Genomic DNA, 57,671 nt, shown 5'->3' on the forward strand with positions numbered 1-57,671 from the left:
GCCCCGGCATTTTCTGATTTCTGTCATCTGATTTCTGGCATCTGACTTCTGTCACCGTTTCCGCACATCCACAGCGCCTCCCCGCGTACCGGTGTGTGATCCGGGTTCCTGAGCTGCGCCAGCGAAATAGAAGGCTCCTTAAATGGCGACTAGGCTAAATCGAACGACCGTGCACCGAAATGGGGACATGTCATGGTAGAGGCACGGATCACGGTCAATGGGAAAGAAGCACCGATCTCACCTGCTTCGCCCCACACGACGGTCCTCGACTTCCTGCGCGACCGAGGCCTGACCGGCACCAAGGAAGGCTGTGCCGAGGGCGAGTGCGGCGCGTGTTCGGTCCTGGTCGCCCGTCCCGGAGTGAACAAGCCCACCGACTGGGTGGCGGTCAACGCCTGTCTGGTGCCGGTCGCGGCGCTCGACGGTCAGGAGATCGTCACCGCCGAGGGCCTCGCCACGCCCGGCGAGGACGGCACACCGCCCACGCTGCACCCGGTGCAGGAGGAGATGGCAGTCCGCGGTGGCTCCCAGTGCGGCTACTGCACGCCGGGATTCATCTGCAGCATGGCGTCGGAGTACTACCGGCCCGACCGCTGCGCGCACGGCGAGCCGGACGCGGACGGCGCTGACGGCGTCGACGCCGAGCACGGCCCGAACGGCTTCGACCTGCACTCGCTGAGCGGAAACCTCTGTCGCTGTACCGGCTACCGGCCGATCCGCGACGCCGCCTTCGCCGTCGGCGAGCCCGCCGAGGACGACCCCTTCGCGCAGCGGCGCGACCAGGAGCCGCCCGCTCCGGTCGCCACCGACTACACCCGGGACGGCAGCACGTTCCTGCGGCCCGCCACCCTCGGCGAGGCGCTGCAGGTGCTGCGCGAGCGGCCCGACGCGGTGCTGGTCTCCGGCAGCACCGACTTCGGCGTCGAGGTGAACATCCGTTCCCGCCGCGCGAGTTGCGTGGTCGCCATCGACCGGCTGCCCGAACTGCGCGAGCTGCGCGTCGAGTCCGACCACATCGAGATCGGCGCGGCCGTCACGCTCACCGAGATCGAGCGCCGCCTGGACGGCGAAGTCCCGCTGCTCGCCGAGCTGTTCCCGCAGTTCGCCTCCCGGCTCATCCGTAACAGCGCCACCCTCGGCGGCAACCTCGGTACCGGCTCCCCGATCGGTGACAGCCCGCCGGTGCTGCTCGCGCTCGAGGCGTCGCTGGTGCTCGCCGGCGCCGACGGCGAGCGCGTGGTCCCGCTGGCGGAGTACTTCACCGGCTACCGGCAGAGCGTGCGCCGCCCCGACGAGCTGATCCGCGCCGTGCGCGTCCCGCTGCCGCTGTCGCCCGTAACGGCCTTCCACAAGATCGCCAAGCGCCGCTTCGACGACATCTCCAGCGTCGCGGTCGCCTTCGCGCTCGACATCGAGGACGGCATCGTCCGCAAGGCGCGCATCGGCCTGGGCGGCGTGGCCGCCACCCCGATCCGCGCGCTCGCCACCGAGGCCGCCCTGGAGGGCAGGCCGTGGTCGGCGGAGACCGTCGAGGCCGCGGCCCGCGAGCTGCGCTCCGAGGGCACGCCGATGGACGACCACCGCGCCAGCGCCCTCTACCGCTCCGCGATGCTCGGCCAGAGCCTGAAGAAGCTGTACGCCCAGACCACCGAGGCGGTGTCGTCATGAGTCATCTGTCCGAGCGTCCCGAGAAGCCCGTCGTCGGCGTATCGATGCCGCACGAGAGCGCCAACCTGCACGTCACCGGCACCGCGCTCTACACCGACGACCTGGTCTACCGGACCAAGGACGTCCTGCACGCCTACCCGGTCCAGGTCATGAAGGCGCACGGCCGGATCACCGCGCTGCGCACCGAGCCCGCGCTCGCCGTGCCCGGTGTGGTCCGCGTGCTGACCGGCGCCGACGTGCCCGGCGTCAACGACGCCGGCATGAAGCACGACGAGCCGCTCTTCCCCGACGAGGTCATGTTCCACGGCCACGCCGTGGCCTGGGTGCTCGGCGAGACCCTGGAGGCGGCCCGGCTCGGTGCGGCGGCCGTCGAGGTGGAGCTCGACGAGCTGCCCTCGCTGATCACGCTGCAGGACGCGATCGAGGCCGAGAGCTTCCACGGCGCCCGGCCCCTGATGGAGACCGGTGACATCGACGCCGGCTTCGCCGACTCCGCGCACGTGATCACCGGCGAGTTCCAGTTCTCCGGCCAGGAGCACTTCTACCTCGAGACCCACGCGGCGCTGGCCCAGGTCGACGAGAACGGCCAGGTGTTCATCCAGAGCAGCACCCAGCACCCGTCGGAGACGCAGGAGATCGTCTCGCACGTGCTCGGCGTGCCCGCCCACGAGGTGACGGTGCAGTGCCTGCGGATGGGCGGCGGCTTCGGCGGCAAGGAGATGCAGCCGCACGGCTTCGCGGCCATCGCCGCGCTCGGCGCCAAGCTGACCGGCCGGCCCGTCCGCTTCCGGTTCAACCGGACCCAGGACCTCACCATGTCCGGCAAGCGGCACGGCTTCCACGCCACGTGGAAGATCGGCTTCGACGCCGAGGGCCGCATCCAGGCCCTCGACGCCACGCTGACCGCGGACGGCGGCTGGAGCCTGGACCTGTCCGAGCCGGTGCTCGCCCGCGCGCTGTGCCACATCGACAACACGTACTGGATCCCCAACGCGCGCGTCGCCGGTCGCATCGCGAAGACCAACACGGTCTCGAACACCGCCTTCCGCGGCTTCGGCGGACCCCAGGGCATGCTGGTCATCGAGGACATCCTCGGCCGCTGCGCGCCGCAGCTCGGCCTGGACCCCATGGAGCTGCGGGAGCGCAACTTCTACCAGCCGGGCCAGGGCCAGACGACGCCGTACGGCCAGCCGGTCACGCAGGCCGAGCGGATCTCCACCGTCTGGCAGCAGGTCCAGAACGAGGCCGGCATCGCCGACCGCAAGCGCGAGATCGCGGCCTTCAACGCCGCGCACCCGAACACCAAGCGGGCGCTCGCGATCACCGGCATCAAGTTCGGCATCTCGTTCAACCTCACCGCCTTCAACCAGGGCGGCGCGCTGGTGCTGATCTACAAGGACGGCTCCGTCCTGATCAACCACGGCGGCACCGAGATGGGCCAGGGCCTGCACACCAAGATGATGCAGGTGGCCGCGACCACGCTGGGCATCCCGCTGCACAAGGTGCGCCTCGCCCCGACGCGTACCGACAAGGTGCCCAACACCTCCGCCACCGCGGCCAGCTCCGGCGCGGACCTCAACGGCGGGGCGATCAAGAACGCCTGTGAGCAGCTGCGCGACCGCCTGCTGCAGGTGGCCGCGAGCCAGCTGGGCGGGAACGCCTCGGACGTCCGCATCGTCGAGGGCGTCGCCCGCGTCCTGGGCAGCGACAAGGAGCTGGCCTGGGACGACCTGGTGCACACCGCGTACTTCCAGCGGGTGCAGCTGTCGGCCGCCGGCTACTACCGGACCGAGGGGCTGCACTGGGACGCGAAGTCCTTCCGCGGCTCCCCGTTCAAGTACTTCGCCCACGGCGCTGCCGCGACCGAGGTGGAGGTGGACGGCTTCACCGGCGCGTACCGCATCCGGCGCGTCGACATCGTGCACGACGTCGGCGACAGCCTGTCCCCGATGATCGACATCGGTCAGGTCGAGGGCGGTTTCGTGCAGGGCGCGGGCTGGCTGACGCTGGAGGACCTGCGCTGGGACACCAGCGACGGCCCCAACCGCGGCCGGCTGCTGACCCAGGCCGCGAGCACGTACAAGCTGCCGAGCTTCTCCGAGATGCCGGAGGAGTTCAACGTCACGCTGCTGGAGAACGCCACCGAAGAGGGCGCCGTGTACGGCTCCAAGGCCGTGGGCGAGCCGCCGCTCATGCTGGCGTTCTCGGTGCGGGAGGCGCTGCGGCAGGCCGCCGCGGCGTTCGGACCCGCCGGCGTCAGCGTCGACCTCGCCTGCCCGGCGACGCCGGAGGCGGTGTACTGGGCCGTCGAGGCGGCCCGTGAGAGCGACGTGCGGGGCAGCGAGCCCCGTGCGGAAGCAAACGCCCTGAGCCATGCCTGACATGACCTGGGTCGCCGCGGTCGCGCGGTTGCGAGCTCGCCGGGAACCCGGCGTGCTCGTGACCGTCGCGACCGTGCGCGGTCACGCACCACGCAAGGCCGGCGCCAAGCTCGTCGTGGGCCGGACCGGGGCCTGGGGCTCCATCGGCGGCGGCAACATCGAGGCCGTCGCGATCGACCGGGCCCGCGAGCTGATCGAGAAGTCCGACGCGGAGCCGGAGCTCATGGAGTTCGCCCTGAACGACAAGGTCACCGGCCGGCACGGGGTGCAGTGCTGCGGCGGCGCCGTCTCCGTCTTCCTCGAACCGCTGCCGGTGGTCCCGGCGGTGGCGATCTTCGGCATCGGGCACGTCGGCCTCGAACTGGCCCGCCTCCTGGCCCGCCACGACATCGACCTGCATCTGACGGACAGCCGCGCCGAGATGCTCGCCGAGGAACGGCTCGACGTGCTCACGGCGGACGCGGTCGCGCAGGTCCACGTGCACCACACCCCCCTCCTCCCGGAGGAGGTGCTCGAAGAGCTGGCACCCGGCACCCACGTCCTGATCATGACCCACGACCACGCCGAGGACGCCGCGCTCTGCGACGCCGCCCTGCGGACCCCGGGTCTCGGCTCGATCGGCCTGATCGGCTCGGCCGCCAAGTGGACGCGCTTCCGCCAGCGCCTGGCCAACGAGGGCGGCCACGACGCCGCCACCATCGACCGGATCAAGACCCCGATCGGCCTCTCCGGGATCACCGGCAAGGAACCCGCCACGATCGCGGTGAGCGTCGCGGCCGACCTGCTCCTGACCTTCGAGCGCGAGAACCGCTGACCTCCCCCCGTCGCGGAGGCCGGGGAGCCTGCGGACCGGCGGGAGAGGAGTGCCCGCTTCCGATTCGATCAAGGGGCGACCTGTGGCGTAAACCGGTGACCGGCCCGTGTGCGACGTACGCGGCCGTCGGTCACTGAGCTCAGGAGTTCCCCGGATGCGTTTCGGTCTGCTCGGCCCTCTCACGGTGCACGGTGCCGCCGGTCCTCTGGTCATCGGCAGTACGAAGGTCCGGACCGTCCTGGGCATTCTGCTCCTGAGGCGCGGCCGGGTGGTCTCCGCCGACGAGCTCAGGACCGCGCTGTGGGGAACCGCCCCGCCCGCGACGGCGGCGAGTTCGCTCCACAACCACGTCGCGCGGCTGCGCAGGGCACTGGGACCGGACGATGCCGGCCGCCTCCGGTCGGTCCCGACCGGATACGTCCTGGACGTGGCGCACGGCGCGCTCGACAGCGACGCGCACGAGGACCTGCTGAGCACCGCCCGGGCCGCCCGGCTCCGCGAGGACTGGGAGGACGTACGCCGTGCGTGCGTGTCCGCGCTGGCACTGTGGCGGGGAAGCCCGCTCGCGGACCTGCCCGGACTCGGCCACAGTCCGCTGTACGGGCCGGGTCTCCAGGCCCTGGACGAGGCCAGGCTCGTCGCCCTCGAATGGCGCTGCGAGGCCGATCTGCGGCTCGGCCGGTACGAGGCCCTGGCCGCCGAGCTGCCCACGATCACGGAGCAGTACCCGCTGCGGGAGGGCTTCCACCGCCATCTGATGATCGCGCTGCACCGCACCGACCGCCAGGCGGAGGCCCTGGCGGTCTTCCACCGGCTCCGCGGAACCCTGGCCGACGAACTCGGCGTGGATCCCGGCCACGCCGTGCAGGAGGCGCTGGCGGAGATCCTGCGGGGCGCCGACGGCCACGCCCGGCCCGCGAGGAGGGCCGCGCCCACCCCGCGCGATGCCGCACCGGGTCCGGCGGAGACCGCCGGCGCCCGCCGCGGTCCGGTGCCCGCCGGAGGCCGTATACCCGCCCAACTTCCCCCCGCCTCCCGCTACTTCTCGGGCCGGCGGGCGGAGCTCGCCCGGCTCGACGCGCTGCTCGACGACGCCCGCCGGCCCGGTGGCAGCGGTCCGATCGTGCTCTCCGGCCCCGGGGGCGTGGGCAAGACGACCCTCGCGGTGCACTGGGCGCACCGGGTCCGCGCGGACTTCCCCGACGGGCAGCTCCATCTCGACCTGCGCGGCTTCGGGCCCGAGGGCTTCGCGGTCCCAGCGCACAGCGCCCTGCGGAGCCTCCTTGAAGGGCTCGGCGTCCCCAGGGCCCGGATGCCGGCATCCCCGGAGGCCCGCACCGCCCTCTTCCGCACGCTGACCGACGGACGCCGCCTGCTGATCCTGCTCGACAACGCCCGCGACGCCGCACACGTACGGCCGCTGCTGCCGGGATCGGCGACCAGCCTGACCCTCGTGACGAGCAGGGACCAGCTCCTCGGCCTCGTCGCCGTCGAAGGCGCCCACCCCGTCACCCTGGACGTGCTGCCGCCCGACGAGGCGCGCGAGCTGCTCACCGCCCGCGTCGGCCACGACCGCGCCGCGGCCGACCCGCGCGCGGTCGACGAGGCCGTCGCGCTGACCGCGCGGCTCCCCCTGGCCCTGGCCGTGGTGGGCGCCCGTGCGGCGGTCATCCCCACTCTGTCCCTGAGCCGGCTCGTCGAACATCTGCGGCACGCCTGCGGTCTCGACGCCTTCGCCGGGAACGACGCCGTCAGCGACGTCCGCGCGGTGCTCTCCTGGTCCTACGAGACGCTGGGCCCCGCCACCGCCCGCCTCTTCCGCCTGCTCGCCGTCCACCCCGGGCCCAGCGTCACCGTGGCCCTGGCCGCCAGCCTCGCCGCCGTCCCACGGCCCCGAGCGCACGCGCTGCTGACCGAACTGGCCCAGGCCAACCTCGTCACCGAGGACGCGGACGGCCGGTACGCCTTCCACGACCTCCTGCGCGCCTTCGCGACGGAGCTCGGCGAACGGACCGACTCCGCGGCGAGCCGGCTCTCCGCGCTCAGACGCGTGACCGAGCACTGTCTCCGCACCGCCCAGCGGGGCGCCCTCCTCATGGATCCCCAGCTCGTCCCCCTCGATCTGCCCCCGAGGGCCGGACGGGGCGTGCGCCCCGAGCACCTCGCGGACGCCACGCAGGCCAGGGAATGGTTCGCGGCCGAACACGCGGCCCTGGTGCAGACCGTCTCCCGCGCCGGTGAGGCCGGTCTCGCCCTCGCGTGCTGGCAGCTGGCCCACGCACTGAAGACGCATCTGCTCTGGGGTGGGCACTGGGCGGACGGGGCGCTCGTCCAGACCGTCGCCCTGAAGGCGGCGGAGCGCCTGGGCGACCCGACGGCCCGGGCGCAGGCGCACCGCGAACTGGGCGCGGCCCTGCGCCGGAGCGCCCCGGAGGCCGAGGCCCATCTGCGCCGGGCACTCGACCTGTTCACCGCCGAGGGGGACCTGCTCGGCCAGGCGGACGTCCATCTCGACCTCGCGGGGCGGTACGAACGGCAGCAGTGCCCCGAGGAAGCGCTGCGCCACAACGAGCGGGCCCTCGCGCTCTTCCAGATCCTGGGCCACCGGAGCGGTGAGGCCAGAGCCCTGAACAACGTCGGCCGTGTCCACGCCCTGCTCGGCAACCACGCCGAAGCCCTGGCCATGTGCGACGCCGCCCGCGCGGTCTTCGAGGAGCTCGGCGACCGGCGCAGCCTGGCCCTGACCTGGGACGGCATCGGCGCGGTGCACCAGAGCTCGGGCGCCCCGGAGCGGGCGGCGCACTGTTTCCGGCTCGCGGCGGAGGCACTGCGCGAGGCCGGCTCCGCCTACGACGAGGCCGTCTCGCTCGACCACCTCGGCGACGCGGAGCAGGCGGCCGGTCGCTTTGGGGCGGCCCGGGAGGCATGGCGACGGGCCTCGGAGCTGCTCGAATCGCTCCGGCACGACGACGCCGAGGCCGTGCGCCGCAAGCTGGAGCACCGCTGACGACACCGTAAGTGCCGTTCGTTGGCGGGCTGTTGGTGATCCGTTGGACCGCACTGCGACGATCATGCGGACGGCCGCCGACAGCACCGCCGACGCCGTCGCCCTCAACGGAGCCGAGTGACGACGGAGCAGACCCAGCCCGTCCTCGCGGACCCGCGCGACGCGTCGGGTCCGCGAGGTGTGCCCGTCCGCCTCACCACGGATCACGGGTCGGCGGCGCATGCGGGACGGGCCGCGCGCCGGCGCTGTGATCGCGGCTCCCTTCGCCTCGTCACAGAAGGAACGACCAGTGCTATCCATACGAAGAGCCCGGGTACCGCTCGCGGCTCTGGCGAGCGGAGTCCTCGTCGCCGGACTGGTGCAGACCCAGTCCTGGGCCACGACACCGGACCCCGCCCCGCAAGCGGCGACGGCCTCCGTGTCCCCGGCCGCGGCCGGACCGGCCACGGTGGCTCCGGCCGCCCGCGACCAGGTCCTGGGCAAGGGTTGGCGGGAGTCCCGCGACCTCGCCTGGACCACGACCGGCGACGCCCGGGGATTCCATCTCCTGACCGCCCGCCGGCAGGACGGCTACACCTGGCGGACCACCGCCACCCTCTCGGAGCCCGGCTTCGACACGGACGCCTGGATCGGCAACGCGTGCGTCACCGGCTCCGGACGTCGCGCCGTCGTCGTCTACGCGCCCCGCACGTTCACGAACGACCAGCAGCTGATGTCCCGCGGCGGGTTCACCGCCATCGTCGACCTGCCCTCGGGCAAGGTCACCAAGCTCGACATCCAGGCCTCCCTCTCGTACTACAACCCCGGCTGCGGTACGGACGAGCGGGCGGTCCTGACCCAGTCGGGGACCGACGACCGGCCCGGCACACGCCTGGTCGTCGTCGACGCCGCGACCGGCGCCCTGGCGCCCGCCATCCTCTCCAAGCAGCAGCTCACCTCGGCGGTTCCGGCCCGGGCCGGACAGGTCGTGGCGGCGGACGGACCGCACGTCGTCGCCCTCGACCGGCAGGGCCGCAGCCGCGTCATCGCCGACACCGACGCCGTGCCCTACCGCCTCGCCGCCGACCGCGCCGGCGGCGTCGTCTTCCTCGACCGGGGCGTCGGCAAGGCCCGGGGAACGACACGCGTCAAGCGGGCGGACGACCCGCCGACGGCCCAGGCCTCCCGCACCGTACGGAAGCCCGCGGTGCTCGCCGAGGGCGGTCTGACGACCACCGGTCTCACCGCCGGCGCCGGAACCGTGTACGTCACCGGCGACACGAAGCAGACGGCCGCCGCGCTGCCCGACGTCGTCCGCCGCCTCCCGGGCGTCTCCAAGCAGACCGTCGTCACCACGCACGGCGACGCCTGGGTCACCTCGACCCGCTGGGCCGACGGCCTGGACTCGCGCGTCCGGCCGAAGGACGCCGGGCAGCCGCGCAGCGTGGACATCGCCATGACCGTGCCCGCCACGGGACGTACGGTGACGTTCACCGTCGACCCCACCGCCCGGCAGAGCGCGTACGCCGCCGACGGACGGCAGCCGTCACCGCGCCTCACCGCACCGCGCGGGAGGGCCCGCAAGCAGCTCACCGGCACGGCGGCGCACCTGGCGGCGAGCGACCCGGCCAACCCGGTCGAGGACGAGCGCACCTGCTCCGTCCCGCGCAACGACCCGCGCAACCAGGCCATGCAGCCCAAGCCGCGCCAGGTGGAGTGGGCCGTCGACCAGGCGATCACGGGCAACCTCAACCTGAAGATCTCCCGGCCCGCCAACTGGAAGAACCTGGGCATGCCGGCGTACCAGCCGCAGAGCCTCTTCCTGAACCCGGCACTCGACGGCGGCGGCAGGGTCCCGGCCCAGGTCCTCCTGGGCCTCGCCTCCCAGGAGTCCAACATGTGGCAGGCCGCCCGTACGGCCGTGCCCGGCGTCACCGCCAACCCCCTGATCGGCAACTACTACGGCATCAACCTGTACGACGCCGACACGGGCAACGACTGGGACGTCGACTGGTCCAAGGCCGACTGCGGATACGGCATCACCCAGGTCACCGACCACATGCGCATGGCCGGACGCGAGGACGGGCACGGCGGAGCCGCCTGGCCCTACGACACGCAGCGGGCCGTCGCCCTCGACTACGCCACCAACGTGGCCGCAGGCCTGCAGATCCTCGCCGGCAAGTGGAACGAGACGCGCGCCGCGGGCATGAAGCTGAACGACGGAGCACCGTCCCGGATCGAGAACTGGTACTACGCCCTGTGGGCGTACAACTCCGGCTTCCACCCCCAGAGCGAGGCGGACGCCAACAGCGGTGCCTGGGGCCTCGGCTGGTTCAACAACCCGGCCAACCCGGAATGGGACGCCGGACGGCTGCCCTTCATGGAGAACGCCTCGGGAGGCGATGACGCCACCGCCGCGGCCCATCCCCAGCTGTGGCCCTATCCCGAGAAGGTGCTGGGCTTCGCCGCCCACCCGCCGGCCTATCTGGAGTCGCCCGGCAAGATGGTGGCCGGGTTCCGCGCCGCCTGGTGGAACGGCACCACGGCCGGCGTGAACGTCGCGGGCAGCGCCCTCAACAACCGTGCGCGCGTCAAGCCGCCGGAGGACATGTTCTGCGACTTCTCCAACAACTGCTTCCCGAACCTCATCTCCGACTCGGCGAGCAACACCACCAACACCACGGGCCCCTGCGGCCGCGTCGACTTCAAGTGCTGGTGGAACAAGTCCGCGGTGTGGAAGACGGACTGCTCCTACAGCTGCGGCAACGAGTTCCTGCGCTTCAACAACACGTACCCGGAGGAGGCGGACGGCACGGCCTACCCGCCGCGCTGCGGGGACTCCGGCCTGCCGGCCAACGCGCTGATCGTCGACGACGTCCCCACCAACGTCCCGTCGATCCGGCCCGACTGCCCCAAGTACTGGGACAGCCAGGGCACCTTCACCTTCACGTTCTCCAACAACGGCACGGAGACGGCCTACCCGGGCAAGGTGGACACCCACCAGCTCGGCGCGGGTCTCGGCGGCCACTTCTACTTCTCCCACACCCGGCGGGACGACCCCATGGGGCAGCGCCTCAAGGTCACGGGCACCTGGAAGCTGGGTCCGGCCATCGAGAAGGAGGCGCGGGTCTGGGTGCACCTGCCCGACCACGGGGCGCAGACCAAGGAAGCCCGCTACGAGATCAAGACGGCGAGCGGCTGGGTTCTCCGCGTGATGTCCCAGCCCGGTGACGGCAACCGCTGGGTGAGCCTGGGCGCCTACAAGTTCAACGGCATCGCGCCCGAGGTGCGCCTCTCCACCATCACCGCCAACGGGACGGGAGACGAGGACATCGCATGGGACGCCGTGGCGTTCGAGCCCGGTGACTTCACGCACATGCCCGAGATCTCCATGCCCGATCCCGACCCGAACGTGCCGGAACCCGACTTCGAGAACCAGGTGCCGAGGATCGACCCGAACGGGATGACCTCGTTCCTCACGCCCCAGAGGAAGCAGTGCGGCCCCAAGAGCGCCCGCGGTGTGCAGGAGTGCGTCACGGTCCGCCCGATGACCGAGCAGGACCAGGCGCGTCTCGGCGCCCAGGGGAACCGTGCGGTCGCGACGGCTCCGTACCTGCAGGCGTGGTGCGACCCGACGAAGGTGTCCGGCTACGCGAGAACGCGTCTCGGGAGCTGCAACGTCGCGACGGTACTGGCGGAGTTCTCGGTGAACGGCTCGCCGATCGGCGTCGCCGAGTTCGCCATGGTTCACGAGTACCAGACGAAGAGCAAGTCCAAGTACTTCACCGAGATGCTGTCCCTGCAGGCGATCAACATTCCGCCGAGTCTCGGTGCCGTGACGCTCAAGGACTGGACGTCCGACTGCGCTCCCTACTGTGACACCTCGCCCGCGTCCTGGGACATGGTGACCGCATGGGCGCCCGGCGACACCCACATGGCACAGGGCGTTCGCTCCCACACCTGGACCAACACCAAGCTGGGCGACTGGAACAACATCGACATCTACTCGTCGCTCGACTTCACGGCGGCGACCGTGCCGAACGGCCAGGTCGTGAAGAAGGCCATGTGGCACCACCTCGGTGAGATCCGCTGTGACTCGCTCTTCCCCAAGAACAGCGAGGGCTGCGTCTTCCCGAAGTACACGCCCACCCTGTCCATCCCCACCAAGAAGTACCCGGCCGCCGCGGCCTACTACTGGCTGATCCGCGAGAAGCTGGCCGGCCACCCGGGCAGCACCAAGTACAACAAGCCGCTCCACAAGGAGGGCGTCGACACCGTCGCGGACCGGAACCGGGCCGTCGTCTGCGAGCTGGGCGGCGCGGGCATCGCCCTGAAGGGCAACACCCACCCGCTGGCCACGCCCGACACCAAGGGCGTCCAGTGCGACGAGTACCCCTTCGCGACGACCAAGGAGAGCGGCGGGCAGTCGCTGGACAACGGAACGACGTACGGCTCCGAATGCGCCAACCTGTACGCCAAGAAGGAGGCGAACGGCAGCTGGCACCTCTACAACGACGAACGCTTCTCCATTCCGTCGTGGAACGAGGTGTGTGCCCGGGCCTCCATGGCCGGAGCGCAGAACGAGGGTGCCGGAGCCACCGTGTCCGGCTTCGTGACGTCGCTGCGGATGCACGACAACGATCCGTACTTCGTCGAGTTCCCCGAACTCGAGGGCTGTGACCCCAACCTGTACTGCACCATTTCGTAGCACCGCGCGTGTGGAAGCCCCTGGCGGGCGCCCGGGTGTGTCGAACCCGGCGCCCTGCCAGGGGCTTTCGCGTGGTGTACGTGCCTGTCCCACCCCTCGAGCGAGGCTCGCGTGAGCGACTCTCTTGCCTCAACTGGTTTGTGATGCAAAGCTGACTCCATGACAGACGCCTCGGTACCCGTGCCGGATACCCCTCGTGAAGTCCTCGCCGGCCTCGGCGACTTGACCTGCCGGGTCCGCGCCGCCCAGCGCGGCACCTGGTTCCCTCTCCTGCTGCTGGGCGTGCTCACGCTGGGCGGAATCCTGGTCGGCCGCCTCACCTTCAAGGTCGAGACCGTGCCCTGCCCGGCGACCGACCCCGCGGCAGGCGCCGGCTGCACCCTGATGACGCAGGGCTCGCCGGTCTACTGGCCCGTCGGGCTGTCCCTCGCCTACGCCGCGACCGCGTACTTCTACCTCCGCCGCTCCCGCCGTCGCGGCGTCGGCACTCCGGTCCGGCCATACATCCTCACCGGGATCGCCCTGGTCGGCCTGTCGACCGCCACCGCGTTCTGGAGCCTGCGCCACGGGATGCCGCGGCCCGGGGAGACGCTCGACTTCTGGGGTCTGCACCTCGACCCCGCCTCCGGGGCGACGAGGTTCCTCGAAGATCTCGCCGGGAACGCCATGGCCGTCGGACTGCCGTTGCTGGTCCTTGCCTGGGTGGAACGAAGCCGCGCCCTGCTGCTGCTCGCCTTGGTGTACCTGGCCGTCGAGCTCGTACCGCGCACCAGCGGCTGGTGGGGGATCTCCTTCGCCTCGCCCTGGTCCGGCGTACCCCACTTCGGCGTAGCGGGCGTGCTGCTCCTGCTCGGCGCGCTCGGGTTCGCACGGGCCGAGCGGTCCCGTGGGTACGACGTCCCATGACCGATCAGCCCGACCCGCACCCCGTCACCGGCCTGGACGACGTCGTCCACCAGCGCGTCCGCCTCGGCATCCTCACCGTCGCCCACCAGGCCCGCCGCGTCGAGTTCGGCTTCCTGCGCACGGCCCTCGGGCTCACCGCGGGAAACCTCAGCCAGCACCTGTCCGTCCTGGAGAAGGCCGGCCTGATCGACATCGAGAAGGGCTACGAGGGCAAGCGCGCCCGCACCTGGCTCTCCCTCACCCCCGCCGGCGGCCGCGCCCTCCGGGACGAGGTCACCCAGCTCAAGCGCCTCATCCGCCAGATCGAACAGGGCCCGTCCGGGCAGACCCAGGAGGAAGTATGAAGTCGTTACCCGACCGGCGCCGCGTGCTCGCGGCCGCGCTGGCCGCGGGAGTCGGGGCCGCCGTGCCGCTCGGCGTCGCATCCGGCGCGTGGGCGGCTCCGGCCGTCCCCGACCCGGTACGACTCACGCTGTCCACGCCCACCGGGCCGTACCCCGTGGGTACGGTGCCGCTCCACCTCGTCGACACCTCGCGTCCGGATCCCGTGGCAGGCGCCGGGCGTCACCGCGAGCTGATGGCGGCCGTGTGGTACCCCGCGCGCAAGGCCGAGGGCCTGCCGCGCGCGCCCTGGATGGCCGAGGGCGCGTTGCGGGCGCTCCTGGCGGACATCGGCTTCCCCCTCGACCCGGCTCTCGGCCCGCTCACCGCCGGGCACCTGGGCGCGCCCGTGCACCCCACGGGCCACCGCCTGCCCGTCATCGTGTACGCGCACGGCGCGGGCAGCCACCGCGGCGACCACACCGTCATGGTCCAGGAACTCGCCAGCCACGGCTACGCGGTGGTCACCGTCGACCACACCTACGACACGTTCACCGAGTTCCCCGACGGCCGGGTGGTCACCCCGGGCGACGTCCCCATGTACCCCAGGGACTTCGCCGCGGACCTCCGGTTCCTGCTCGACTGCGTGGAGGGCCTCGCCGCGGGACACAATCCCGACGTCGACGGCCGGCCGCTGCCCCAGGGCCTGCCCGGCGCCCTCGACCCGCGGCGCATCGGCGCGTTCGGCTGGTCGAAAGGCGGCACCGCCACCGCGCTCACCATGCTCGCCGACCGGCGCGTCCGCGCCGGGCTGAGCCTGGACGGCCCGATGCAGCCGCGCATCACCGCCGATCTGGACCGGCCGTTCATGATGATGACGGCCTCGTTCACCCGGGCCGCCATGCCGGCCGTCGCCGAGTTCTGGACGCACCTTCGCGGCTGGCGGCTCGACATCCGGGCCGACGGGGCCATCCACCCCTCGTACGGCGACAACGCGGCGCTGATCCCTCAGGCGGGCAGGCTCCTCGGCCTGACCGACCAGCAGATCCAGGACATGATCGGCACGCTCGACCCGGCCCGCGCGGTACGGATCCAACAGGCGTACCCGCTCGCGTTCTTCGACCTGCACCTGCGGCACCGCAGGAGCCACCTGCTCGACGGGCCGAGCACGGCCTTCCCCGAGGTGAAGTTCGTCCCGTGAAGCGTCGGACCGCGCGGTGCGCGGTCCGATAGCGCCGGCTCCACTCGCCGGCCGGTCAGCCGAGTTCGCGCTTGAGGATCTTGCCGGTGGCGGTCATCGGGAGAGCGGTGACGATCTCCACGATGCGCGGGTACTTGTGGCCGGCCATCTGCTCCCTGCCCCACGCGACCAGTGCGGCGGAGGTGGCCTCCGCACCCGGCTTCAGGATGACGAACGCCTTGACCTCCTCGCCGTGGCTCTCGTGGGGCACACCGACGACCGCGGCCAGGCTGACCGCGGGGTGCGTCATCAGCACCTCCTCGACCTCGCGCGGGTACACGTTGAAGCCGCCACGGATGATCATGTCCTTGGAGCGGTCGACGACGTAGTAGAAACCGTCCTCGTCCCTGCGGGCCAGGTCACCGGTGCGGAACCAGCCGTCCCTGAGCACCTCGGCGGTGGCCTCGGGGCGGTTGCAGTACCCCTTCATCACGTTGTGGCCCTTGACGGCGATCTCGCCGACCTCGCCGGTGCCGGTCACCTCGGACCAGTCGTCGCGGATCAGCTTCAGCTGGACGCCCCAGATCGGGACGCCGATGGAGCCGGGCCGCGGCTCCCGGTAGGGGTCGCTGAAGGTGACCACCGGGCTGGTCTCGGAGAGGCCGTAACCCTCCAGGATCTGGACGCGCAGCCGGTCCTTGACCTGGTGGATGATCTCGACCGGCAGGGCCGCCCCGCCGGAGACGCCGATCCGCAGGTTGGCGGCGATCCGGTCCACGTCGACGTCGTCGGTGAGCGCGGACAGCAGCGCCCACCACATGGTCGGGACGCCGGCGAAGAAGGTGATCTTCTCCGTGTCCATCAGGCGTACGACCTGCGCCGCGTCGAACCGCGGCACCAGGTGGAGCGTGGCGGCCACCGCGAACCCGGCGTGCATCTGGACGGTCGCGCCGAAGGTGTGGAACAGCGGAAGGCAGAGCACATGGCTGTCCGTGGCCGGCCTGCTCTCGAACATCCGGTTGCAGGCCATCACGTTCATCATCGTGTTCGCGTGCGAGAGTTCGGCGCCCTTGGCCTGGCCCGTGGTGCCCGAGGTGTAGAGGATGATCGCCGTGTCGTCGGCCCCGGTGACGACCGGGTCGAACACCGGGCTCCGGCCGGCGAGCGCGGCACCCATCGTCTCGGCGCCCCCGACCGGGCTCGGCGCGGCCGGATCCGCGGTCATCAGGAAGAAGTGCCGGACCGACCCGACCTCCTGGAACGCGGCGAATCCCGCCTCGCCCATCGGGAGCTCCGCGGTGCCCTCGAAGCAGAAGTACGCCGTCACGCCGGCGTCCCGGAGGTGGTAGGCGATCTCGCGGCTCTTGAGCAGCACGTTGAGCGGCACCACGACGGCGCCCGCCTTGAGGATGCCGTAGTAGACGATCGGGAAGTACGGCAGGTTCGGACAGCTGAGCGCCACCTTGTCGCCGCGGCCGACGCCACGTTCGACGAGCAGGTTCGCGACCTGGTTGGCGGCGGCGTCGACCTGCGCGTAGGTCAGCCGGGTCGAGCCGAGAACGACCGCGTCGCGGTCGGGGTACGTGCGGGCGGAGTCCTCGAGCAGGACCGACAGGTTCAGCATGGGCGGCTTCCCGGGGTGTGGAGTGCGGAGTCGTTGGCTATGTGCACGGCGTCATCATCGTCGTCGCACGCGATCACGGCCAGCGGGTGTGCGACGTGCCCTCGCCACCGAGGGGGACACGGGGTGCGCGGCACGGCGGGCGGGCCTCCGCATCGGCACCCGGCCCCCTTCCACGATTGGCCGGTTCTCGCCGGTCCCGGACGGGTCGCCTCCGGTGGATTCTGTAGCCCCGTGCACTTCCGGCGAATCGTAGGAGGTACCGCATGCCCGTCATCTCCACCACCCGCGCGGACGAGATCGTCACCGCCTGGCTCCAGGGCGCCGAGTCGGCCCTCGGGGCCGACAACCCGGCCGGCCCGCTCTACGTGGGTGGTGCGGCCGGAGAGGCCGCGCTGACCGACGGCACCGAGGCGCTCTTCACCGGCTGCAGCAGCTGTACGGGCTCGCTGCACAGCTACTGCTGCTGACGAACCGTACGGCACCGGACGCACCACCCGGGGAGCCCTCAGGGGCTCCCCGGCCCGGGCCGGCCCGGGCCCGGTACGCGAAGACCGCCCCAGCCGTCAGGAGAGGACTCAGCATGGTGGAACCGGTGGCAGCGGCCGGCGCGGCCGACGGACCGCCGCCCGAGGGATGGTTCGCCGGCCCGGTGGACGCCTTCGCGGCCCCGCTGCTCGCGGAGCTCGACGCCCGGCCTGGGCCGGCCGGGCTGGCCGCCGAGGAACGGGAGGTGCTGCGCGAGGCCACGCGCGAGGCCCTCCGCCGTACCCTCCAGCTCCGGCTCAACCGGGTGCTCCTGCTCGAACTGCGGGCCGCCGCCCTGGCCGGCGACCTGCCCGGCGCGGACCCGTCCGCGCGCTGGGACGCCTTCCTCCGGCACGCCTCCGAACCCGGATTCTCCGAGACCCTGCACCGGCGCTACCCGGCGCTGCGCCGACGGGCCTTCGCCTCCGGACGCCTGCTGATCGAGGGCGCCATGGAGCTGGGTGCGCGGTTCGCCGCGGACCGGCGGGCCGTCGCGGGCCTGCTCGGCGGCGATCCCGGACCGCTGCGCGCCCTGGAGCTCGCGCGTGGGGACACCCATCACGGGGGCCGGGCGGTGGCCCTGCTGCTCTTCGAGACCACCTGCGTCATGTACAAGCCAAGACCGGTCGAGGTGGACGCCGCGCTGCGCTCCTTCGTCGCCGCCGTCCCCGGCGCCGAGGACCTGGGCGTGCCGCGCGTGGTGATCCGGGACGGCTACGGCTGGGCCGAGCACCTCGGTCACCGCTACTGCCGGGACGAGGCCGAACTCGCCCGCTTCTACCGCGCCCTGGGCGGCTGGCTGGCGGTGATGCGACTCCTCGGCGGAACCGACCTGCACGCCGAGAACCTGGTGGCCCACGGCCCGGTGCCCGCCGTGGTCGACGCCGAGGCCCTGTTCACGCCCGACGTCGAGGTACCGCCCAGCGGGCGCGGCGACGCCGTGGACCGGGCCGCCCGGACCATCCGCAACACCGTGCTGCGCACCGGCATCCTCCCGCTCCGCACCGACGGCTACGCCCTCGCCGGCGTGGACCTCTCGGCCGCGGGCGGACTGCCCGGCCAGCAGCCGCAGATCCGCGTCCCGGTCATCGTGGACGGCGGACGGGACACCGCCCGGATGGAGGTCGGCACGGTGGACCTGCCGCCGGCCCGCAACCACCCCAGTCCCGAGCCGGTGCTGCTCCGCCACTGGGACCAGGTGCTCGCCGGCTTCGACGGGCTCACCGGGGCCCTGGCGAAGCTCGACGCGGCCGGCCGACTCGACACGCTGCTGCGGGCGTTCGACGGCTGCCGGGTCCGCAGGATCCGGCGGCCCACGCAGACGTACACGGACATCGGCCGCATGCTCTGGCACCCGGCCTCGCTGCACGACCCCGACGCCGCCCTGGCCCGGGCCCGGGACATCCTCCACCGCAACGCGCTCGCCGCCCCCGGCGCCCCCCTCGAACCGGCGGTGATCGACGAGGAGATCGCGGACCTCCTGGTCGGGGACATCCCCGCGTTCGGCGAACAGGTGGACGGGCAGCGGCTCGGCGCATTCCTGACGGGGTGGCGGCAGGCGGACCTCACCCGTGAGCGCGACACCATCCGCAGCGCCCTGGTCGGCGCCTATCTGAACGAACGCCGGCTGCCCGACCGGGTGCGGACGCCCGCCCTCGCGCCGCACGCCGAGGACCTGGACCGGCGGCGCCGCACGCTGGCGGCCGAGGCGGTGCGGACGGTCTGCGCGGCGGCCGTGCGCGGCACGGACGCCACCGCGACCTGGATCAGTCCGGTGCTCACGGACTACGGCTGGGCGATCCGCCCGCTGGGCGCGGACCTCTACACCGGACAGGGCGGCGTCGCCGTCGCCCTCGCGGAGTACCTGCGCGAGCAGCGGGCCGGGCGAGCCGATCCGGTGGACGGTGTCGAGTCCTTGCTGGCCGGCACCATCGAGGTGCTGGCCGCCACCGAGGACACCGTGCCGACCCGCCAGCTCGGCGGGTTCACCGGCATCGCCTCACAGGTGTGGACCTGGAGCGCGCTGCACCGCCTCCTCGGCACGCCCGGCCTCCTCGACCGCGCCCGCGCCAGGGCCGCGCTGCTGACCCCGGAACTCATCGCCGAGGACCGAGCCCTCGACGTGCTCGGCGGCGTGGCCGGCGCGGTCGTCCCGCTGCTCGACCTCGCCGGACTCACCGGCGAGGACCGGTGGCTGGGCGCCGCCGCGGAGGCCGGCCGGCACCTCGAACGGACCGCGGTCGTCGACGACCGCGGAGCACGGTGGTCCACGGTGATGTTCCCCGAGGGCATCGGCGGCTTCGCCCACGGCGCGAGCGGCGCCGGCTGGGCGCTCACCAGGCTCGCCCTCTCCGCCGCCGGCAGCCCGGCCGACCGCCGCCGCTGGTTCGAACTCGGCGCCCTGGCCCACGACTTCGAGGAGTCGCTGTACGAGCCGGCGGCACGCGCCTGGGCCGACGCGCGGATCGGGGGAGACGTCGACCATCCCACCGCGTGGTGTCACGGCAGCACGGGCATCGGCCTGGCCGCCGTCGACCTCCACGGCCGCACGGGCGATCCCCGCCACCTGGACACCGCGCTCCGCTCGGGACCGGCCGGCCTGCGCGAGGGGTTCGGCTGGAGCCACACCCTCTGCCACGGCGACCTCGGCCTCTGGGAACTCCTCCACCGCCTGCGCGGGCTGGACGGGTACGAGGGCCCCTCCGCCGCGCGGGCCGACGCGGAGCTGATCACCGGCATCGAGCAGCGCGGCCCGGTCGGCGGCCTCGCCAAGGAGGCGTTCGCACCGGGGCTGCTCCCCGGCCTTTCCGGGGTGGTGCACCAACTGCTCCGGATGCACCCCGACGCCCGGCTGAGCTCACCCCTCCTGCTGGCCCACCCCGAGGAACCGGAAACCCCCTGACGCGGCCCCGGGCCGGTCCGTCGGAGGCGGTGGGCGTCGACCGCCACCGAGCACGGCGACCGGCCCGCGGGCGTTTCCCCAAGATCGACGATCGGATAGATTGCCGGTACGTGACGATCAAGCCGCGGCCGGCCGGCCGCATATTCGAAGCCCTGCACTCCATGGCCGTACGGGACACGGCCGCGCTGCGCGAGATCTACGAGCAGCCCGGTGACATGGCGATGCGCAAGGCGGTGGACCGCCTCCACGACGTCGCCCGTGCCTTCATCGCCCGCTCCTCGCTGCTGTTCGTCGCCAGCGCCGGCGCCGACGGAAGCTGCGACGTGACCCCGCGGGGCGGCCCGGCCGGCTTCGTCTCCGTCCTCGACGAGTTCACCCTGGCCATCCCCGACGCCACCGGCAACCGGCGCCTCGACACCCTGCACAACATCGTCGAGACGGGCCGGGCCGGCCTGATCTTCCTGGTCCCCGGTCAGCCGTCCACGCTGCGCGTGAACGGCCGCGCCTGTGTCTCGACCGATCCCCGCCTGCTGGAGCAGCTCACCGCGGTCGGCAAGCCGCCGCGCAGCGCGATCGTGGTCGAGGCGGAGGACGTCTACCAGCACTGCCCGAAGGCGTTCCTGCGCGGCGGCGCCTGGAAGCCCGAGGAATGGCTGCCCGCGGACGCCGTGCCCAGCTCCGCCGCGATCACCCTCGCCCACCTGGACATCCCCGGCCTCACGATGGAGCAGGTCCGCGAGTACGAGCGCGAATCGCTGCTGCACCGGTACGAATGACGCGGGTGTGACGCACGTCACATCCGACTCCTGTCAGCAATCGGCTCGCCGTCCCGTTCAAGGGGCACGCGAACGAGACAGGAGCAACGCCATGAAGCACCGCATCGTCGTACTGGGCGCCGGATACGCCGGGGCCTTCGCGGCCGGCAGCCTGGCCCGCCGGCTCTCTCCCGACGACACGGAGATCACCGTCGTCAACGCCGCGCCCGACTTCGTGGAGCGGATGCGGCTCCACCAGCTCGCGATCGGCCAGGACCGCGCGTCCCGCAAGCTCGCCGACGTGGTCGCGGGCACCGGGGTACGGCTGCGCCTGGCGCGCGTCACCGGCGTCGACCCGGAGCGCGGAACCGTCGCCGTGACCGGCGAGGACGGCGCCGGCGACCTCGCGTACGACACGCTGCTCTACGCGCTCGGCAGCTCCGTGGACCACCACGGCGTCCCCGGCGCGGCCGAGCACGCCTTCGACGTGACCGGACTGAACTCGGCGCTGCGGCTGCGCGAGCGCCTGGCCGGCCTCGGCGCGGGCGGCACCGTGCTGGTCGTCGGCGAGGGGCTGACCGGCATCGAGACCGCCACCGAGTTCGCCGAGTCCCGCCCCGACCTCTCGGTCGCGCTCGCCGCCCGCGGCGAGCCGGGCGCCTGGCTATCCCCGAAGGCCCGCGCCCACCTGCGCCGGACCTTCGACCGGCTCGGCGTCACCGTCCACGAGCACACCGGCATCGAGGCCGTCGAGCCGGCCCGGGCGATCGCCGCCGGCGGCAGGGTGATCCCCGCCGACGTGACCGTGTGGTCGGCCGGGTTCGCCGTGCACCCCATCGCGGCCGCGAGCGGCCTGGAGGTCGCCGGGACCGGCCAGATCGTCGTCGACCGCACCATGCGCTCGGTCTCGCACCCGGACGTCTACGCCGCCGGCGACAGCGCCTACGCGATCGGCGACAACGGCCGGCCGCTGCCGATGTCCTGCGCCTCGGCCGGCTTCACCACCATGCAGGCGACCGCCGCGATCATCGCCCGCCTGACGGGCGGTGAGGTGCCGACCACCGACCTGAAGTACTACGGCAACCACATCAGCCTCGGGCGCCGGGACGCGATCTTCCAGATGGTGGACGAGGACGTCCGGTCGAAGTCCTGGTACGTGGGCGGCCGGACCGCCGCACTGCTCAAGGCGGGCGTGCTCAAGGGTTCCGGATGGAGCGTCGAACACCCCACCTTCGGCATGCCCAAGCGCAGGCACCGCCTGGCCGCCGCGCCCGACCGGAGCGGTGTGAGGACCGCCGCCGCATAGGCTGGGCCCCATGGACACCGCAGCCATCGACCGGTTCGAGGCCAGCCGGAGCCGGCTGGCCTCGCTCGCGTACCGTCTGCTCGGCTCGGCGGCCGACGCCGAGGACGCCGTGCAGGACGCGTTCCTGCGCTGGCAGGCCGCCGACCGCGACCGGGTCGAGGCGCCGGAGGCGTGGCTGACCAAGGTCGTCACCAATCTCTGCCTCGACCGGCTCCGTTCGGCCCAGGCGCGCCACGAGCGCGCCGCCGGGGACTGGCTGCCCGAGCCGCTCCTGGAGGGCGACCCGATGCTCGGCCCCGCCGACACCTTCGAGCAGCGCGAGTCGGTGTCCCTGGCCGTACTGACCCTCATGGAGCGTCTCTCGCCCGTCGAACGGGCCGCCTACGTCCTGCGCGAGGCGTTCGCCTGTCCCCACGCCGAGATCGCCGAGATCCTCGACATCTCCGCGTCCGCGAGCCAGCAGCACGTCCACCGGGCCCGGCGCCGCGTCGCCGCCGAACGCCGCCGCGGCGAGGAGGTGGACCCCGCGACCGCCCGCCGGATCGTCGAGGAGTTCCTCGCCGCCGCCGTGTCGGGCCGCACCGAACGGCTGGTGGCGCTGCTCACCGAGGACGTGACGGCGATCTCGGACGGCGCCGGACTGGCCAGGCGGCTGCTGCGGTACACGACGCGCGAGCGGGTCGCCTCCTTCGTGCGGGCCGGCTTCAAGCCCACGCCGGCGAAGCGGCGGCTGGCCGGCGGCACGCCGGCGCTGCACGTCGTGTTCGCCAACGGCTCCCCGGCGGCCGTCGCCGTGGTGGACGAACGGGTGGTGGGCGCCGTGGTGTTCGAGGTCAGCGACGGCAGGATCGCGACGGTGCGCGGCATCGGCGCCGCGGACCGGATCGCGCGCCTGAACGCTGCCTGGCACCTGCGCGAGCGACAGGCGCCCGCCATCGACGCGTGGTGACCGGGGGTCGCCCGGGCGAGGCGCGGTCTAGCAGCCCGAATCGGCGACGACGTAGTAGCCCGGCGCGGTCTGCTTGAGGGTGTGCGTGGTGAAGGTGTTCCACAGGCCCATGGGCTGCCCCGAGCCGGTGGCGTAGGTGGAGCCGCCGCTCTGGTAGGCGCGTCCGGCCACCGTGTGGTCGTAGTTGCTCGCGGTGTGACAGGTGGGCGTGAAGCCGGTCGTCGTCGCGGTCACCGCCGCGGAGACCGAACCCGCCGTCCCCGTCGCGTCCACGGCCGCCACCGTGTAGCCGTACGCCGTGCCGGTGGCCAGCCCGGTGTCGGTCACGGCGGTCGACGTGGTGGTGGCCACCTTCGAACCGTCGCGGTAGACGGCGTACGAGCTCGCGCCGGCGACCGCGTTCCACGTCAGGGAGACCGTGGTGTCGGTGGTCCCGCTGACCGCCAGCCCCGTCGGCGCGGGCAGGGAACCGGTGCCGGGGTCCTGACCCTGGCCGTCGAGCCCCCAGAAGCGCGCGGTGTGGTAGCTGGAGCAGATGGTGTCGAGGTAGTACGTGCCGGTGCTGCCGCACTGTTCCGGGCCGCTGCCCGGGTCGACCGCGAGCCCGTGCGCCATGCCGGAGACGGAGTACACCTCGACGGCGGGCCGGCCGGCGGCGTCGTCGTAGACGCTCAGCGTGGTGTTTCCGCCGAGGTTCGCGGTGCGGGTCGGCGTCTGGCCGATGCCCCACACGTCGGTCCACTGGTCACGCAGTTCGGTGGCGTTGGCGGGCTGGACGGTGGTGTCGGCGGTGCCCTGCCAGATCGCGACGCGGGGCCAGGAGGTGGTGCCGGCGGGGGCGGCGGAGCGCACCAGGGCGCCCCACTGGGCGGGGCTCCTGTCCGGCGGGCTGTACATGCAGGTGTACGCGGTGGACAGGCTGTTCGCGCAGGAGGCCGGGAGCCCGGAGTCGATGGCACCGCCCGCGAAGACGTCGGGGTAGGCGGCGAGCAGGTTCGCGGTCATGCCCGCGCCGGCGGACAGCCCGGTGACGAACACCCGCCGGCTGTCGCTGCCGTACTGAGCGACGGCCTTGTCGACCATCTGCCTGATCGACAGTGCCTCGCCCTGGCCGCGTGCGCTGTCGCCCGGCTCGTACCAGTTGAAGCAGGAGTTGGCGTTGTTGGCGCTGCTCGTCTGCGGGAAGACCAGCGCGAAGCCGTAGCGGTCGGCGAAGGCCGGCCAGCCGGAGTGCGCGTAGTAGTCGCTCGCGCTCTGGGCGCAGCCGTGCAGCGCGACCACGAGCGGGGCGCCGGCCGGCAGCGCGTCCGGCGCGTAGGCGTACATGGAGAGGTTCCCGGGATTGCTGCCGAACGCGGTGACCTGGGTCAGACCCGCCGCGGACGCCTGCGGGCCCCCGGCGACCAGGCCGCCGGTCAGGACCAGGGCTCCCGCGGCCGCGGTGGCCCAGCGGCGGACGCCTCCGACGAGGCGACGGCTCCTCGTGAAGCGGAACGGAGGGTGCGACTGTCCCATGGCGACTGCCTCCAGATGTCATCAACTCGGCGTGCACCGGCGCCGGATGCCGGCGACCGGTGTGGCGTGCATCATCGGGGCGCGTTCGCCGGCATCGACATGGGCGGGACAGCCAGGGCTGCCGGGCGCCCTGTGTGACGGGCGTCCATGGCCCGGAGCCCGATCGGCCCGGTATGGCCGGGACCCGCCGGGCGGCACGCCGCGCGGCCACTCCTCGGTGATGGTGTGACGGAACATGAGCGAGCGGCGGACGGTGGGGTGCCGACCCATGTATCGGGACGCGGCGACGTCATAGCGTCCCGCGCATCCCCCTTCGCCATCCACGACCCCGGAGGCACCCGCATGCGTCTCTTCTTCCGCTCCCCACCACGCCCGGGCCGACGAGCCGGCACGGCGGCACTCGCTCTCGCCGCGCTCACGCTCACCCCCGTGCCCGCCACGGCGGACCCGGCGGACCCGGCCGGCGCGGCGCCGCCCGCCGGCCACTGCGCCCGCCAGGAGCGGCTGCGGGTCCCCGGCGCCGAGCACCAACAGGCCGACTGCCTCGACGAGCTGACCACGGCCGGCACCGTCGCCTCGGGCCACACCGACCCGGCCGACTGGGCCGGGCTGACGCCGAAGGACCTGGCCGTGCCGAGCGGGGTGCCCGGCATCCAGCTCGACGGCTACTTCCCCGACACCTCCACCACCAACACCGACCACGGCTGGCAGCACGACGCCCAGTTCGTCATCCGGCTGCCCGACCGCTGGAACGGCGGCCTGGTCGTCGCCGGCACCCCCGGCAACCGCGAGCAGTACGCCAACGACCGCTCCATCGCCGACTGGGTGCTCTCCCGCGGCTACGCCTACGCCGCCACCGACAAGGGCAACACCGGCCTCACCTTCTACCGGGACGGCACCGCGCCGGGCGACGCCGTCGCCGAATGGAACGAGCGGGTCACCCAGCTGACCCGCGCCGCCCGGGCCACGGTCGCCCAGCGCTACCACCGCCCGCCGACGCGCACCCTCGTCACCGGCCTGTCCAACGCCGGCTACCTGGTGCGCTGGCAGCTGGAGAACCACCCCGAGCTCTACGACGGGGGAGTGGACTGGGAGGGCACCCTGTGGCGCGCCGACGGCCCCACCCTGCTGGACTTCCTGCCGAAGGCCCTGCGCGCCTATCCCGTGTACGCGGCGGGCGGCGAGGGCGCCGAGGAGGCGCGGCAGCAGATGTACGCCGCCGGGTTCCCGGCCGGCTCGGAGTTCCTCTGGCCGTACCACCACAAGGTCTACTGGGACCTGACCCAGCGCATCTACCGCGAGGAGCTCGACCCGGACTTCGACGGGCCGGCCGAGGCGGGCACGCCGTACTGCGCGACGGGCACGCCGGCCTGTGACACGGACTACGACTACGCGGCCCGGCCCGACGAGGTCCGGCAGGCCGTGGCGAAGATCGGGCTGACCGGGCGGATCGGCAAGCCTCTCCTCACCCTGCACGGCACCCTGGACGCGCTGCTGCCGATCAGCCAGGACTCCGACGTCTACGCCCGCATGGTGCGCGAGGCCGGCCGCGGCTCCCTGCACCGCTACTACCGGATCGAGGGCGGCACCCACACCGACTCCCTGACCGACGCCTTCCCGGGCCGGCTGCGTCCGCTCACGCCGTGCCACCGGGCGGCGTTCACGGCCCTTGAGCGCTGGCTCGCGACCGGGCAGCAGCCGCCGGCCTCCGGCACCGTCGCCCGGCCCGCCGAGACGGATCCAGTCGCCCTCGCGAACGCCTGCTCGCTGCGCTAGACCGCCGGACCTCGCCCCGCCCGTGCTCAGCGCACGCCCTCCCACAGCAGCCGCTCCCGCGCCCGCGGGTCGGTGACCGGGCCGGCCTCGGGCGGGGCGGCGAAGGTCATCGTCGTACGGGTCGTCCGGTCGTACGCCCGCCAGCCGGGGCTGCCGGTCTTCGCGAAGGAGACCCACGCCCCGTGCACGGCGTCCGCCAGGGCCTGGGGCGGGTGGGCGCCGAGCATCGGCCCGTACGACGGGTCCTGGAGGCGGTCGAAGACGAAGGGCAGTTCCAGCGCGTGACAGGCGCCGAGGGTTCCGTCGAACCGCGGGGAGCGCCAGGCGAACTCGTACAGGTAGGAGCCCGGGACGGACTCGGCGAGGCGGATGGCGGGGACGCGGTAGAACCAGTCGGTCGCCACCGCGTCGAGGAGTTCGCCCGGCGTGGCGTCCGGGCGGCCGGCCCGGTAGACGGGAAGGGCTTCGGCCGGGTCGAGGCCGTAGGCCGCCGTCACGGCGTGGAGCTTCGACTCGGGCAGGACGTGCAGGCGCTCGGTCGGGACCAGGAAGAGGCGGTACTCCTCGCGGTTGCTGCCGATCAGCAGGTCGACGCCGCAGTCCGGTCCGGGAAGGGCGAGCCCCGGGCCGACCGGCTCGAAGGGCATCATGTTGAGCGCCGCCTCGCCCCACCGGGCCGGATCCGGCCGGGCGTTCACCTCCGCCCGCAGCTCCGCCTGGGCCGGCAGGAGCTCCGGCAGGGGTACGGCGGCGAAGGCGTCCGGGGTCGGCTCGATGCCCAGCTTCTCCGCGAGCCGGGCCGCTATCAGCTCGGCGGACTTCGGGCGCAGGAAGTGGTGGCAGGCCCCGCTCTGCAGGATCGCCCGCCGGAACAGGCCCCGGGCCGCTTCGGTGGTCAGCAGCGCGCCGATGCTCATGGCGCCCGCCGACTCGCCGAAGACCGTCACCAGGTCCGGGTCGCCGCCGAAGGCGGCGATGTTGTCCCGGACCCAGCGGAGCGCGGCGATCTGGTCGAGCAGGCCGCGGTTGTCGGGACGGCCGGGAAGGCGCAGGAACCCGTCCGCTCCCAGGCGGTAGTTGAGCGTGACGCAGACGACGCCGTCCCGGGCGAAGGCGCCTCCGTCGTACGCCGACGCCGAGCCCGAGCCGTTGGTGAACGCCCCGCCGTGCAGCCACACCATCACCGGCAGGCCGGCGCCCGGCTCCGGAGCCGGGGTCCAGACGTTGAGGTTGAGACAGTCCTCTCCCGGAACGTCGTTCTCCGGGATGAGGACGTCGAAGGGCGGCGCGTACGGAGCGTGCGGCGGCGTCGGGCCGTGGGCCGTGGCGTCGCGCACCCCCGTCCAGGACTCCGGCGGGGCGGGCTCCCGGAACCGCCGCGGGCCGAAGGGCGCCGCGGCGTACGGGACGCCGAGGAAGGACGTGACCCCGTCGGGGGACGTACGGCCGCGGACCGGGCCCTGCCGGGTGGCGCACACCGTCATGCGGACAGGACCTCCAGGAGCGCCTTGCCGAACTCCTCGGGGCGTTCGAGGTGCACGGCGTGCCCGGCGCCGGCCGTCGCGACCTCCCGCACCGTGCCGCCCGCCGCGGCGTAACGGTCCAGGACGTGACGGGTCTGCGCCACCATCGGCTGCGCCGGAGTGCCGTCCCACCCCGGCACCGCGCCGACCGCGCCCAGGTGCGCCAGGTCGAACATCGAGGTGTCCGAGACGACGACGTCGTCCTCTCCGCGTATCCACAGCACCGGCGGCTTGGGGTCGACGAGGTGCAGATCGTCGATGCGGAAGTGGGTCGGGGCCAGGCAGTTGAGCACACCGCGGGTGCCGGGCGCGATCCCGGGCCAGGCAGCGGACGGCGTGCTGTCGCCCGGATAGTGGTCGTCGCCGGTGCGCGTGGTGAGCATGGACTCGACGTACGCGTCCTCGTGCTCGGGGCGCCACGGCGGCTTGACGTAGACGGCCGCCAGGACGGAGCGCGGCGACAGCGGGGACTCCTCGCCGCGGTCGCCCTCGGCGAGCAGCCGCACGAAGTCCGGGTTGGCCGTGCCGCCGCCCGATCCGGCCCCGTCCGCGGAGTTGAGGACTCCGTCCACTCCGTGCGTACCGCCGAAGCCGTACGGCGAGACCGGGTTGACCAGGGTCAGGGAGCGCACCGCGGCCGGACGGTCGCGCAGGTACTGCATGACCACGCCGCCGCCCATGGACCAGCCGACCAGGTGCGCCCGGTCGATGCCGAGGGCCGCGAGCAGCGCGGTGAGGTCGTCGGCGTAGTCGCGCAGGCCCCGCGTGGCGTCGACGGGCAGCGGGTCGGTGCCGCCGAAGCCGCGCAGGTCGACGGCGACGGGACGGTAGCGGTCCGGCAGCGCGGTCATCGTGGTGTGCCAGAACACGGAGGAGGAGACGTTGCCGTGGACGAGGACGACGGGTTCGCCCTCGTCCCTGACCTCGGTGATCTGCTGGGTCAGCCGGGCGGTGGCGACGCGGCGGGTGCGGAGCGTGGTCATGTCCTCAGGTCCTTCAGGAGAGCCAGGTGGCGACCTGGGCGGCGGCCGAGCTGTTCCAGCCCAGTTCGAGGTGGTTGGCGGAGGCGACGGTGGCCGTGCCGCCGACGGTGGGGATGCCGGTGGTGTCGAGCGCGCTGGAGATGAAGACGACGCCGTCGCTCGGGCCGCGGTTCTCGTTGAAGATGCCGACGATGTCGGCGGAACCGCCGGCCAGCAGGTAGGCGGTGACGGAGGCGGGCACCCCGGCGCCGTGCAGGGTGCCGATGAGCGATCCGGCGTCGATGGCGGCCTGGATGCCGCCGCCGGCGGTGTAGAAGCCCTGGCCGCCGTAGTACGTCGTGTACCAGTCCTGGGCGGCGCCGTCGACGCCGTACACGCCGTCCCAGCGGGCCAGCATCTGGCGCTGCCCGGGGTAGTTGTCCTGACCGCCGGAGGGCGTCATCGAGAACTCGGGGTGCGCGGTGTAGAGGCCGTAGCAGGTCATGTGGGAGTGCGGGGAGGGGGCGTTGACCTTGCCTCCGCACTCGGGCCAGATGGAGAAGTCGTGGGCCCAGCCGTGGGCGTACGGGTAGTCGTAGCCGCCGTTCGGACCGCCGAGGGTGATCAGCCTCCGTACGTCTCCGGCGTACGCCCGTCCCCAGCTCGGTCTCACCGACGACACGTACGCGCGGGTGGACATCTCGCCCTTGCTCCAGCCGACCAGGTCGACCTTGGCCACGCCCAGCTTCGCCTTGATGACGGCGACGGCGTCACCGACGATCTGCGCCTGCATGAGGTTGTCGCCCTGTTTGTGGGCGAAGCCGACGGCGAAGACGCGGTGACCGCGCGCGGACAGGTACTGCATCAGGCCGGTGGACGGGCAGGTGGCGGCGCCGCAGCCGTAGCCGCCCGACTCGCCGGGGTTGGCCCAGGCGCGGTCCGCGGTGTCGTTGGCGCCGTGCACGAGGAGGACGGGCGTGGTGCGGCTGCCGGTGTTCCAGCCGGGGGCCGAGTAGAGCAGGAAGCGGCCCGAGGAGGGCCGGGACACCCCGCCGAAGTAGGTGACCCGCTTGCCGTCCTGATCGCCGCGCCCGTCCGGCGGAAAGCCCTCGGTGCGGAATCCGCTGGTCGTGTCGAGATACCGCTCGACGGACTCCCAGCCGTTGGTGACGGTGCCGGCCCCATAGCTCGCCTCGAGGGTGAGGTACGCGGGCGGCGCTGCGGCGGCGGCCACCGCGGGCGGCCCGAGCAGGGACGCCGCGAGGGCCCCCGCCACCGCCATGACCCGGGCGGCACGCAGCCGCCACCGGTGCCCCGGACTCCGTCTGTCGGTCATGTCCCGGCCTCTCCCGCTCGTGCGCACGTGGCGCGTCCGCGTGGTCGCGCGATTGCCCGTTCCGGCACCGCGTGCGCCCACGCTAGGTGGACGTGCAGACACCGGGGCATGTGGGCGGACCACACAAAGAGGTATGCGCACATGGCGGCAGGGACCGGTGCACGCCAGGTACGCCGGCCCGTACGTCAGTCGAGGCGGGCGAGCCGGACCAGCCGGCTCGCGTAGTCGCCGGCGGGCAGGCGCAGGTCGATGCCGTGCCGGCGGAGGGCGGCGCCGCTGTGCGTCTGTCCGGTGTCCAGGTCGCGGTAGCGGGCCCCGTCGTCCAGCGCGGGCAGGCGCAGCGGGGCGGCCCGGTGACCGAAGCGGGTGACGGGGCGCCAGGCGAGCACGGCGTGTGCGGCGCCGTCGGGCGCGGCGTGGTGGACGGCGGTGACGCCGCCGGGCCCGGTCAGGCGGTACGCGCGGCCGTGCTGCACGAGGTCCCGGATCTCCTTGTAGCGGGCCACCAGAGCGGCCGCCTCGCCCAGTTCCTCCTCCGTCCAGCGGGTGAGGTCGCCGCCGAGGCCGAGCGCACCGGCCATGGCGACGTGGAACCGGAAGCGCAGCGGAGTGGCCCGGCCGGTGGCGACGTTGGGGCTGTCGGTGACCCAGGCGGCCATGGCCTGCGCGGGGAGGAGCTGGCTGAAACCGTGCTGGATGCCGATCCGGTCGACGGGGTCGGTGTTGTCGGAGGTCCAGGCCTGGTCGGTGCGGGCGAGGACGGCGAGGTCGACCCGGCCGCCGCCGCCGGCGCACGCCTCGATGCCCAGACCGGGGTGGTCGGCGCGCAGCCGGTCCATGACGCGGTGCACGGCCCGGGTGTGGTCGATCCACAGCCGGTCCGGATCGGGGTGGCCGGCCCAGCCGGCCTCGGTGAACGGGCGGTTGGCGTCCCACTTGAGCCAGTCCACGCCGTGCTCCGTGACCAGCCGGTCCAGCGTCCGGTGCGCCCACGCCTCGACCTCCGGACGGGCGAGGTTCAGGACCAGCTGGTTGCGCAGCTCAGTGGCCTCGCGGGTCGGCGCGTGGAGCACCCAGTCGGGGTGGGCGCGGAAGAGGTCGCTGTCGCGGTTGACCATCTCCGGTTCGACCCACAGGCCGAAGGCCATGCCGAGGCGGTGGACCTCGTCGGCGAGGGGCCGCAGACCGTCGGGGAAGGCGTCGGCACGGGGTGTCCAGTCGCCCAGGCCGGCGTGGTCGCCGGTGCGCGCGCCGAACCAGCCGTCGTCCAGGACGAAGAGCTCGGCGCCCAGCCGGGCGGCGAGTCCGGCGAGGCGGACCTGGCCGGCCTCGTCGACGTCGAAGCCGGTGGCCTCCCAGGAGTTGTAGACCACGGGCCGCGGCCGGCCGGGTTCCGGCAGGACGTGGGAGCGGACGTACTCGTGCCAGGCGCGGCTGGCCCCGCCGAAGCCGTGCGGGCTGTGGAGGCCGGCGAAGACCGGGGTGTGCAGGGTCTCGCCCGGGTTCAGCGTCCAGCTGAGGCTCTCGTGGCCGAAGCCGCCGGTCCAGGTGGTGCGGCCGACCGGGGAGCGGAGCACCGTGACGCGCCAACTGCCGCTCCAGGCCAGGGCGGTGCTCCACACCTGGCCGTGCTCCTCGGTGGCGGTGCCGTCGTCGAGGGCGAGCCAGGGGCTCGCGTGGTGGCTGGTCAGACCGCGGCGGCTGGTGAGGACGGTCTCGGCGACGGGGAGACGGTCGCGGCGCAGCTGGAACTCGCTGTTCCAGCCGCCGACGAGGTGGCTGAGCCGGTAGTCCGGGAGCGCGGGGAGCGTCCAGGACGCCGAGTCGAGGCGGTCCACGGTGACCGGCCCGGCGTCGCCGCCCGGCTCGGCGGTGTGGGTGAGCTCCGTCCACCGCTCGATGACGTCGCTGCCCGGGCGCAGCCGGTAGCAGAGCTCCGCGGCCAGCGGGTAGTGGCGATCGGCGAGGCGCAGCCGCAGCTCGCCGCCCTCGACGCGGTGGCCGGTGAAGTGCCACTGGGCGCCACGGGTGCCGTCGGCGAAACGCACCTGGAGGCCCGCCGGCCCGAAGCGCGCACCGGTCTGCGGGGCGAGTTCGTCGGCGGCCGCCTCGTCCTCGAAGCTGCTGTCCGCGGGGGAGACGGGGGCGGGCAGGGCCGCCGGCACGGCGTCGTCGAGCGCGGGACCCCAGTACAGGTGGCGGGGGCTCCCGTCGGCGCCGACGCGGAGCGCGTAGACGCTGTTCGGGGTGCGCAGGACGCCGAGCCCGGAAGCGGGGTCGAAGGAGACGGAAGAGGTCACGGCGGAGATCCCTGGAGACGCGGAGGCGGAAGGGCGGTCGTCGGGAAGCGGCCCGAGAGTAGGGGCGGTCGGGACCGGAAATCAATACTGGACGAAGTTATTTAATTGCCGGTACGTTTCCGCCGTGTTTCCCAACCACTCGCAGCCACTCGTCACCGCACCGGCCGAAACGTCCATGCTGGCCCTGCTGTTGGCCGAGGGCCCGCTCAGCCGGGTCGAACTCGCCCGCCGCACGGGCCTGTCGGCGACCGCGGTCACCAAGGCCGCGCGCCCGTTGATCGAGGACGGGTATCTGCACGAACTCCCCCCGGAGCGCACGGCGCCGGGGGCCGGACGGCCGGTCAACCCGTTGGCCGTCACGGTGGACCGGGAGTTCTTCGTCGGGGTGAAGATCAGTGCCGACGCCGTGTTCGGCGCGGTCTGCGACCTGCGGGCCGGTATGCGGGCCACCGCCGACCGTCCGCTGGGCGAGGACCGCGGCCCGGCGGCGGTGTGCGCCCTGATCGGCGAACTCGTCGAGACGCTCCTCGACACGGAGCCCGCCTTCCGGGAACGCACCCGCCACCTCGGGATCGCCGTCTCCGGCGACGTGGACCGCGCGGCCGGCCGGGTGCGCTACTCCGTACTCCCCGGCTGGCGCGACGTCCCGCTCGCCGAGACGGTGGCGAAGGCGACCGGCCTGACCGTCACCGTGGAGAACGACGTCAAGGCGCTCACCGCCGCCGAGCACTGGTTCGGCGAGGGGATCGGCACCGAGTACTTCGCACTGGTCACCATCGGCGCCGGCATCGGCTCCGGGCTGGTCGTCAACGGGCAGCTGATCGCCGGCGCGTACGGGGTCGCCGGCGAGATGGGCCACATCAGCATCGACCCGGCGGGGCCGCGGTGTCACTGCGGCCAGACCGGCTGCGTCGAGGCGGTCGCCTCCAGCGACGCCATCCTCTCCGCGGTGCGGGAGAGCGCCGGCCGCCCGGACCTCGACTTCGACGGCGCCGTACGGCTCGCCCGTGGCGGAGACCCCGCCGCACGCGAGGCGTTCGCCCGGGCCGGGCGCTCGATCGGCACCGGCATCGCCGTCCTGGTCAACCTGCTCGGCCCCGAGCGTGTCGTCGTCACCGGCGAAGGGCTCGACACGTACGACCTCTTCGGAGCGCACATCAGGGAGGCCTACGCGGCGCACTGCTTCAAGGCCGCCGCGAAGTGCCCGCTGACCCTGCGTCCGCTGCCCTGGGAGGAGTGGGCCCGAGGAGCCGCCGTCCTGGGCGTCCAGGCGCTCTTCCCGTAGCCGGCACCGAAACCCGTACGACCCCCAGGACCCCAGGAACCGTACGACCCGCACAACAGCACAGCCAGCACCGTAGATCGCACCGCACCGCACCGCACCCGCACGGCACCGCTCCGGCGGGACACACCCATACCCTCACACCCACTCTCGAGGATGCGACATGCGCGCATACGGACCGCAGCTCAGCCGACGCGGATTTCTCGGCGGCTCCCTCCTGTTCGTCGCCGGCGCGGCCGTGGGCTGCACCACCAGCCCGACCGGCGGCGGTTCGGCCGACGCGAGGACCACGCTGAACGTGTGGTTCCACGCCTACGGCGAGGCCGGCACCCAGCAGGCCGTCACCCGCTACGCCACCGCCTTCACCAAGGCCAACCCGGACATCGCGGTCAAGGTCACCTGGGTCCCCGGCGACTACACGAGCAAGCTGAATGCCACCCTGCTCACCGACGGGGCACCCGACGTCTTCGAGATCGGCGACTTCAGCGAGGCGCTCGCCCGGCGCGGCCAGATCGCCCCGCTCGACGAGGTGTACGGCAGTGCCAAGGCCGACTTCAACCAGGGCGACCTGGACCTGGTGACCGTCGACGGCAAGCTCTACGGCGTCAAGACGCTCGACGACGTCATGATGCTGTACTACCGCAAGAGCGTGCTCGCCAAGGCCGGGATCACGCCGCCCGCCACCTTCGACGACCTCGTCTCCACCGCCAGGGCCCTGACCACCAAGGACACCAAGGGCCTCTTCCTCGGCAACGACGGCGTGGGCGACAGTCCGATCGTGGCGGTGTGGTCCAACGGCGGCGAACTGGTCACCGACGGCAAGGCCGTCTTCGACTCACCGCAGGCCGTGGCGGCGGTGACCGGCCTCAAGCGGCTGCACGACGACAAGTCCCTGCTCCTCGGCTTCACCACCGACTGGTGGGACTCGGCCGCGTTCGTGCAGAACGTCGTCCCGATGCAGTGGGGCGGCCTGTGGTCGATGCCCGCCGTCAAGACCGCTCTCGGCGACGACTTCGGCGTGCTGCCCTGGCCGGCGTTCAGGCCCGGCGGCACCCCCGCGCTCCGGGTCGGCGGCTGGACCAGCTGCGTCAACGCCAAGGGCCGGAACGTGGCCGCGGCGAAGAGGTTCGTCCAGTGGCTCTGGGTGGAGCAGACCGAGCTGCAGAAGGACTGGTCGGAGAGTTACGGCTTCCACATACCCCCGCGCAGGTCCGTCGCCGCGACCGCGGACAAGCTCTCCGGGGGCGCGGCCAAGGAGACCGTGCAGATCGCCGCCAGGTACGGCCGGGTCAACCCCGGCACCTGGGACACCGCCGTGAGCACCCCGTTCATCGCCGCCGCGACGAAGATCGTCGGGGGCCAGGGCGACGCCGCCCGGCTCCTCAAGGACGCGGCCGAGCAGGCCCAGACCGCCCTGGACAAGCAGCGGCCCTGATGAACGCCACCTCGGACACCCTCTCGCGCCCCGAGCACCCCGACCGCCCCGAGCGTGCCGGGCGCCCCGCGGCCACGACGCGCGGCCCCGCCCGGTACCGCCGGCGCGGTGCCGACCGCCGCGCCTGGGGAGCGTTCCTCCTGCTCACCGGGCCGATGCTGGTCGGCCTCGGCGTCTTCAAGTACGTCGCCATCGGCTGGAGTCTCCTGCTCAGCCTGAGCGACGCCCACGGCACCATCGGCCTCGGCCACTGGGCCGGCCTCGACAACTACCGGGAGCTGCTCTCCGACGCGGCCTTCCGCCGCTCGCTCGTCGAGATCCTGCTCTTCACGCTCGCCATCGTCCCGGTCACCTTCGCCGCCTCGCTGGGTCTGGCCCTGCTGGTGCACCGCGTCCGGCGCGGCCGCGCCCTGGTGCGCACCGCCTTCCTGGTCCCCGCCGCCGTCTCGTACGTCGCGGCCTCGCTGCTGTGGAAGATGTGCCTGTTCAACGGCCTTCCGGCGGGCGTGGCCAACATGATCGGCGGCTGGTTCGGGATGGACCCCGTCCCCTGGCTGCAGACCACCTCGCCCCCGCTGTACTGGGTGGTCCTCGTGACGCTCCGGCTGTGGCTCCAGGTCGGCTTCTACATGGTTCTCTTCCTGGCCGGGCTGCAGGCCGTCCCGAAGGAGATCGACGAGGCCGCCGCGCTCGACGGCGCCACCGGATGGCGGCTGCGGTGGCGGATCACCCTGCCGATGCTGCGCAACACCTCCGTCGCCGTGCTGATGCTGCTGTTCATCGCCGCCTTCCAGGCGTTCGACGAGTTCTACAACCTGTTCAACAGCGGCCTGAGCGGGTCCGGTTCGGCCCCCGTGCAGACCCCGCTGGTCCACCTCTACAACACCGCGATGGGCACCCAGAACTACGGCCTCGGATCAGCCGGAGCCTTCGTCCTCACCGCGCTGATCGTGGGCGTGACCCTGCTCCAGGGCAGGATCACCGGCTTCGGCAAGGGCGAGGAGTGAACGGCGTGAGGACGACGCGGGTGAAGAGGACGCGGGTGACGACGGCCCAGGCGAAGACTGTCCGGGCGAAGACGGCCCGTACCCTGGCCGGCACCCTGCGCCCGGGCGCGCGCGGCCTGCTGACCGGCCTGCTGACGGCGCTGTTCCTGGCACCGTTCTACCTGATGGTGCGCAACGCCCTGATGGACGCGCAGAGCCTCACGGCACCGCACTGGACGTGGTGGCCGGCGACGACGCACTGGGAGAACTTCACCGCCCTCTTCACCGACCCGGCCCTGCACATGGGCGCGGCACTGGGGAACTCCCTGCTCGTCGCCGCCGTCACCGCACCGGTCTCGACGCTGCTCGCCTCGGCCGCCGGATACGCCCTGGCCCGGATCCAAGTGCCGGGACGCGGCATCGTGCTCGGCCTGGTGGTCGCCACCCTGATGATCCCCGGCTCGGTGACGTTCGTGCCGACGTTCGTCGTCGTCGGCTCCATGGGCGGCGTCAACACGCTCTGGGGCGTGATCGCCCCCGGCCTCTTCAACCCGTTCGCGGTCCTGCTGTTCCGGAACTTCTACCTTCAGTTCCCCCGCGAGATCGAGGAGGCCGGACGCCTGGACGGCCTCGGCCGGCTCGGCCTGTACCGCCGGATCGCCCTGCCCTCCTCCGGCGCCATGCTCGCCTCGCTCGGCGCGCTCGCGTTCATCGACAGCTGGAACTCCTTCCTGTGGCCCCTGGTCATCGGCCAGGACCCGTCCGCCTGGACCGCCCAGATCGCGCTGTCCACCTTCCTCACCTCCCAGACCATCAACCTGCCCGGTCTGTTCGCCGGGGCCGTGGTGACCATCGCCCCTCTGGTGGTCATGTTCCTCATCGCGCAGCGGTACATCGTCGAAGGCATCGCCACCAGCGGCCTCAAGGGCTGAGCAGCCCCGCGAGGCCACCCCTCACCCCTAGGAGGGTCAGCATGAGATCAGCCAGCTCGCCCCGTCCAGCCGGCTCGCCCAGGCCCGCCGGCTCGCCCCGTCCAGCCGGTCGAGTGCCCGGCATCACGAAAGGCGTCGTCCGGGCGCTGTCCACGGCGCTGGCCACGGCCGGCCTGCTCCTCGGTACGGTCCCCGGCTCGGTCGCCGTCGCCGTCACCACCGGCCCGGCGACGGCCGAAGCCGGCTCGTCCGGCACCCTGACCGGCCCGCAGCTCGCGGCGTCCTGGACCGGCCCGCTGTCCACCCGGGGCCGCTACATCGTCGACGCGAACGGCGACCGCTTCAAGCTCAAGGCGAGCAACTGGGCCGGCGCACAGGGCACCTGGCAGGGCAGCGGCGACGTCAACGACGTCGCCAACCACCAGGCGAGGCAGAAGTCCGACAACATCCCGCTCGGCCTGGACCGGACGCCGATCGGGCAGATCATGGCCGACTTCCACGCCGTCGGCATCAACAGCGTCCGGCTGCCCTTCGCCAATGCGATGGTCCACGACACCACCCCGGTGCCCGACTCCGCCGTCACCGCCAACCCGCAGCTCAAGGGCAAGACCCCGCTCCAGGTCTTCGACGCCGTCATCGAGGCGCTCACGGCCGACGGGTTCGCCGTCGTCCTCAACAACCACACCACCAGCTACCGCTTCTGCTGCGGCCTGGACGGCAACGAGCGGTGGAACAGCGGCCAGTCCACCGCGCAGTGGATCGACGACTGGGTGTCCCTGGTGAAGCGCTACCAGGGGAACAAGCGGGTGGTCGGTGCCGACCTGCGCAACGAGGTCCGCCGCGACACCTGGGACAACCCCAACTGGGGCTGGGGCGACGCACACGACGAGTACGCCGCCTTCGAGGAGGCCGGCAACCGCATCCTCCAGGCCGACCCCGACATGCTCGTCATCATGGAGGGCATCAACTGGTACGGCATCCCCGCGGCCCTGTTCGACCACGGCCGGCCGATGCTCACCCCGGTGCGCAACCTCTCGAACACCCTGATCAACTCCGGCAAGCTGGTCTACGCGGCGCACTTCTACGCCTACACCGGGCCCGCCAACACCGGTGCCGCCGACGGCAGCACGGGATCCACCAGCGACCCGCGCTACCAGGACTTCACCCCCGAGCAGCTCGCCCAGGTCGTCGACGACGAGGCGCTGTTCGTCACCCGATCCGGTCAGCACTTCACCGCACCGGTGTGGATCAGCGAGTTCGGCGCCGGCGGCCGCGGCTCCGACAACGCCAAGGAGCAGGCCTGGTGGCGCAACTTCACCGACATCCTGGTGCGGAACGACACCGACTTCGCCCAGTGGCCGCTGGTCGGCTGGAGCGACGCCAACGGCACGCCGAACGACAACTGGGCGCTGATCTCGTACGACGCCACCGGCCGCAGGACGAGCGTCGACGACCCCGGTGACTGGCGGCTCACCGACTGGAACAAGCTGGTGAACGCCCCCTCGCGCACCGGGGCCATCGCCCCGGTCGACCACTGGAACATGCTCGACCTCGACTTCGGCGACCAGAACGTCTCCGCCACCATGCGGGCCAAGGCCGACTGGAGCACCGGCAACCGCAAGGGGAACTGCCCCGACGCCCAGCGCGTGGTGGCCCTGGCCCGCAGCTCCAACCGCGGCCTGTGCACCGACGCCCACCAGCCCGCCAAGTCCGCCGGCGGCTGGGTCACCGTCACCGACGAGCGCTACGTCACCCACGGCGACTGGGCGAGCGGCTACAACAAGCTCCAGTGCCCCGACAACGCCTTCGCCGTCGGCTACAGCGTCCACGGCAACGCCATGGCCGCCCTGCTCTGCGCACCGGCCGACCACCCGCTGCCGCTCACCGGGCGCAACGTCTGGTTCGACCACGGCGACAACCGGCCCGCGACCGGCGGTTCCGTACAGAGCGACTGGGCGCCCGGCTACTACAAGGGTCAGTGCGCCGACGACGAGTACCTCGCCGGCGTCGCCTACACCTGGCAGTGGAGCCACGGCGGCGCCCCCGACGCGCTCCTCTGCCGCCCCCTCGCCTGACCGACCCCGGCACCGGACCGACCCGGACCGACCCGGACCGACCCGGACCGACCCGGACCGACCCCGGCACCGGACCCCGCACCGACACCCAGGAGTACTCCGGCATGACCCGACTGGAGATCACCGCCGACGGATTCCGGCTCGGCGACCGACCGCTGCGCATCATCTCCGGCGGACTGCACTACTTCCGGGTCCACCCGGAGCAGTGGGCCGACCGGCTCCACAAGGCGCGCCTGCTGGGACTCAACACGGTCGAGACCTACGTCCCCTGGAACCTCCACGCCCCCCGTCCCGGTGCCTTCCACCGGGACGGAGGTCTCGACCTGCCCCGCTTCCTCGACCTGGCCGCCGCCGAGGGGCTGCACGTCCTGCTCCGCCCCGGCCCCTACATCTGCGCCGAATGGGAGGGCGGCGGCCTGCCCTCGTGGCTGCTCGCGGAGGACGGCATCGCGCTGCGCAGCCGCGACCCGCGGTTCCTCGCGGCCGTCGACGGCTACCTCGCCGCCCTCATGCGCGCCGTCAGGCCGTACCTGTCCAGCAACGGCGGGCCCGTGCTCGCCGTACAGCTGGAGAACGAGTACGGCGCCCACGGCGACGACCCCGGCTACCTCGCCGGACTCGCCGGCCTGCTGCGCGCCCACGGCGTGGACGTCCCCCTCTTCACCTGCGACCAGCCCGCCGATCTGGAGCGCGGCGGACTCGACGGCGTACTGCGCACCGTCAACCTCGGCAGCCGGGTGGCGGCCGGGCTCGCGGAGCTGCGCCGGCACCAGCCGGCCGGACCGCTGATGTGCTCCGAGTTCTGGATCGGCTGGTTCGACCGCTGGGGCGCCACCCACACCACCCGCGCCGCCGAGGACGCCGCCGCCGACCTGGACCGGCTGCTCGCCGCCGGGGCCTCCGTCAACATCTACATGTTCCACGGCGGCACCAACTTCGGCTTCACCAACGGCGCCAACGACAAGGGCACCTACCGGCCCACCGTCACCTCCTACGACTACGACTCGCTCCTCGACGAGGCCGGTGACCCCACCGCCAAGTACGAGGCCTTCCGCGAGGTCATCTCCCGATACGCGCCCGTCCCGGCCGAACCGCTGCCCGCCCCCGCCGCGAAGCTCTCCCCGTCGGCCGTCGAACTCGACAGCTCCGCCGGTCTGCTGGAGCACGCGCGGACGCTCGGCGGCGCGGTCGAGGCGACGGGCCCGCTCGGCATGGAGCAGCTCGGCCAGGACTTCGGCTTCGTGCTGTACGAGTCGGTGCTGCCGGCCGAGGGCCCGGCCGTGCTGCGGATCGGCGAGGTGCGGGACCGCGCCCAGGTGTTCGTGGACGGCCAGCCCGTCGGCGTACTGGAGCGTGAACGCCACGAGCACGCCCTCGCCTTCACCGTGCCCCGGGCCGGGGCACGCCTGGAGGTCCTGGTCGAGAACCAGGGCCGGGTCAACTACGGCCCCGGCATCCACGACCGCAAGGGTCTCCTCGGCCCGGTCACCGTCAACGGTGCCGCACTCGCCCCCTGGACCAGCCGCCCGCTGCCCCTGAACACCCTCGGCGCGATCGCCTTCACCCCCGCCGTACCCCTGGCCGGCCCCGCCTTCCACCGAGGCTCGTTCGAACTCGACCGGCCCGCCGACGGCTACCTCGCCCTGCCCGGCTGGACCAAGGGCCACGCCTGGGTCAACGGGTTCCCGCTCGGCCGCTACTGGTCCCGGGGCCCGCAGAGCACGCTCTACGTCCCGGCGCCGGCGCTGCGCCCCGGCCGGAACGAGCTCACCGTCCTCGAACTCCACGCCACCACCACACGCACCGTGGAACTGCGGGACAGGCCGGACCTGGGCCCGACCCAGGAGTGACACCGCCGACCGGCGGCGAGGGAGGGGCCGTGCGCACTCGCACATGCGCGAACCCCTACTCTGGTGGCCGCCGGTTGGCGGATTTCGAACAGTGCGACGAACGGGATGTGACACGTGACGGGGGCGAACGGCGCGGATCTGGTCGGCGAGGTTCTGGGCGGGCGATACCGCGTGACCGCGACGATCGGGCGCGGTGGCATGGGCGTCGTCGCCCGGGCGGTCGACCAGTTGCTGAACCGCGAGGTCGCCGTCAAGGTCCTGCGGGCCTACACCGACGCCTCCCCGGCCGAACTGGCCGATCTGCGGCTACGGATGCAGCGGGAGGCACAGGCCGCCGCCCGCATCCGGCACAGCGGTGTGGTCACCGTGCACGACGTGGTGGAGGAGCGGGGGCTGCCCGTCATCGTCATGGAGCTGGTCGACGGGCCCTCGCTCGACGACGTGCTGGCGGAGCGCGGCTCGCTGGAGCCGCGCGAGGCGGCCGCGATCGGCGCCAGGCTGATGGACGCGCTCGACGCGGCGCACCGGGCCGGAGTCCTCCACCGCGACGTCAAGCCCGGCAACGTACTCCTCGAGCGCGGAGGCCGGGTCGTGCTCACCGACTTCGGCATCGCCAGCATGGACACCTCCGGCGACGAGGCCCTGGCCAAGCTGACCCAGAGCGGCCAGATCGTCGGCTCCCTCGACTACCTGCCGCCGGAGCGCGCGCAGGGCCAGGTCCCCGGCGCCGCGTCGGACATCTGGGCGCTCGGCATGACCCTGTACGCGGCCGTGGAGGGCGCCGCGCCCTTCCGCCGTACGTCGGTGTGGTCCACGCTCGCGGCGATCGTCGGCGAACCGCTGCCGGAGCCCCGGCGCGCCGGACCCCTCACCCCGGTCCTGCGGGCGCTGATGGCCAAGGACCCGCTGCAGCGGCCCGACGCCGCCCGGGCGCGCGAGATGCTGGAGGCGGTCGCCGGAGGCATGACGGCGGACCTCGCGGCGGCACCGGCGCCCTGGCCCGGCACTGTGGCGGCGCCGGCGCCCCAGCCCGTCACTCCGCCGGGCTTCGGTCCCGCCGTCGCCGCGCCGTTCTCCCAGCCCGCCCCGCAGCCCGTCGCCCCCTACCCGCCGGCCGGCCCGTACGCCGCCCCGCAGCCGGGCACCGCGCCAGGCGTACCCGCCGGTCACCCCGGCCGTTCCGAGACCCGTGCCACGACGGTCCGCGCGCGCCGCCGCACCCGCACCGTCGTGGCGGTGGCGGCCGCCACCGTCCTCCTGGGCGGCGGAGTCGCCTACGCGCTGATGGACATGAGGGGCACCGGGGGCGGCGACGGGCCGGCCACGGCGCTCCCCGCGGCGAGCGCCTCCGCCGGCGGCGACACGTCCGACGCGGGCGGCCCGACCGACGACCCGACCTCCCCGGGGAGCCTGACGTCCGTCAACCCCGGCGAGACGCCGTCCGCCACCCCCTCGAACAAGGCCGAGGACCGGGAGACGGGTTCCACGTCGGCGCCGGGCGACGGAGCCGACAAGCCGGCCGGGAGCCCGTCGTCCGCCCCGAAGGCGACGCCCAGCGCCACGGTGAAGGAGCCCGTCCCGGTGTCGACGGCGTGCACCGGCTGGGCCCACTCGGACCGCAGCAGCGGCACCGGCCACGCTTCCCGGAACACCCACCTCTACACCGGGCCGTACGCGAAGTGCTCCTACGTGACCGCGATCGACACCGGCACGAAGGTCTCCTACGAGTGCTACGTCACCAACGCCGAGGCCAACAAGTGGATCTACGCCCGGATCGCGGGCACGGACACCGAAGGCTGGATCTTCGGCGACAAGTCGGCCCTGGACGGCGGCACACTCGCCCGTTGCTGAGCTCCCGGCCCCGGTGACGACCGTCTCAAGGGGCCGAAGGCGGACGCCTCAGCCCGTGACGACCTCCAGGCAGGGCTGGCCGGCGCCGCTGAGCCGCGTGTTCAGGACGGCCGCGAGGCCGGCCGCGCCGAGCGGTTCGAAGACGGCGAGCGAAGCGGTGCCGTTCCCGCCGGCGGAGGTCTGTGCGGCGGCCACGGCGTCGGTGACGTCGAGGCCGACCCAGTCGTAACCGGTGGAGACCTGTCCGGTGCCGAGCGCGCCGGCCAGGGCCGGGGCGCTGTTCCAGGTCACTCCGGTCTCGGTCCAGGAGCCGGAGGCCGTGGCGAAGGCCTGGAGGACGGTCCGGGTGCCGCCGGAGTCCTGGACGTTGCCGTGGAGCCAGAGCACGGCCCGGGAGACGTCGCCGGTGAGCCCGGCGACGTCGAAGGCGAGCAGGGACCTGCGGTTGTAGCCGCTGCCGGTGCTGTCGGTGTTCTTCACGACCATGGTGGTGGCGTTGCCGTAGTTGGTGTTGCCGTACGCGCCGTCGCGGACGTACGTGGTGGCGGTGGCGCTCAGTGTGGCCGCGGTCCGCGGCGCGGCGGCCGGGCCGGAGGCGCTGAGGGTGACGGTCCGGCCGGCGCCCTGGGTGCCCCCGGTCTCGGCGAGCAGGACGACCTGCCCGGAGGTGGTCAGCACGTTGACGCCGGCGGCGGCCGAGACGGCGGGGTAGGTGCTGCGGGCGATCGTGACCCGGACGGTCGCCGCGGTCCGGGTGGGGTCGGAGACGACCACGGTCAGGGTGCCGTTCCGCTCCTTCATGAGCACCGAACAGGGCGCGGAGACGGTGATCGGTCCGGCGGTGCCGGCGGCGAAGAAGTTGGCCATGGTCAGGCCGAGCGACGGGCAGCTGACGGCCTGCGCGGTGACGTCGTTCGCGAGGACGGTGACGTCGGGGGCGTCGGCCCGGGCCGCCGCGGCGGAGGCCGTGGCACCCGGCATGAGCTGGTAGCAGTAGGCCGCGCCGGTGGGGTCGGTGCCGTGGTCGAACCAGAGCGAGAGGTAGTTGCGGGTGAGGGGGGTGGTGGAGGAGGAGGTGTTGACGGTGGACCAGGCGCCGGTCCGGGCGACCCGCTTGGCCTTGACGGTCGCGCCGCCCGGGAAGACCCAGGCGCCCATGCCGCCCACCGCCATGTACCGGCTGCCGGTGAAGGTCCGGCTCCAGCCGAGGGTGCTGGGCTGGACGGTGCCGTCGACCGTGAAGACCTGGTTGTTGTTCGCGCCCAGGTTGCGGTTGTCGACGGTGGTCTGCACGCCGACGCCGTCGGTGCTGCTGATGCCGGCGCCGAGGCAGTAGACCGAGTCGTCCAGGCAGAACCAGGACTTCCGGCCGGTCAGGGTGGACTGCAGCCCGCGCACGTCCTGGCCGACGGCGGCGTAGGTGCCGTCGGTGGTGCCGCCGGCCCAGGTGTTCGCGGGCCTGCTCGCGTTCCACGCCCCGCCGGCCGCGTCGGCGAGGGGGAGCGTGGAGACGGTGGTGCCGGGCAGCAGGTACGGGTCGACGGTGGCCCAGAAGGCGTCCGCGTACTGCCCGTTGCCGTAGGTGTCGCCCCACCAGGAGAGCATGCCGCTGTTGGAGTGCCACGCGCGCAGGTTCTCGCCGTTGCCGGTCTCGTAGAAGGTGGTGCGGGCGGAGCACATGCTGATCTGCGCGGCCCAGCCGGCCCGGCGGTGGACGGACCGGTCCATGGCGAACAGCCGGTGTCCGACGGGCTCCGCGCCGGCGGTGACCGTCGTGTCGTTCAACAGGGCCTGCGCGGCGGCCAGTTCGGGGATCCCGACGCTCTTGTCGGTCAGCAGCGGCGCGTAGTAGTCGCGCTGGAGCCAGCCCTTCACCATCGCCTTCCAGGACGCCGACTGCGCGGCGGTGGGCGTTCCCGAGGCGGCGAGCCGGAGGATGTCCGAGACGACCGCGTGGCCCCGGGTGTGGTCGTCCTGCTGGATCCGCAGCGAGTCGCTGTTCTGCACGCCGCGGCTGATCGCCCGGCCCGAGACGCCGTCCATGACAAGGCCGTTGTAGACGAACGGCGCCCAGCCGGCGGCCACACCGGAACAGACGTTCTGCGCCGCCGGGTCGGTGACGGCCCACTGCGTCCCGGCGAGCAGCGCGAAGATCCTGCCGAGGCCGCCGAGCAGGACCGTGCCGTAGGTGCCGGCGTACGGGACGCAGCCGTGCTGGACGAAGCTGCCGTCGGCGTACAGGCCGTCACCGGTCAGGACGTACGGGAAGACCGGGGACAGCGCCTGCTGGGCGGTGCCGATGAGGCTCGGGCTCCTGCCGATCACGCCGCGCACGGCGAGCACCCGGCACAGGTCGACCCGGTTGGCGCCGGTGCTGTGCCCGCTGTAGGAGGTGACCTCGGACAGCGGCACGAAGTGGTCGATCGCGGCGCAGCCGTCCGCGATCTGCGTCGGGGTGAGCCGGGAGTACATCAGCGCGCAGACGTCGAGGAGCCGCTGCGGCGCCCCGATCTCCCAGTCCCACCAGTTGTCGTAGACGGCCGTCGACGGCGTGTACGCGTGCGCGGACAGCCAGTCGAGGCCGGTGGAGACGGCCGAGGCGAGCGAGGCGCTGCCGGTCAGGCCGGTGCCCGGCTGGACGTACGCCAGAGCCATCGTCCGCAGCCGGGCGTAGCTGGTGGTGACGTTGGCGGAGACGGTGCCGACCGGCAGGTCCGGCCAGAGCGAGGAGGCTCCCGGTGCCATCGCGGACAGGTGGGTGTTCGCCTCGGTGCCGAGAGTGGACAGCGCGGAGGCGAACGGGGCGGCGGCCGGGTCGAAGCCGGTGCCCGTGAGCAGCCGCACCCAGGTGTCGCGCATGGCGTCGTACGTGTCGGCGGCCCGGGCCGGCGTCGGGCCGAGCACCTGGGTGGCGCCGGCCAGGGCGGCGGCCGCCCCGGTGAGCTGGAGCAGCCGACGGCGGCTCACCGCCGTGGTGAGAGGCACAGCGAACTGCTCGGCGTCCATGAGCGTCCTCCTTGACGAGCTCGTGACCGGCTCCGTGACCGGATTCCCTGATCGGAATGGCGAGGACGCTAGGTGTCGTGCCGAGGGAGGGCAACGCGTCGGCGGCACATGACCGACCACATGTTTCGCGGGCGCGGCGCGGTGGAGGCCTTGCGCGCCGGCGGGCGGCGAAGGTCTGTTCATCGGGGGATTCATGCGGTCGAATGGGCGTTGACCTCGCATGACTCGTGCCAAATCCTTGGTTGGCGTGAGTGACCAGGGAGTGCACATGACCGGCTCGGTGTACCGCGGGACGGATGCCGGCGGACCCGCCGGCAGGGAGCTGAAGTTCAGGAAGCTCGCGGACCGGCTGCGCCGGGAGATCGCGGAAGGCGTCTGGCCGCCGGGGAGCCGGCTGCCGACCGAACCCGAACTCGCGCGGGCCAACGGCGCCTCCATCAGCACCGTCCGCCGGGCGGTCGCCGATCTGGTCGCCGAGCGGCTCGTGGTGCGCCGGCAGGGAGCGGGCACCTATGTCCTCGCCCCGGACAGCGGCGAACGCCGCGCCGAACTGATCGGCGTCGTCGTGCCGGACACCGCCTTCTACTACCCGCGGGTCCTGGCCGGCATCGAGGAGGAGCTCGCGGCGGCCGGCGCCCGGCTCGCGATCGTCTGCTCCGACTACGACCAGGCACGCGAACTGCGTGCCCTCCGGGAGCTGCTCGACGCCGGAGCCGACGGCCTGCTCCTGGTGCCCACCCTGGACGGGCCCGAGCGGCCCGAGGCGTATCTGCGCCGGCTGGCCGGACTGCCCGTGCCTGCCGTGCTGATGGAGCGCCGGGGCAGCACCCTCGGCGACACGACGGAGAACGTCTGCACCCACCACGAGGCCGGCGGCTACGACGCCGTCCACCACCTCGCCCGCCTCGGCCACCGGGCCATCGGTCTGGTACTGCGCGCCCCCAGCCCGACGGCCGAGCCGGTGAGCCGGGGCTTCCGCCAGGCCGTACGCGAACTCGGCCTCCGTACGGCCGAGTTCAGCGCCGCCCTGCAGGAGTGGAGCCCGGCCGCGGCCGACCGCTGCCTGGCGCGGCTGCGCGCCGCCGGTGCCACGGCGGCGGTCTGCTTCGGCGACCGGCAGGCGGCCCTCCTCGCGGCCGCCGCGCGCCGGGCGGGCCTCACGGTGCCCGAGGACCTGGCGCTGATCGCCTACGACGACGAGATCGCCGACCTGGCCGAGATCCCGCTCACCGCCGTGGCGCCGCCCAAGCACCAGCTGGGCCGCACCGCGGCGGGGCTGCTGCTGCACCGGCTCCGGAACCCGGACCAGCCCCGGCGTCAGGTGCTGCTGCGTCCCGCCATCACCGTGCGCGACTCCTGCGGCGGCCGCGACGGCGGCCAGGGCGGCGGCCCTCGGGCAGCGGCCGTCGGGGCGTGGAGGTCTCCGAGCCGTACTCCCGGAGGCGACGCGCACGTTCCTCCTCCGGCGTGAGCCGGCCGCTACGGCGTGAGCCAGCCGCGCAGGAGCCTGCTCACGGTCGGCATCGCCACGTACGTCATGAGCACGTTGAAGACGCAGGCCACGACCGCGCTGCTGAGCAGGACGGGAAGCGCGGTCAGGTGCGGCATGAGGAAGAGACTGCCGAGCACGGAGATCGGATAGATCGCCAGGGTCGCGCTGACGGCCATCTTCCACCGGGGCGGCGCGGGCCGGGTCGAGCCCGGCTTGGCGAACCAGGTCTCCATGCCGGTCAGTTGCCGCCGGGCGATCTCGGTGTGGTGGTGGCCGTCGCAGTCGGCGAACCAGGCCGCCCGCTCGGGCGACTCCTGCCAGGCCCGGCACGCCTCCGGGTCGCGGAAACGGTGGACGAGGAACCAGGGGGCGTCGCCGCCGGAGGAGCGGAAGAGCCCGTAACCGAGGTGGCCGGGGAACGTCGCCGCCGTGTCGAGGATGCCCTTCGCCCACCGCTCGAAGGCGGCCTCGTAGCCGGGCTCCACCCGGCGGGCTATCAGCAGGGTCACCTCGCCGCTGTCGGCGGGAACGGTGGTGTGCTCAAGGCTGACCGCGGTCACACGAACTCCTCATGATCTCACCGCGCCCGACCACACTGTACGCGCTGCGCGCCGCCGCGCGGGGGCCCCGGTCCCGGCCGACAGTGCGCTGTCGTGCCACCGTCCGGGCGCGGGAGGCAAAGGCGACCGGTCCGGGCGCTCGTAGCTTCGAGGGGTGCCGAGCCGCCGAGGCGGCGGGCACGTTACCGATCGCTCCGAAAGAGGACCCCTCATGTTCGACATCGCCAAGGTGCAGGCCGCTCCGAGCAAGGACCTGCTCACGCCCGACAACTCGGTCATGCTCTTCGTCGACCACCAGCCGCAGATGTTCTTCGGCACCGGCAGTGGCGACCGTGCCGCGATCATCAACAGCACCGTGGGTCTCGCCAAGGCGGCCCGGGCCTTCGACGTGCCGGCCGTCCTGACCACGGTCGCCGCCGAGTCGTTCTCCGGGCCGCTGCTGCCGCAGCTCGCCGAGGTGTTCCCCAAGCACGAGATCATCGACCGCACCACCATGAACGCCTGGGAGGACGAGGCGCTCGTCGCGGCGGTCAAGGCGACCGGGCGCAAGAAGATCATCCTCTCGGGTCTGTGGACCGAGGTCTGCCTGGTGCTGCCCGCGCTCTCGGCGCTGGAGCAGGGTTACGAGGTGTACGTCGTCTCCGACGCCTCCGGCGGCGTCAGCCCGGCCGCCCACGAGCACGCGCTGCAGCGGATGGTGGCCGCCGGCGCGGTCCCGGTCACCTGGGTCCAGGTGCTCCTGGAGCTGCAGCGCGACTGGGCGCGACAGGAGACGTACGGCGCCGTCATGGAGATCGTCAAGGCCCACGCCGGCGCCTACGGCCTGGGTGTCGTGTACGCGCAGAGCGTCATCGGCGCGCACGCGGCCGGCTGACCCCCGTGGACACCGGCATTCTGATCCTGCGTCTGCTGGTGGGACTGCTCGTCGCCGGCCACGGTGTGCAGAAGATCAGCTCGCACCTGGGCGGCCGGGGACTCGAAGGCGGCACCGAGGAGTTCCGCGCCGACGGCTTCCGGGGCGGAGCCCTCACCGCCCTGGCGGCCGGCGGCGGCCAGATCGGCTCGGGTCTGCTGCTCGCCGCCGGCCTCCTGACCCCGCTCGCCGCGACCGGAACCATCGGGGTCATGACGGTCGCCCTCACCGTCAAGCGGCCCCACGGCCTCTGGGTGCAGAACGACGGATACGAGTACCCGCTCGTCCTCGTCGGCACCGCCGCCGCCCTCGCCGCCACCGGACCGGGCGCCTGGTCCCTCGACGCGGCACTCGGCCTCACGCCGTACCCGCTGTGGTGGGCCGCCCTCGCGCTCGTGGCCGGGCTCGGCAGCGGGCTGCTCACCCGGCTGGTCCTGCACCGGCCCGCCCCCGGCGCGCGCTGAGCGCCGCCGCACCGACCGGGTCCGGCCGCCCGCGTACCCCCGACCGGGCGGCCGGGCCCTCCCACCTCTTCCCGACCAGCCGACCAGGAGCACTCGATGGACACCACCACCACACCGGCACGCGGCGGCGGCCAGCCGCTGCTGCACCAGAAGGGCGCCGAGACCCAGGCGTTCGGCACGCTCAAGCAGCTGCCGATCGGCCTCGGCCACGACACCCGTATGTACGCCTGCCAGCGGCTCAACCGCGTCCTCGCCGACACGCAGATCCTCTACTCCCTCTACAAGAAGCACCACTGGCTCATGCGCGGGGCGACCTTCTACTCGCTCCACCTGATGCTGGACAAGCACGCGGAGGCGCAGCTGGCCATCGTCGACGCGCTGGCCGAGCGGGTCCAGAGCCTCGGCGGCGTCGCGGTCGGAGACCCGCGCCACGTCGCCGAGCTGACGGCGATCCCGCGCCCGCCGGACGGCGTCGAGGAGGTCCCCGTCATGCTGTCGCGGCTGCTCGACGCGCACGAGCGGATCCTGATCGACGCCCGGGACGCCGCCGCCCGGCTCTCCAAGGAGGGCGACGAGGGCAGCACCGACCTGCTCGTCTCCGACGTCATCCGCACCGGCGAGGCGCAGGTGTGGTTCCTGGCCGAGCACCTGGTGGACACCCCTCTGGTACGCGGCTGATGGACGACCCGTACGAGGGCACGAACGAGGAGGCGCCCGAGGGCGCGTACGACGTCGTCGTGGTCGGCGGCGGTCCGGGCGGCGAGGTCGTCGCCGACCGGGCCGTCCGGGCGGGACTGACGGCCGTCGTCGTCGAGGCCGAGGCGGTCGGCGGCGAGTGCTCCTACCGTGCGTGTGTGCCGAGCAAGGCGCTGCTGCGTCCCGGCGCGGCGCGCAAGGCCGCGCGGGCGGTCGACGGCGCCCGGCAGACGGTCACGGCGGCACTCGACCCGGCGCACGTGCTGGCCCGCCGCGACCGGTTCACCGCTCGCGGAGACGACACCGGCCAGGCCGACTGGCTCCACGGCGCCGGCATCGCCCTCGTACGGGGGCACGGCCGGCTCGCCGGAGAGCGCCGGGTGGCCGTGACCGGGCCCGACGGCGCGGTCCGCACCCTGCGGGCCCGGCACGCGGTCGTGCTGAGCACCGGCACGGAACCCGTCCTGCCGCCGGTCGAAGGGCTCGACCGGATCGGTGTGTGGACCAGCCGGCAGGCCACCACGGCCGACGCGGTGCCCGGGCGGCTCGTCGTCATCGGCGGGGGAGTGGTGGCCTGTGAGATGGCCACCGCGTGGCGCTCGCTCGGCTCCGCCGTCACCCTGCTCGTCCGCGACCAGGCCCTGCTGACCGGGTGGGAGCCGTGCGCCGGCGAGGAGGTCACCCGCGGGCTGACCGGTCTCGGCGTGACGGTCCGCTTCGGGGTCTCGGCCGTCCGGGTCGCCCGTGACACGAGCACCCGCGCCGTGACCGTGCACACCGACGACGGCGCCACCCTCGTCTGCGACGAGGTCCTGGCCGCCGTCGGCCGGCGTCCGCGCACCGCCGACCTCGGTCTCGACTCCGTCGGACTGCCGGCCGGGGACTGGCTCCCCGTCGACGACACCTGCCGGGTCACCGCCCTCGACGGCGACTGGCTCTACGCCGTCGGCGACGTGAACCACCGTGCGCCGCTGACCCACATGGCCAAGTACCAGGCCCGCGCCTGCGCGGCGGCGATAGCCGAGCGCGCGGCGGGCCGGCCCGCCCGCACCGGAGACCGGCAGGCGTGGAGCGCGGAGGCCGACCGCTTCGCCGTCCCGCAGGCCGTCTTCACGCACCCCGAGGTCGCGAGCGTCGGTCTCACGGAGCGCGCGGCACGCGAAGCGGGCCTCGCGGTACGCGCGGTGGAGTACCGCATCGACGACGTCGCCGGTGCCGCGCTCCACGCGGACGGCTACCGCGGCCACGCCAAGCTCGTCGTCGACGAGGCCAGGGGAGTCGTCGTCGGCTGCACCCTCACCGGCCCGATGGCGACCGAGCTGATCCACACCGCCACCGTCGCGCTCGTGGGCGAGGTCCCGGTCGAACGCCTGCGGCACGCCGTGCCCTCCTTCCCGACGGTGAGCGAGGTCTGGCTGCGGCTCCTGGAGGCGTACGGGCTCTGAGACGAGACCCGGTCCGACTGCTCCCCTTCGGGAGGCGTACGGCTCCGAGGCCGGACCCCGGCCGACCGGCCGCCCCTCCTGGAGGCGTACGGCCTACGGCCTCTGAGGCCGGACCCCGCCCGACCCCCGCAACCGCCCGGCCCGATCGCGGCAGACCCTCCCGCCCGACCCAGCGCACCGGAACGCTTGACCTCCCGACAAGGAAACCCCCATGCATCCCACGAGACGCTCCCTCGCCCTCGGCCTCGCCCTGCCCGCGACGCTCGCCGCCCTGGTCGGCGCCGGACCCGCGAGCCGCCCGACCGCCGCCACCGGTGACGATCGGCACGAGCCCAAGCCCACCATCGTCCTGGTCCACGGAGCGTTCGCGGACGCCTCCAGCTGGAGCGGCACGATCCGGCGGCTGCAGCACGCCGGCTACCCCGTCCTGGCCCCCGCCAACCCGCTGCGCGGCCTCGCCGACGACACCGCCTACCTGCGCAGCGTGCTGACCGCCGTCGACGGACCCGTCGTCCTGGTCGGCCACTCCTACGGCGGCGCCGTCATCAGCGGCGCCGCGGTGGGCGACAGCCGGGTGAAGGCCCTCGTCTACATCGCCGCCTTCACCCCGGACAAGGGCGAGAGCGCCGCCGAGCTCGCCGCCAGGTTCCCCGGCTCCACCCTCGGCGACACCGTGAACCCGCGGTCGTACCCGCTGCCCGGCGGCGGCACCGGCACCGAACTCGTCATCGAACGGACCAAGTTCCACGCCCAGTTCGCCGCCGACGTCCCCACCGCCGACGCGGCCGTCATGGCCGTGAGCCAGCGCCCGGTCGCCACCACCGCCCTGGAGGAGAAGGCCGGCGAGGCGGCCTGGAGGACGATCCCGTCCTGGGCGCTGATCGCCACCGCCGACAAGAACATCCCGCCGGCCGCCCAGCAGTGGATGGCCCGGCGCGCCGGCTCGCACGTCACCGAGGTGGACGCCTCGCACGCCGTGGCCGTCTCCCGCCCCGCCGTGGTCACCCACGTGATCCTCGCCGCCGCGCGGGCGACCCGCTGAGCCGGTCCTGCCCCCTCCCGTACATCCCGAAGGAGAACCCCACATGACGAACCGTCCGGTCCTCGAACCCGCCGCCCAGGCGTTCGCCGAGGCCACCGCCCCGCCGCCGTACCTCTACCAGATCCCCGTCGCCGAAGGCCGCAAGGCCGTGGACGACGTCCAGAGCGGCGAAGGCGTTCCCCTGCCCGAGGTCGACGAGGAGTGGATCACGGTCCACGGCGGCCCGACCGGCGACGTCCGCGTCCGGATCGTCCGTCCGCGCGGTGCCACCGGATCCCTCCCCGTCATCCTCTACATCCACGGCGCGGGCTGGGTCTTCGGCAACGCGCACACCCACGACCGGCTCGTCCGCGAACTGGCCGTCGGCACCCGGGCGGCCGTGGTCTTCCCCGAGTACGACCTCTCGCCCGAGGCGCGTTACCCCGTCGCGATCGAGCAGAACTACAGCGTCGCCCAGTGGGTCGCCCGCGAGGGTCACCACAAGGACCTCGACGGCACGCGGATCGCCGTCGCGGGCGACTCGGTCGGCGGCAACATGAGCGCGGCGCTCACCCTCATGGCCAAGGAGCGCGGCGACGTGAGCCTCGTCCAGCAGGTCCTCTTCTACCCGGTCACGGACGCGAGCTTCGACACCGACTCGTACCGTCAGTTCGCCGAGGGCTACTTCCTGCGCCTCGACGCCATGAAGTGGTTCTGGGACCAGTACACGACGGACGAGGCCGAGCGCGCGCAGATCACCGCCTCGCCGCTGCGCGCCTCCACCGAGCAGCTCACCGGCCTCCCGCCCGCCCTGGTCGTCACCGCCGAGGCGGACGTGCTGCGCGACGAGGGCGAGGCGTACGCGGCGAAGCTCCGTGCCGCCGGGGTGCCCGTCACCGCCCTGCGCGTCCAGGGCGTCATCCACGACTTCGTGATGCTGAACGCGTTGCGCGAGACCCAGGGCGCGGAGCTCGCCATCGGTGTCGCCACCGACATCCTGCGGAAGGCCCTCGCATGACCACGACCGGGCCTTCGACGAGCATGCCGGTGGCGGGCCTCGTCCCCGCCCCGCGGCGGGAGCACGAGCACGCCGATCTCCTCGTCCGCAACGCCAAGGTGTTCACGGGTGACCCCGACCGGCCCGAGGCCCGCGCCGTCGCGATCCGCGACGGCCGGGTCGCGGCCCTCGGCGACGACCACGACCTCGCCCACCTCGTCGGGCCGGGCACCAAGGTCGTCGACGCGCTCGGCCGCCGGGTGATCCCCGGACTCAACGACTCGCACCTGCACGTCATCCGGGGCGGCCTCAACTACGTCCTGGAGCTGCGCTGGGACGGCGTACGCAGCCTCCGCCAGGCGCTGGCGATGCTGCGCGAGCAGGCCGGCCGCACGCCCAAGGGGCAGTGGATCCGGGTCGTCGGCGGCTGGACCGCCGAACAGTTCGCCGAGCGCCGGATGCCGACCGTCGCCGAGCTGAACGCCGCCGCCCCCGACACCCCCGTGTTCGTCCTGCACCTGTACCAGTCGGCGTTGATGAACCGGGCCGCCGTCAAGGCCGCCGGTTTCACCCGGGAGACCCCCGATCCGCGCGGCGGGCAGATCGTCCGCGGCCGGGACGGCGAACCCAACGGCGTGCTGCTCGCCGCGCCGAGCGCGCTCATCCTCTACTCGACCCTGGCGAAGGCACCCGCCCTCGACGAGGCCGACAAGCGGACCTCTACGCGGCACTTCCTGCGCGAGCTGAACCGCTTCGGACTGACCTCGGCGGTCGACGCCGCGGGCGGGTTCCAGAACTTCCCCGACAACTACGCGACCGTCGTCGACCTCGCCAGGTCGGGAGAGCTGAGCCTCCGGATCGCCTACCACCTCTTCCCGCAGACGGCCGGGCAGGAGCTCGCCGACCTCAAGCGCTGGACCGAGATGGTCAAGCCGGGGGACGGGGACGAGTGGCTCCGGCTCAACGGCGCGGGCGAGAACCTGACCTGGGCCGCCGCCGACTTCGAGAACTTCTCCGAACCGCGACCCGAACTCGGCGCTTACGAGGGCGAGTTCGAGCAGGCTGTCCGGCTCCTGCTGGAGAATGGTTGGGGGTTCAGGCTCCACGCGACCTACGACGAGACGATCCGGCGCGACCTGGCCGTCTTCGAGAAGCTCGCCGCGGAGGGACTCTTCCCCGGTGGCAGCCGCTGGCTCTTCGACCACGCGGAGACGGTCTCGGCCGGCAGCCTCGACCGGATCGCCGCCCTCGGCGGCGCCGTCTCGGTCCAGAACCGGATGTCCTTCCAGGGAGCCGCGTTCCGCGACCGCTACGGCGCCGAGGCAGCCGCCCACACCCCGCCGGTCCGGGCCATGCTCGACCGCGGCCTGACCGTCGCCGCCGGCACCGACGCGACCCGCGTCTCCTCGTACAACCCGTGGGTCGCCCTCCACTGGCTGGTCACCGGGCGCACCGTCGGCGGCACCGCGCTCTACCCGGCCGGGAACCTGATCGACCGGGAGACCGCCCTCGGCCTCTACACCCGGGGCGGAGCGCGGCTCACCGGCGAGCAGGACGTCAAGGGCACCCTGCGGGAGGGCTGCTACGGCGACCTCGCTGTCCTCTCCGACGACTTCCTCACCGTGCCCGAGGACGTCATCCCCGACATCGAGTCCGTCCTCACCGTCGTCGGCGGCCGGATCGTCTACGCGACCGCGGAGTACGAGGGACTCGACGAGGCCGTCCCGCCGGTGAGCCCCGCATGGAGCCCCGTCGCCCGCTTCGGCGGCTACCAGTCGGGCCAGGGAGGCGCCCACCAGGCATCGCTCGTGGCCGAGGCCGTCGACGAGTCCGAGCAGCACCGCCGGTGGCGCGTCGCGCGCGGCTCCGTCCCCGAGACGGCGCCGTCCTTCGTCGACCCCTGCTTCGACCACTGAAAGAGAGCCATCCGATGACTGCCGCCTCCCCGGCCGCCGACGGCGACGAACAGGACCCCGCCGCGCCCCCGGGACGCCGTTTCGAGCCGGACCTCCGGTCGATGACCCGGATCAACCTGCGCCCCATCGCCTCACCCATGCCGCTCGGCTTCTTCACGATCGCCATCGCGTCCGTGATGACGGGCTGCCTCCAGCTCGGGATCTTCGGCGAGGAGGCCCGCACCGCTGTCGCCTTCACCGTGCTGCCGGCCTTCGTCCTCCAACTTCTGGTCAGCTTCCTGGCCTTCGGCGCCCGTGACGTGATCGCGGCCACGCTGATGGCGGTGTTCGCCGGCAGCTGGCTGCCGTACTCGCTCATCATGCTCAGCGGCGCGGCCGACGGCCTGAAGGTCCTCGGCGTCTTCAACCTGGCGCTCCTCTGCTTCGGCGCGCTGATGACCGCCGTGACCGGGCCCAAGCGGGCGCTGTGGCTCGTCCTCGCCGTCTCCCTGCCCCGCTGGGCGGCCACCGGCCTCGCGGGCGTCACCGGCGTCGAATGGCTGACGCGCACGTCCGGGGTGCTCGGGTTCGTGGTGGCGCTGGTGGCGATGTACACGGCGTTCGCCCTGATGCTCGAGGACATGCGCAGCGAGCAGGTCCTGCCCCTCGGCCGCAGCGGCCCCGCCCACCTCGCCGTGGAAGGCGACCTCGCCGTCCAGCTCCGCAACCTGGAACGCCAGGCGGGCGTGCGCCGCACCCTCTGACCCCGGCCGCCGGCCGCCGTAACACCGCGATCAGACAGGAGCACCCATGGAACCCAAGGTCATCGACCGGCCCGAGAAGTCCCGGTACGAGATCCTCGCCGAGACCGCCGCCGCCGCCGACGGCGACGGCGACCGCACCGAGACCGCCGGCTTCGCCGAGTACCACCTCTCCGAGGGCGAGATCGCCTTCATCCACACCGAGATCGATCCCCGCTTCGGCGGCCGGGGTCTCGGCGGGCTGCTCGCCCGCGGCGCCCTCGACGACGCCCGGGCCCGTGGGCTCCGCGTCCTGCCGTACTGCCCCTTCATCCGCGGCTGGATCGGCAAGCACCCCGAGTACGCCGACCTGGTGCCCGAGGCGCGCCGCGCCCGCTTCGGCCTGTGAACCGACCCCTGACCACCCTCCCCACCCACTCGCCGAGGAGTTCCCCCATGCCCCGACACGCCCGCCCCACCGTCGTCCTGGTCCACGGCGCCTTCGCCGACGCCTCCAGCTTCGCCCGCGTCATCCCCGAACTGACCGCCGCCGGACTGGAGGTGGTGGCCCCCGCGGTGCCCAATCGCAGCCTCGTCGACGACGCCGCGTACATCGCCTCCGTGATACGCGCCGTCGACGGCCCCGTCGTCCTGGTGGGGCACTCCTACGGCGGCGCCGTCATCACGCTCGCCGGCGCGGAGGACAACGTCCGCGCACTGGTCTACCTCGCGGGCTACGCACTGGAGGAGGGCGAGAGCCTGGGCGAGCTGCAGGGCCGCTTCCCCGACTCCGGTCTCGCCGACGCGCTCGTCTACACGCCCTTCCCCGTGGCCGGCTCCACCGAGACCGGCACCGACGTCTCGGTGGCGGTCGACCGGTTCCCCGCCCTGTTCGCGGCGGACGTCGAGCCCGGGCTCGCCGCGGTGCTCGCCGTCTCCCAGCGCCCCCTGGCCGCACGGGCCTTCACGGAGGCGGCACCCCTCGCCGCGTGGCGGACCAAGCCCTCGTGGGGCCTGGTCGCCTCCTCCGACCGCACGATCAACCCCGATGTGGAGCGGTACGGGTACGAGCGGGCCGGCATGACCACCGTCGAGGTCGACTCCTCGCACCTGGTCATGCTCGCCCAGCCCAAGGCCGTGGCGGAGCTGATCCTGGACGCGGTCCGGTCCACGGGGCACTGACCCGACACTTGAACATCGAACGATTGGTCTATGTCGTTCGAACGCGGTAGCTTTCCGAAACGCCCGCCGAGAACTCCCGGCGGGCGATCGGAGGAAGCACACCCATGAGGTTCGGCGCGAGGCTCGCGCTCGCCGTCATCGCCCTCGTCGTCACGGCCACGTCCTGCGGTACCCCGCAGGACGGCGCTCCGCGGTCGCACACCACCGCGGACTGCGGACCCTACGCCCGGTACGGCAAGCACCCCGGCACCAAGGTCACCGTCTACGCGGAGAACCGGGACCGGGAGGCCGATCTGTTCGAAGAGACGTGGGCGGACTTCGCGGACTGCACGGGCATCGACGTCCAGTACGAGGGGGACGGGGAGTTCGAGGCCCAGATCCAGCTCCGGGTCGACGGCGGGAGCGCGCCGGA

The 57,671-nt window shown here is 73.1% G+C and carries 41 protein-coding genes (1 of these 41 only partly in view); 33 read left to right on the forward strand and 8 right to left on the reverse strand.

What is annotated here, in order from left to right; genetic code table 11:
- Positions 1-192 precede the first annotated feature (192 nt).
- The 8 genes from ACWEV0_RS07200 (at position 193) to ACWEV0_RS07235 (ending at position 14,985) form a co-directional block, all read left to right on the forward strand.
- A complete protein-coding gene (locus ACWEV0_RS07200) occupies positions 193-1,668 on the forward strand; it encodes a xanthine dehydrogenase small subunit (protein ID WP_453147241.1) in 1,476 nt (491 codons plus the stop codon).
- On the forward strand, positions 1,665-4,049 hold the full coding sequence (gene xdhB, locus ACWEV0_RS07205; RefSeq protein ID WP_453147243.1) for a xanthine dehydrogenase molybdopterin binding subunit: 2,385 nt from the start codon (positions 1,665-1,667) through the stop codon (positions 4,047-4,049). Before ACWEV0_RS07200 ends, xdhB begins: the two co-directional genes overlap by 4 nt.
- Before the next feature lies 1 nt (position 4,050).
- The gene (xdhC, locus tag ACWEV0_RS07210; protein ID WP_453147322.1) at positions 4,051-4,863 is read left to right on the forward strand and encodes a xanthine dehydrogenase accessory protein XdhC; all 813 of its coding nucleotides are present in this window, start codon (positions 4,051-4,053) and stop codon (positions 4,861-4,863) included.
- A gap of 154 nt (positions 4,864-5,017) precedes the next feature.
- Positions 5,018-7,870, forward strand: coding sequence for an AfsR/SARP family transcriptional regulator (locus ACWEV0_RS07215; protein ID WP_453147244.1), 2,853 nt, complete (start codon positions 5,018-5,020; stop codon positions 7,868-7,870).
- A 289-nt stretch (positions 7,871-8,159) separates the two neighbouring features.
- Positions 8,160-12,557: a hypothetical protein gene (locus tag ACWEV0_RS07220; RefSeq protein ID WP_453147245.1), complete on the forward strand. Its 4,398-nt coding sequence runs from the start codon at positions 8,160-8,162 to the stop codon at positions 12,555-12,557.
- 159 nt (positions 12,558-12,716) lie between these two features.
- Positions 12,717-13,463 (forward strand): hypothetical protein, encoded by a 747-nt coding sequence (locus ACWEV0_RS07225; protein ID WP_453147247.1) that lies wholly within the window; start codon positions 12,717-12,719, stop codon positions 13,461-13,463.
- Positions 13,460-13,807: a winged helix-turn-helix domain-containing protein gene (locus tag ACWEV0_RS07230; RefSeq protein ID WP_453147249.1), complete on the forward strand. Its 348-nt coding sequence runs from the start codon at positions 13,460-13,462 to the stop codon at positions 13,805-13,807. The genes ACWEV0_RS07225 and ACWEV0_RS07230 overlap by 4 nt, the downstream gene beginning before the upstream one ends.
- Positions 13,804-14,985 carry an alpha/beta hydrolase family protein gene (locus tag ACWEV0_RS07235; RefSeq protein WP_453147251.1) on the forward strand — a complete coding sequence of 394 codons (1,182 nt, stop codon included), beginning with the start codon at positions 13,804-13,806 and terminating at the stop codon, positions 14,983-14,985. The genes ACWEV0_RS07230 and ACWEV0_RS07235 overlap by 4 nt, the downstream gene beginning before the upstream one ends.
- Before the next feature lie 55 nt (positions 14,986-15,040).
- On the opposite strand, the gene ACWEV0_RS07240 is transcribed toward ACWEV0_RS07235, so the two are convergent.
- Positions 15,041-16,588: a long-chain-fatty-acid--CoA ligase gene (locus ACWEV0_RS07240; RefSeq protein ID WP_453147253.1), complete on the reverse strand. Its 1,548-nt coding sequence runs from the start codon at positions 16,586-16,588 to the stop codon at positions 15,041-15,043.
- Between the two features lie 263 nt (positions 16,589-16,851).
- Between ACWEV0_RS07240 and ACWEV0_RS07245 the strand changes: the two genes are divergently transcribed.
- From ACWEV0_RS07245 to ACWEV0_RS07265, 5 genes are all read left to right on the forward strand, one after another.
- Positions 16,852-17,055, forward strand: a complete 204-nt coding sequence (locus ACWEV0_RS07245; RefSeq protein ID WP_453147255.1) for a DUF6229 family protein — start codon at positions 16,852-16,854, stop codon at positions 17,053-17,055.
- Between the two features lie 113 nt (positions 17,056-17,168).
- Positions 17,169-20,015: a type 2 lanthipeptide synthetase LanM family protein gene (locus ACWEV0_RS07250; RefSeq protein ID WP_453147257.1), complete on the forward strand. Its 2,847-nt coding sequence runs from the start codon at positions 17,169-17,171 to the stop codon at positions 20,013-20,015.
- 110 nt (positions 20,016-20,125) lie between these two features.
- Positions 20,126-20,791, forward strand: coding sequence for an MSMEG_1061 family FMN-dependent PPOX-type flavoprotein (locus ACWEV0_RS07255; protein WP_453147258.1), 666 nt, complete (start codon positions 20,126-20,128; stop codon positions 20,789-20,791).
- A gap of 91 nt (positions 20,792-20,882) precedes the next feature.
- Positions 20,883-22,076: an NAD(P)/FAD-dependent oxidoreductase gene (locus ACWEV0_RS07260; RefSeq protein ID WP_453147260.1), complete on the forward strand. Its 1,194-nt coding sequence runs from the start codon at positions 20,883-20,885 to the stop codon at positions 22,074-22,076.
- Between the two features lie 10 nt (positions 22,077-22,086).
- On the forward strand, positions 22,087-23,025 hold the full coding sequence (locus ACWEV0_RS07265) for a sigma-70 family RNA polymerase sigma factor (RefSeq protein ID WP_453147262.1): 939 nt from the start codon (positions 22,087-22,089) through the stop codon (positions 23,023-23,025).
- 27 nt (positions 23,026-23,052) lie between these two features.
- On the opposite strand, the gene ACWEV0_RS07270 is transcribed toward ACWEV0_RS07265, so the two are convergent.
- The gene (locus ACWEV0_RS07270) at positions 23,053-24,540 is read right to left on the reverse strand and encodes an extracellular catalytic domain type 1 short-chain-length polyhydroxyalkanoate depolymerase (protein ID WP_453147263.1); all 1,488 of its coding nucleotides are present in this window, start codon (positions 24,538-24,540) and stop codon (positions 23,053-23,055) included.
- Positions 24,541-24,882: 342 nt separating this feature from the next.
- On the opposite strand from ACWEV0_RS07270, the gene ACWEV0_RS07275 reads away from it, so the two are divergent.
- Positions 24,883-26,316 carry a 3-hydroxybutyrate oligomer hydrolase family protein gene (locus ACWEV0_RS07275; protein ID WP_453147265.1) on the forward strand — a complete coding sequence of 478 codons (1,434 nt, stop codon included), beginning with the start codon at positions 24,883-24,885 and terminating at the stop codon, positions 26,314-26,316.
- A 26-nt stretch (positions 26,317-26,342) separates the two neighbouring features.
- On the opposite strand, the gene ACWEV0_RS07280 is transcribed toward ACWEV0_RS07275, so the two are convergent.
- The 4 genes from ACWEV0_RS07280 to ACWEV0_RS07295 form a co-directional block, all read right to left on the reverse strand.
- On the reverse strand, positions 26,343-27,800 hold the full coding sequence (locus ACWEV0_RS07280) for a carboxylesterase/lipase family protein (protein WP_453147267.1): 1,458 nt from the start codon (positions 27,798-27,800) through the stop codon (positions 26,343-26,345).
- Complete coding sequence (locus ACWEV0_RS07285) at positions 27,797-28,822, reverse strand: alpha/beta fold hydrolase (protein WP_453147269.1); 1,026 nt, start codon at positions 28,820-28,822, stop codon at positions 27,797-27,799. The genes ACWEV0_RS07280 and ACWEV0_RS07285 overlap by 4 nt, the downstream gene beginning before the upstream one ends.
- A gap of 13 nt (positions 28,823-28,835) precedes the next feature.
- On the reverse strand, positions 28,836-30,137 hold the full coding sequence (locus ACWEV0_RS07290) for an esterase/lipase family protein (RefSeq protein ID WP_453147271.1): 1,302 nt from the start codon (positions 30,135-30,137) through the stop codon (positions 28,836-28,838).
- A gap of 185 nt (positions 30,138-30,322) precedes the next feature.
- A complete protein-coding gene (locus ACWEV0_RS07295; protein ID WP_453147273.1) occupies positions 30,323-32,437 on the reverse strand; it encodes an alpha-galactosidase in 2,115 nt (704 codons plus the stop codon).
- 124 nt (positions 32,438-32,561) lie between these two features.
- Here ACWEV0_RS07295 and ACWEV0_RS07300 point away from each other — a divergent pair, with 124 nt between their 5' ends.
- From ACWEV0_RS07300 to ACWEV0_RS07330, 7 genes are all read left to right on the forward strand, one after another.
- Entirely contained in the window at positions 32,562-33,722 is a 1,161-nt protein-coding gene (locus ACWEV0_RS07300; protein ID WP_453147275.1) for an ROK family protein, read from the forward strand.
- A gap of 160 nt (positions 33,723-33,882) precedes the next feature.
- Entirely contained in the window at positions 33,883-35,154 is a 1,272-nt protein-coding gene (locus ACWEV0_RS07305; protein WP_453147277.1) for an ABC transporter substrate-binding protein, read from the forward strand.
- Positions 35,154-36,161, forward strand: coding sequence for a carbohydrate ABC transporter permease (locus ACWEV0_RS07310; RefSeq protein WP_453147278.1), 1,008 nt, complete (start codon positions 35,154-35,156; stop codon positions 36,159-36,161). The genes ACWEV0_RS07305 and ACWEV0_RS07310 overlap by 1 nt, the downstream gene beginning before the upstream one ends.
- 5 nt (positions 36,162-36,166) lie before the next feature.
- On the forward strand, positions 36,167-37,072 hold the full coding sequence (locus ACWEV0_RS07315) for a carbohydrate ABC transporter permease (protein ID WP_453147280.1): 906 nt from the start codon (positions 36,167-36,169) through the stop codon (positions 37,070-37,072).
- A 113-nt stretch (positions 37,073-37,185) separates the two neighbouring features.
- Complete coding sequence (locus tag ACWEV0_RS07320) at positions 37,186-39,147, forward strand: glycoside hydrolase family 5 protein (RefSeq protein WP_453147282.1); 1,962 nt, start codon at positions 37,186-37,188, stop codon at positions 39,145-39,147.
- 104 nt (positions 39,148-39,251) lie between these two features.
- Positions 39,252-40,997, forward strand: coding sequence for a glycoside hydrolase family 35 protein (locus ACWEV0_RS07325; RefSeq protein ID WP_453147283.1), 1,746 nt, complete (start codon positions 39,252-39,254; stop codon positions 40,995-40,997).
- Positions 40,998-41,111: 114 nt separating this feature from the next.
- Positions 41,112-42,848 carry a protein kinase domain-containing protein gene (locus ACWEV0_RS07330; protein ID WP_453147285.1) on the forward strand — a complete coding sequence of 579 codons (1,737 nt, stop codon included), beginning with the start codon at positions 41,112-41,114 and terminating at the stop codon, positions 42,846-42,848.
- Between the two features lie 48 nt (positions 42,849-42,896).
- Here the strand turns inward: ACWEV0_RS07330 and ACWEV0_RS07335 are convergent, their stop codons facing one another.
- Positions 42,897-45,854, reverse strand: a complete 2,958-nt coding sequence (locus tag ACWEV0_RS07335; protein ID WP_453147286.1) for a polysaccharide lyase family 8 super-sandwich domain-containing protein — start codon at positions 45,852-45,854, stop codon at positions 42,897-42,899.
- A 247-nt stretch (positions 45,855-46,101) separates the two neighbouring features.
- Here ACWEV0_RS07335 and ACWEV0_RS07340 point away from each other — a divergent pair, with 247 nt between their 5' ends.
- Positions 46,102-47,325, forward strand: coding sequence for a LacI family DNA-binding transcriptional regulator (locus tag ACWEV0_RS07340; RefSeq protein WP_453147287.1), 1,224 nt, complete (start codon positions 46,102-46,104; stop codon positions 47,323-47,325).
- A gap of 8 nt (positions 47,326-47,333) precedes the next feature.
- On the opposite strand, the gene ACWEV0_RS07345 is transcribed toward ACWEV0_RS07340, so the two are convergent.
- Positions 47,334-47,906, reverse strand: a complete 573-nt coding sequence (locus ACWEV0_RS07345) for an antibiotic biosynthesis monooxygenase (protein WP_453147289.1) — start codon at positions 47,904-47,906, stop codon at positions 47,334-47,336.
- A 211-nt stretch (positions 47,907-48,117) separates the two neighbouring features.
- Between ACWEV0_RS07345 and ACWEV0_RS07350 the strand changes: the two genes are divergently transcribed.
- From ACWEV0_RS07350 to ACWEV0_RS07400, 11 genes are all read left to right on the forward strand, one after another.
- Positions 48,118-48,780, forward strand: coding sequence for a hydrolase (locus tag ACWEV0_RS07350; RefSeq protein ID WP_453147291.1), 663 nt, complete (start codon positions 48,118-48,120; stop codon positions 48,778-48,780).
- Positions 48,781-48,785: 5 nt separating this feature from the next.
- Positions 48,786-49,283 carry a DoxX family membrane protein gene (locus ACWEV0_RS07355; RefSeq protein ID WP_453147293.1) on the forward strand — a complete coding sequence of 166 codons (498 nt, stop codon included), beginning with the start codon at positions 48,786-48,788 and terminating at the stop codon, positions 49,281-49,283.
- A gap of 96 nt (positions 49,284-49,379) precedes the next feature.
- Complete coding sequence (locus ACWEV0_RS07360; protein ID WP_453147295.1) at positions 49,380-49,961, forward strand: Dps family protein; 582 nt, start codon at positions 49,380-49,382, stop codon at positions 49,959-49,961.
- Positions 49,961-51,424 (forward strand): dihydrolipoyl dehydrogenase family protein, encoded by a 1,464-nt coding sequence (locus tag ACWEV0_RS07365; protein WP_453147297.1) that lies wholly within the window; start codon positions 49,961-49,963, stop codon positions 51,422-51,424. Before ACWEV0_RS07360 ends, ACWEV0_RS07365 begins: the two co-directional genes overlap by 1 nt.
- Before the next feature lie 211 nt (positions 51,425-51,635).
- The gene (locus ACWEV0_RS07370; RefSeq protein ID WP_453147299.1) at positions 51,636-52,466 is read left to right on the forward strand and encodes an alpha/beta fold hydrolase; all 831 of its coding nucleotides are present in this window, start codon (positions 51,636-51,638) and stop codon (positions 52,464-52,466) included.
- Positions 52,467-52,509: 43 nt separating this feature from the next.
- The gene (locus ACWEV0_RS07375; protein WP_453147300.1) at positions 52,510-53,463 is read left to right on the forward strand and encodes an alpha/beta hydrolase; all 954 of its coding nucleotides are present in this window, start codon (positions 52,510-52,512) and stop codon (positions 53,461-53,463) included.
- The gene (locus ACWEV0_RS07380) at positions 53,460-55,358 is read left to right on the forward strand and encodes an amidohydrolase (protein ID WP_453147302.1); all 1,899 of its coding nucleotides are present in this window, start codon (positions 53,460-53,462) and stop codon (positions 55,356-55,358) included. Before ACWEV0_RS07375 ends, ACWEV0_RS07380 begins: the two co-directional genes overlap by 4 nt.
- Before the next feature lie 14 nt (positions 55,359-55,372).
- Positions 55,373-56,101, forward strand: coding sequence for a GPR1/FUN34/YaaH family transporter (locus ACWEV0_RS07385; RefSeq protein ID WP_453147304.1), 729 nt, complete (start codon positions 55,373-55,375; stop codon positions 56,099-56,101).
- Positions 56,102-56,147: 46 nt separating this feature from the next.
- Entirely contained in the window at positions 56,148-56,486 is a 339-nt protein-coding gene (locus ACWEV0_RS07390; protein ID WP_453147306.1) for a GNAT family N-acetyltransferase, read from the forward strand.
- A gap of 47 nt (positions 56,487-56,533) precedes the next feature.
- Complete coding sequence (locus ACWEV0_RS07395; RefSeq protein WP_453147307.1) at positions 56,534-57,259, forward strand: alpha/beta fold hydrolase; 726 nt, start codon at positions 56,534-56,536, stop codon at positions 57,257-57,259.
- A gap of 104 nt (positions 57,260-57,363) precedes the next feature.
- On the forward strand, positions 57,364-57,671 hold the 5' portion of the coding sequence (locus ACWEV0_RS07400) for an ABC transporter substrate-binding protein (RefSeq protein ID WP_453147309.1). Its footprint extends 1,024 nt past the window's final position; only the first 308 of its 1,332 coding nucleotides appear in the window; it begins with the start codon at positions 57,364-57,366; the stop codon falls past the right edge of the window.

The organism is Streptomyces sp. NPDC003943, from assembly GCF_053605265.1.

Bases quoted from the DNA above. Each gene is read 5' to 3' on its own strand.
- ACWEV0_RS07240 (WP_453147253.1), bottom strand. From the start codon at position 16,588: ATGCTGAACCTGTCGGTCCTGCTCGAGGACTCCGCCCGCACGTACCCC.
- ACWEV0_RS07250 (WP_453147257.1), top strand. From the start codon at position 17,169: ATGGTGGAACCGGTGGCAGCGGCCGGCGCGGCCGACGGACCGCCGCCC.
- ACWEV0_RS07365 (WP_453147297.1), top strand. From the start codon at position 49,961: ATGGACGACCCGTACGAGGGCACGAACGAGGAGGCGCCCGAGGGCGCG.
- ACWEV0_RS07260 (WP_453147260.1), top strand. From the start codon at position 20,883: ATGAAGCACCGCATCGTCGTACTGGGCGCCGGATACGCCGGGGCCTTC.
- ACWEV0_RS07235 (WP_453147251.1), top strand. From the start codon at position 13,804: ATGAAGTCGTTACCCGACCGGCGCCGCGTGCTCGCGGCCGCGCTGGCC.
- ACWEV0_RS07270 (WP_453147263.1), bottom strand. From the start codon at position 24,540: ATGGGACAGTCGCACCCTCCGTTCCGCTTCACGAGGAGCCGTCGCCTC.
- ACWEV0_RS07200 (WP_453147241.1), top strand. From the start codon at position 193: ATGGTAGAGGCACGGATCACGGTCAATGGGAAAGAAGCACCGATCTCA.
- ACWEV0_RS07360 (WP_453147295.1), top strand. From the start codon at position 49,380: ATGGACACCACCACCACACCGGCACGCGGCGGCGGCCAGCCGCTGCTG.
- xdhB (WP_453147243.1), top strand. From the start codon at position 1,665: ATGAGTCATCTGTCCGAGCGTCCCGAGAAGCCCGTCGTCGGCGTATCG.
- ACWEV0_RS07230 (WP_453147249.1), top strand. From the start codon at position 13,460: ATGACCGATCAGCCCGACCCGCACCCCGTCACCGGCCTGGACGACGTC.
- ACWEV0_RS07335 (WP_453147286.1), bottom strand. From the start codon at position 45,854: ATGGACGCCGAGCAGTTCGCTGTGCCTCTCACCACGGCGGTGAGCCGC.
- ACWEV0_RS07325 (WP_453147283.1), top strand. From the start codon at position 39,252: ATGACCCGACTGGAGATCACCGCCGACGGATTCCGGCTCGGCGACCGA.
- ACWEV0_RS07215 (WP_453147244.1), top strand. From the start codon at position 5,018: ATGCGTTTCGGTCTGCTCGGCCCTCTCACGGTGCACGGTGCCGCCGGT.
- ACWEV0_RS07375 (WP_453147300.1), top strand. From the start codon at position 52,510: ATGACGAACCGTCCGGTCCTCGAACCCGCCGCCCAGGCGTTCGCCGAG.
- xdhC (WP_453147322.1), top strand. From the start codon at position 4,051: ATGACCTGGGTCGCCGCGGTCGCGCGGTTGCGAGCTCGCCGGGAACCC.
- ACWEV0_RS07245 (WP_453147255.1), top strand. From the start codon at position 16,852: ATGCCCGTCATCTCCACCACCCGCGCGGACGAGATCGTCACCGCCTGG.
- ACWEV0_RS07395 (WP_453147307.1), top strand. From the start codon at position 56,534: ATGCCCCGACACGCCCGCCCCACCGTCGTCCTGGTCCACGGCGCCTTC.
- ACWEV0_RS07285 (WP_453147269.1), bottom strand. From the start codon at position 28,822: ATGACCACGCTCCGCACCCGCCGCGTCGCCACCGCCCGGCTGACCCAG.
- ACWEV0_RS07385 (WP_453147304.1), top strand. From the start codon at position 55,373: ATGACTGCCGCCTCCCCGGCCGCCGACGGCGACGAACAGGACCCCGCC.
- ACWEV0_RS07280 (WP_453147267.1), bottom strand. From the start codon at position 27,800: ATGACGGTGTGCGCCACCCGGCAGGGCCCGGTCCGCGGCCGTACGTCC.
- ACWEV0_RS07290 (WP_453147271.1), bottom strand. From the start codon at position 30,137: ATGACCGACAGACGGAGTCCGGGGCACCGGTGGCGGCTGCGTGCCGCC.
- ACWEV0_RS07310 (WP_453147278.1), top strand. From the start codon at position 35,154: ATGAACGCCACCTCGGACACCCTCTCGCGCCCCGAGCACCCCGACCGC.
- ACWEV0_RS07275 (WP_453147265.1), top strand. From the start codon at position 24,883: ATGCGTCTCTTCTTCCGCTCCCCACCACGCCCGGGCCGACGAGCCGGC.
- ACWEV0_RS07380 (WP_453147302.1), top strand. From the start codon at position 53,460: ATGACCACGACCGGGCCTTCGACGAGCATGCCGGTGGCGGGCCTCGTC.
- ACWEV0_RS07350 (WP_453147291.1), top strand. From the start codon at position 48,118: ATGTTCGACATCGCCAAGGTGCAGGCCGCTCCGAGCAAGGACCTGCTC.
- ACWEV0_RS07390 (WP_453147306.1), top strand. From the start codon at position 56,148: ATGGAACCCAAGGTCATCGACCGGCCCGAGAAGTCCCGGTACGAGATC.
- ACWEV0_RS07265 (WP_453147262.1), top strand. From the start codon at position 22,087: ATGGACACCGCAGCCATCGACCGGTTCGAGGCCAGCCGGAGCCGGCTG.
- ACWEV0_RS07225 (WP_453147247.1), top strand. From the start codon at position 12,717: ATGACAGACGCCTCGGTACCCGTGCCGGATACCCCTCGTGAAGTCCTC.
- ACWEV0_RS07305 (WP_453147277.1), top strand. From the start codon at position 33,883: ATGCGCGCATACGGACCGCAGCTCAGCCGACGCGGATTTCTCGGCGGC.
- ACWEV0_RS07370 (WP_453147299.1), top strand. From the start codon at position 51,636: ATGCATCCCACGAGACGCTCCCTCGCCCTCGGCCTCGCCCTGCCCGCG.